At 69.0% G+C, this 57671-nt stretch carries 44 protein-coding genes and 1 pseudogene (1 of these 45 running past the window's edge); 21 read left to right on the top strand and 24 right to left on the bottom strand.

Annotated elements, in window-relative coordinates; translation table 11 throughout:
• The 3 genes from yegQ to ML01_RS08255 form a co-directional block, all read left to right on the top strand.
• A protein-coding gene (gene yegQ / locus ML01_RS08265) for a tRNA 5-hydroxyuridine modification protein YegQ (RefSeq protein ID WP_082674073.1) crosses the window boundary here: on the top strand, positions 1 to 488 show its final stretch. Its footprint begins 874 nt before the window's first position; the window shows 488 of its 1362 coding nt (coding positions 875–1362); the start codon falls outside the window, past its left edge; the stop codon is at positions 486 to 488.
• A 107-nt stretch (positions 489 to 595) separates the two neighbouring features.
• Positions 596 to 1105 (top strand): hypothetical protein, encoded by a 510-nt coding sequence (locus ML01_RS08260; protein WP_058554929.1) that lies wholly within the window; start codon positions 596 to 598, stop codon positions 1103 to 1105.
• Positions 1106 to 1205: 100 nt separating this feature from the next.
• Positions 1206 to 2876, top strand: a complete 1671-nt coding sequence (locus ML01_RS08255) for an amidase family protein (RefSeq protein WP_058554928.1) — start codon at positions 1206 to 1208, stop codon at positions 2874 to 2876.
• A gap of 21 nt (positions 2877 to 2897) precedes the next feature.
• Here the strand turns inward: ML01_RS08255 and ML01_RS08250 are convergent, their stop codons facing one another.
• The gene (locus ML01_RS08250) at positions 2898 to 3323 is read right to left on the bottom strand and encodes a hypothetical protein (RefSeq protein WP_058554927.1); all 426 of its coding nucleotides are present in this window, start codon (positions 3321 to 3323) and stop codon (positions 2898 to 2900) included.
• 261 nt (positions 3324 to 3584) lie between these two features.
• Here ML01_RS08250 and ML01_RS08245 point away from each other — a divergent pair, with 261 nt between their 5' ends.
• On the top strand, positions 3585 to 5330 hold the full coding sequence (locus ML01_RS08245) for an OPT family oligopeptide transporter (RefSeq protein ID WP_216819139.1): 1746 nt from the start codon (positions 3585 to 3587) through the stop codon (positions 5328 to 5330).
• 454 nt (positions 5331 to 5784) lie between these two features.
• Positions 5785 to 6068: pseudogene (locus ML01_RS08240) on the top strand (ISNCY family transposase); the annotation flags it as partial.
• Positions 6069 to 6170: 102 nt separating this feature from the next.
• On the opposite strand, the gene ML01_RS08235 reads toward ML01_RS08240, so the two are convergent.
• The 4 genes from ML01_RS08235 to ML01_RS08220 form a co-directional block, all read right to left on the bottom strand.
• Positions 6171 to 6431, bottom strand: coding sequence for a hypothetical protein (locus tag ML01_RS08235; RefSeq protein ID WP_058554924.1), 261 nt, complete (start codon positions 6429 to 6431; stop codon positions 6171 to 6173).
• 153 nt (positions 6432 to 6584) lie between these two features.
• A complete protein-coding gene (locus ML01_RS08230; RefSeq protein ID WP_058554923.1) occupies positions 6585 to 9278 on the bottom strand; it encodes a UPF0182 family protein in 2694 nt (897 codons plus the stop codon).
• Between the two features lie 589 nt (positions 9279 to 9867).
• A complete protein-coding gene (locus tag ML01_RS08225) occupies positions 9868 to 10413 on the bottom strand; it encodes a superoxide dismutase family protein (protein WP_058554922.1) in 546 nt (181 codons plus the stop codon).
• A gap of 203 nt (positions 10414 to 10616) precedes the next feature.
• The gene (locus ML01_RS08220) at positions 10617 to 11288 is read right to left on the bottom strand and encodes a nicotinamidase (protein WP_058554921.1); all 672 of its coding nucleotides are present in this window, start codon (positions 11286 to 11288) and stop codon (positions 10617 to 10619) included.
• A gap of 387 nt (positions 11289 to 11675) precedes the next feature.
• Between ML01_RS08220 and ML01_RS27035 the strand changes: the two genes are divergently transcribed.
• Entirely contained in the window at positions 11676 to 12695 is a 1020-nt protein-coding gene (locus ML01_RS27035) for a phospholipase A (RefSeq protein WP_058554920.1), read from the top strand.
• Between the two features lie 319 nt (positions 12696 to 13014).
• On the opposite strand, the gene ML01_RS08210 is transcribed toward ML01_RS27035, so the two are convergent.
• Positions 13015 to 13413, bottom strand: a complete 399-nt coding sequence (locus ML01_RS08210) for a hypothetical protein (protein WP_058554919.1) — start codon at positions 13411 to 13413, stop codon at positions 13015 to 13017.
• Positions 13413 to 14195 (bottom strand): DUF1269 domain-containing protein, encoded by a 783-nt coding sequence (locus ML01_RS08205; RefSeq protein ID WP_058554918.1) that lies wholly within the window; start codon positions 14193 to 14195, stop codon positions 13413 to 13415. The genes ML01_RS08210 and ML01_RS08205 overlap by 1 nt, the downstream gene beginning before the upstream one ends.
• Positions 14196 to 14977: 782 nt before the next feature.
• On the opposite strand from ML01_RS08205, the gene ML01_RS08200 reads away from it, so the two are divergent.
• Positions 14978 to 17635 (top strand): UPF0182 family protein, encoded by a 2658-nt coding sequence (locus ML01_RS08200; RefSeq protein ID WP_058554917.1) that lies wholly within the window; start codon positions 14978 to 14980, stop codon positions 17633 to 17635.
• Between the two features lie 142 nt (positions 17636 to 17777).
• A complete protein-coding gene (locus tag ML01_RS08195) occupies positions 17778 to 20042 on the top strand; it encodes a TonB-dependent receptor (RefSeq protein ID WP_058554916.1) in 2265 nt (754 codons plus the stop codon).
• A gap of 9 nt (positions 20043 to 20051) precedes the next feature.
• On the opposite strand, the gene ML01_RS08190 is transcribed toward ML01_RS08195, so the two are convergent.
• The 5 genes from ML01_RS08190 to ML01_RS08170 form a co-directional block, all read right to left on the bottom strand.
• Positions 20052 to 20609: a response regulator transcription factor gene (locus ML01_RS08190; protein WP_058554915.1), complete on the bottom strand. Its 558-nt coding sequence runs from the start codon at positions 20607 to 20609 to the stop codon at positions 20052 to 20054.
• The gene (locus tag ML01_RS08185; protein ID WP_058554914.1) at positions 20599 to 21876 is read right to left on the bottom strand and encodes an ATP-binding protein; all 1278 of its coding nucleotides are present in this window, start codon (positions 21874 to 21876) and stop codon (positions 20599 to 20601) included. Before ML01_RS08185 ends, ML01_RS08190 begins: the two co-directional genes overlap by 11 nt.
• 170 nt (positions 21877 to 22046) lie before the next feature.
• A complete protein-coding gene (locus tag ML01_RS08180; RefSeq protein ID WP_058554913.1) occupies positions 22047 to 23270 on the bottom strand; it encodes a 2,3-bisphosphoglycerate-independent phosphoglycerate mutase in 1224 nt (407 codons plus the stop codon).
• A gap of 105 nt (positions 23271 to 23375) precedes the next feature.
• Positions 23376 to 24722: an alpha-amylase family glycosyl hydrolase gene (locus tag ML01_RS08175; RefSeq protein ID WP_058554912.1), complete on the bottom strand. Its 1347-nt coding sequence runs from the start codon at positions 24720 to 24722 to the stop codon at positions 23376 to 23378.
• Positions 24723 to 24806: 84 nt separating this feature from the next.
• Complete coding sequence (locus ML01_RS08170) at positions 24807 to 25220, bottom strand: DUF1523 family protein (protein ID WP_058554911.1); 414 nt, start codon at positions 25218 to 25220, stop codon at positions 24807 to 24809.
• A gap of 464 nt (positions 25221 to 25684) precedes the next feature.
• Between ML01_RS08170 and ML01_RS08165 the strand changes: the two genes are divergently transcribed.
• From ML01_RS08165 to ML01_RS08155, 4 genes are all read left to right on the top strand, one after another.
• Positions 25685 to 25873 carry a CsbD family protein gene (locus ML01_RS08165; RefSeq protein WP_058554910.1) on the top strand — a complete coding sequence of 63 codons (189 nt, stop codon included), beginning with the start codon at positions 25685 to 25687 and terminating at the stop codon, positions 25871 to 25873.
• Between the two features lie 127 nt (positions 25874 to 26000).
• Positions 26001 to 26123, top strand: coding sequence for a hypothetical protein (locus ML01_RS31015; RefSeq protein ID WP_256363626.1), 123 nt, complete (start codon positions 26001 to 26003; stop codon positions 26121 to 26123).
• Positions 26124 to 26475: 352 nt separating this feature from the next.
• Positions 26476 to 26766 (top strand): DUF3330 domain-containing protein, encoded by a 291-nt coding sequence (locus tag ML01_RS08160; RefSeq protein ID WP_058554909.1) that lies wholly within the window; start codon positions 26476 to 26478, stop codon positions 26764 to 26766.
• A gap of 395 nt (positions 26767 to 27161) precedes the next feature.
• Positions 27162 to 27926, top strand: a complete 765-nt coding sequence (locus ML01_RS08155) for a hypothetical protein (RefSeq protein ID WP_058554908.1) — start codon at positions 27162 to 27164, stop codon at positions 27924 to 27926.
• Between the two features lie 316 nt (positions 27927 to 28242).
• Here the strand turns inward: ML01_RS08155 and ML01_RS08150 are convergent, their stop codons facing one another.
• The 3 genes from ML01_RS08150 to ML01_RS27030 form a co-directional block, all read right to left on the bottom strand.
• Complete coding sequence (locus ML01_RS08150) at positions 28243 to 29055, bottom strand: family 1 encapsulin nanocompartment shell protein (protein ID WP_058554907.1); 813 nt, start codon at positions 29053 to 29055, stop codon at positions 28243 to 28245.
• Positions 29056 to 29092: 37 nt separating this feature from the next.
• Positions 29093 to 29494 (bottom strand): encapsulin-associated ferritin-like protein, encoded by a 402-nt coding sequence (locus ML01_RS08145; RefSeq protein WP_058554906.1) that lies wholly within the window; start codon positions 29492 to 29494, stop codon positions 29093 to 29095.
• A gap of 91 nt (positions 29495 to 29585) precedes the next feature.
• Complete coding sequence (locus ML01_RS27030; protein ID WP_082674070.1) at positions 29586 to 29732, bottom strand: DUF3096 domain-containing protein; 147 nt, start codon at positions 29730 to 29732, stop codon at positions 29586 to 29588.
• A 448-nt stretch (positions 29733 to 30180) separates the two neighbouring features.
• On the opposite strand from ML01_RS27030, the gene ML01_RS27025 reads away from it, so the two are divergent.
• On the top strand, positions 30181 to 33222 hold the full coding sequence (locus ML01_RS27025) for a transketolase (protein ID WP_082674069.1): 3042 nt from the start codon (positions 30181 to 30183) through the stop codon (positions 33220 to 33222).
• A gap of 136 nt (positions 33223 to 33358) precedes the next feature.
• Positions 33359 to 34165: a PRC-barrel domain-containing protein gene (locus ML01_RS08135; RefSeq protein ID WP_058554905.1), complete on the top strand. Its 807-nt coding sequence runs from the start codon at positions 33359 to 33361 to the stop codon at positions 34163 to 34165.
• Between the two features lie 247 nt (positions 34166 to 34412).
• On the opposite strand, the gene ML01_RS08130 is transcribed toward ML01_RS08135, so the two are convergent.
• Together ML01_RS08130 and ML01_RS08125 are read right to left on the bottom strand one after the other, a co-directional pair.
• The gene (locus ML01_RS08130) at positions 34413 to 34643 is read right to left on the bottom strand and encodes a DUF2795 domain-containing protein (RefSeq protein ID WP_058554904.1); all 231 of its coding nucleotides are present in this window, start codon (positions 34641 to 34643) and stop codon (positions 34413 to 34415) included.
• Positions 34644 to 34725: 82 nt separating this feature from the next.
• Positions 34726 to 34980: a DUF2795 domain-containing protein gene (locus ML01_RS08125; protein WP_082674068.1), complete on the bottom strand. Its 255-nt coding sequence runs from the start codon at positions 34978 to 34980 to the stop codon at positions 34726 to 34728.
• Between the two features lie 520 nt (positions 34981 to 35500).
• Here ML01_RS08125 and ML01_RS08120 point away from each other — a divergent pair.
• A complete protein-coding gene (locus tag ML01_RS08120; protein WP_058554903.1) occupies positions 35501 to 35815 on the top strand; it encodes an MTH1187 family thiamine-binding protein in 315 nt (104 codons plus the stop codon).
• Positions 35816 to 36349: 534 nt separating this feature from the next.
• On the opposite strand, the gene ML01_RS08115 is transcribed toward ML01_RS08120, so the two are convergent.
• Positions 36350 to 39112, bottom strand: coding sequence for a cation-transporting P-type ATPase (locus ML01_RS08115; RefSeq protein WP_058554902.1), 2763 nt, complete (start codon positions 39110 to 39112; stop codon positions 36350 to 36352).
• Positions 39113 to 39700: 588 nt separating this feature from the next.
• Positions 39701 to 42853, bottom strand: a complete 3153-nt coding sequence (locus ML01_RS08110) for a glycoside hydrolase family 9 protein (RefSeq protein ID WP_058554901.1) — start codon at positions 42851 to 42853, stop codon at positions 39701 to 39703.
• Positions 42854 to 43279: 426 nt separating this feature from the next.
• Between ML01_RS08110 and ML01_RS08105 the strand changes: the two genes are divergently transcribed.
• The 4 genes from ML01_RS08105 (at position 43280) to ML01_RS08090 (ending at position 49963) form a co-directional block, all read left to right on the top strand.
• Complete coding sequence (locus ML01_RS08105) at positions 43280 to 44275, top strand: ABC transporter ATP-binding protein (protein ID WP_082674067.1); 996 nt, start codon at positions 43280 to 43282, stop codon at positions 44273 to 44275.
• Positions 44268 to 47240, top strand: coding sequence for a Gldg family protein (locus ML01_RS08100; RefSeq protein WP_058554900.1), 2973 nt, complete (start codon positions 44268 to 44270; stop codon positions 47238 to 47240). The genes ML01_RS08105 and ML01_RS08100 overlap by 8 nt, the downstream gene beginning before the upstream one ends.
• A complete protein-coding gene (locus tag ML01_RS08095; RefSeq protein WP_058554899.1) occupies positions 47237 to 48319 on the top strand; it encodes a DUF4340 domain-containing protein in 1083 nt (360 codons plus the stop codon). Before ML01_RS08100 ends, ML01_RS08095 begins: the two co-directional genes overlap by 4 nt.
• A 315-nt stretch (positions 48320 to 48634) precedes the next feature.
• A complete protein-coding gene (locus ML01_RS08090; RefSeq protein WP_058554898.1) occupies positions 48635 to 49963 on the top strand; it encodes a bifunctional alpha/beta hydrolase/OsmC family protein in 1329 nt (442 codons plus the stop codon).
• Between the two features lie 46 nt (positions 49964 to 50009).
• Here ML01_RS08090 and ML01_RS08085 read toward each other — a convergent pair whose 3' ends face one another.
• The 5 genes from ML01_RS08085 to ML01_RS08065 all read right to left on the bottom strand — a co-directional run bounded on the left by ML01_RS08085 (position 50010) and on the right by ML01_RS08065 (position 55973).
• Positions 50010 to 50465 carry a hypothetical protein gene (locus ML01_RS08085; RefSeq protein WP_058554897.1) on the bottom strand — a complete coding sequence of 152 codons (456 nt, stop codon included), beginning with the start codon at positions 50463 to 50465 and terminating at the stop codon, positions 50010 to 50012.
• Positions 50466 to 50692: 227 nt separating this feature from the next.
• Positions 50693 to 50968 carry a hypothetical protein gene (locus ML01_RS08080; protein ID WP_058554896.1) on the bottom strand — a complete coding sequence of 92 codons (276 nt, stop codon included), beginning with the start codon at positions 50966 to 50968 and terminating at the stop codon, positions 50693 to 50695.
• Between the two features lie 317 nt (positions 50969 to 51285).
• A complete protein-coding gene (locus tag ML01_RS08075) occupies positions 51286 to 52902 on the bottom strand; it encodes a hypothetical protein (protein ID WP_058555020.1) in 1617 nt (538 codons plus the stop codon).
• Between the two features lie 174 nt (positions 52903 to 53076).
• The gene (locus tag ML01_RS08070) at positions 53077 to 53787 is read right to left on the bottom strand and encodes a PEP-CTERM sorting domain-containing protein (protein ID WP_156427607.1); all 711 of its coding nucleotides are present in this window, start codon (positions 53785 to 53787) and stop codon (positions 53077 to 53079) included.
• A gap of 98 nt (positions 53788 to 53885) precedes the next feature.
• A complete protein-coding gene (locus tag ML01_RS08065; RefSeq protein WP_058554894.1) occupies positions 53886 to 55973 on the bottom strand; it encodes a PhoX family phosphatase in 2088 nt (695 codons plus the stop codon).
• Between the two features lie 457 nt (positions 55974 to 56430).
• On the opposite strand from ML01_RS08065, the gene ML01_RS08060 reads away from it, so the two are divergent.
• Positions 56431 to 56610, top strand: coding sequence for a hypothetical protein (locus ML01_RS08060; RefSeq protein ID WP_058554893.1), 180 nt, complete (start codon positions 56431 to 56433; stop codon positions 56608 to 56610).
• Between the two features lie 168 nt (positions 56611 to 56778).
• Positions 56779 to 57671 (top strand): choice-of-anchor I family protein (locus ML01_RS08055; protein ID WP_162267985.1); only part of this gene is annotated, 893 nt, incomplete at its 3' end.

Below are 57671 nucleotides of genomic sequence, written 5' to 3'. Positions count from 1 at the left end.
TGGGCATCGACTGCCTCAAGATCGAGGGACGCACCAAGTCCCATTACTACGCGGCGCGCACGACGCGGGTCTATCGCGAGGCCATCGACGATGCCGTCGCCGGCCGCCCCTTCCGCACCGAGCTGCTGGACGAGCTGGACGGCCTCGCGAACCGCGGCTACACGGAGGGCTTCTACCGCCGCCATGCGCCGGCGGCAATGCAGAACTACGCCGATGGGGCGTCGCGCAACCACAAGCGCGTCTTTGTGGGCGAGGTGCTGGGGCCGGACGCCGCGACCGGACTGGTGAGGGTGGCGGTCCGCAACCGCTTCACGCTGCGCGACGACCTGGAGCTGCTGACGCCGCAGGGGAGCCTTTGGCCCCGCATCAAGCGCATGCTGGGTCCGGATGGCGCGGCGCGGGATGTGGCCCCCGGCGACGGCTGGGAGGTGCGCCTGCCGCTGCCCTGGCCGGAGGCGCGCTACGGTCTGCTGACGGCGGCGGTGTGAGGTCCTGTCGGCGGCGACGCATGGTCGGTAGTCGCTCGCAAGCCCACGCTGGTTGCACTGATGCTAGGCTACTGGGGCCCGAAGACCACTGGCCGCAGCTCCCGGCGATGCCACCGAACCTGATTCATGCCGCCGTCGTTGCCGCTCGCGAGGTCGCGAACCTCGTGCTGCTGGGCGGGCTCTTTTTCATGCTGTTCGTCCAGCTTCCCGCCATCAGCCGGGTGCGCTCGCCGCGCGTGCGCCTCGGCTTGCGCAAGGCGAGCTTCGGGCGATTGTTCTTTTGGGGCTGGCTTGGGCTCGGCGTGCTGTGGCTCACGGCGCTCTACGATGTCGTGACCCTGGACGGCAAGCTGCCGGCCTACAGCGGCATTGCTGCGGGCCTCGCCGCGCTGTTCACGCTCATCTTTCTGATCGCGCAGTTTGGGCTCTATGTGCAGTCAATCGTCGCGCTCGAACAGGGCAACGCGGAGCGCGCCGCATGGCTCAACCATCAGTTACGCCGGGTGCTCGGGCTCGCGCTGGTGCTCGCGCTGTCGGTGCTGCTGCTGCACCAACTGGGGCCGGCGCTGACGCCACCCGACGGCCTGTCGCTGCAGGCCTTCTTGCCCGATCGCTGACGCACCGACAGGCTTGGCGGACGGCGATCGCGCGCCGCCGTGGCAGCCTTGCGAGCACTCTTTCTGTATCCTCTGGCCGCCACGCTAGGGGAATCACAACATGAACAACACCAAGCAGGGCGCAGTGCACCTGCGCCTGCTCGTCGTCTCGTGCCTCGCCATCTGCCTCGCCATCTGCCTCGGCGCAGCCGTCGCGCGCGCCGATGCACTGCCGCCGAGCGACGCGCCGTTCGAGCTCATCGAGGCCGACCTGGCCGATGTGCAGACCGCCTTCGCCGCCGGTACGCTGACGGCAGAGGCCTTGACCCGCGCCTACCTCGAGCGCATCAAGACCCTGGATCGGCGCGGGCCGCGGCTCAATACGCTGATCGCCGTGAACGAGCAGGCCGCGGCGGACGCCGCCGCGCTCGATGCCGAGCGCGCCGAGTCCGGCCCGCGCGGGCCGCTGCACGGCATCCCGGTCATCATCCGCGACAACCTGAGCACGCTGGATCTGCCCACCACCGCCGGTGCCGCGGCGCTGCGCGGGCACGAGCCGCTGCGCGATGCCTTTGTCGTGCAGCGCCTGCGCGAGGCGGGCGCGGTGATCCTGGCGAAGGCGAACATGAGCGAGCTGACACTGCCCCTCGGGCGCTTCAGCTACAGTTCCGCGGCGGGGCAGAGCCGCAACCCGTACAACCTCCGCCGGGCGCCGTCGAGCGCCGCCGACGCGGCGGCGCTGGCGGCGAACCTGGGCATGCTCGCGGTGGGCACCGACACGGCCGGCAGCCTGCGCGGCCCGGCGGCCGTGTCGGCCGTCGTCGGGCTGAAGCCGACGCTCGGCCTGACCAGCCGCTCCGGCCTGTTGCCGACGGCGCTCAGCATCGAGGTAACGGGGCCGCTCGCGCGCAGCGTGCGCGATGCGGCGCTGCTGTTGAACGTGATTGCTGCCGAGGACCCGAGCGACCCGCGCACCGCGGACCCGCCGGACCGGCCGGCCGACTATACCGCGGGGCTCGCGGAGGCGACCCTCGACGGCGTCCGGCTCGGCGTTGCGCGCGCCTATGGGGGCGCGCACAAAGAGGTGGATGCCGCCTTCACGGCCGCCCTGGATCTGCTCCGCGCGCAAGGCGCCGAGCTGCTCGACGTGAAGCTGCCGGATGTGGTGCTCGACGGCTGGGAGCTGGTGCTGGAGCGCCTCATCGAGACGGAGTTTCGCGACCAGGTGAACGCCTACCTGCTGCATACCGAACAGGGCATGCCGCATTCGCTCGCGGAGCTCTTGCGCATGAGCGCCTCGCCGCTGATCGCCGGCTCGCCGACGCCGACGCCTCCGGGGCGGCTCGACGCCTACCGCCGCGCGCTGCGCAGCCCGGGGCTCGCGGACCTCGATTACCTGGACATCCTGTCGCGCCGGTTGCCGGCAGCCCGTACCGCCGTGACGGCGCTATTCACCGAGCACGAACTGGACGCGCTGGTGCTGCCGACCATGCTCTGTCCGGCGTCTTCACTGCTGCTCGACTACGACGAGAGCTACCACTGCGCCGCGGACCGAGACCCCTATCAGCCGGCCTACCTCGCCTCCATCGCCGGCCTGCCGGAGCTGACGTTGCCCATGGGCTTCACCGAGGAGGGGCTGCCGCTCGGGGTCTCCTTGGTCGGTCCTGCGTTCAGCGAGGCGCGCCTGCTGGCGCTCGGGCACGCCTTCGAGCAGGTGGCTAAGGTGCGGCGGGCGCCGGAGATCCCGGATGCCCCGCCGCCGGTGCTGGAGACGCTGCCCGAGGAGGACTGACCCCCCCGGACTGCTGCGGCCTCAGAACCTCGTCACGACGACGTTGACGTTGTCCTCGGCGCCCAGATCAAAGGTATTGCCGGACAACTGGTTGACGGTGCCGATCTGCTCCACGACGAACGCCGGATCAGCGGCGGCATTGATGACGAGGCCGTTTTCCTGACCGTCCGAGATCACCAGCGTCGCCGCGTCCGGGCGGGTTATCGCGATGCCCTCGGACGGCGACAAAATGGTCAAGTGCGCGTGGAGGAAGTGAATCTGCAACGACGACGGGTCGCGGTTTGCCTCGACAAAGGACGTCGCCGTGCCGATGGCGCCGCTGCGGACCTTGTCCATCAGGCCCGAGGCCGTGGACTTGGCCTTGGCCGCAATCTCCCGCGCCTTCTCACTGTCTGCGGCCTGCTTCACGGATTCGATGGCCTTGTCGAGCTGCTCTTTCCAGTTCATTTGGACCTCCAGGGGTTGGGGTAGGGCGCACCAGGTCTGCGCCCGGGACAGTGTAATCCGGCGCGGCGCGAGCGGCTGTTGCGCGGCGTCCGCTTGTCTGCCGCCGGGCGCCGCTCGGTGCCGGTGCCGAGGGCCGCGGGCTCTCCTCGACCCGCGGGAGCGAGACCCGCGGCGACCGGCCGGACCAACCGGTGGGATCAGGCCCGGCGCCGGCCGGGGCGCGCCGCGCCACACCTGCAAATCATGCCAAAGGAGCAACGCGTGAATGAACCTCACCTGTCCGGACGCGCACTGCTGTCGGGCATCCTGATCGGCGCGTTGCTGACGCCGTGCAACGTCTACTCCGGCCTCAAGATCGGCTGGACCTTCAACATCTCCATCATCGCGCTGCTCGCCATCACCGGCTGCTGGGCGCTGCTCGCGCGTTGGACTGGCAGCGCCGCGCTGGCGCCCGGCGAGGGCAACATCGCGCAGACCACGGCGTCGTCGTCGGCCAACATCATTTCGGGCGGCCTCGTGGCGCCGATTCCGGCGCTGGCCATGCTCTCGGGCGGCAACCTGCCGGCGCCGGCGCTGGTGGTCTGGGTGTTCTCGGTGAGCTTTCTCGGCATTTGGGTGGCCTGGTACCTGCGCGAGTCGCTGCTGCTGCGCTCCGGGCTCGCCTTTCCGACCGGCGCGGCGACGGCGGAGGCGTTGCGGGAGGTCTTCGCCGAGGGACGGGAGGCGGCGCTGAAGCTGCGCGTGCTGCTCTCGGCGGGCCTCATCGCCGGGCTCCTCAAGTGGCTGGACAGCGCCTGGCTCGCGCTGCCGCGGCCGGGCCTCGGCTTCAGCCTGCCGGCAACCGGCGCGCTCGCGGGCGCGGGCGGGATCAGCGCGAAGAACCTCACGTTGTCGCTCGACCCGTCGCCTTTGCTGCTCGGCTTCGGCGCCATCATCGGGTTCCGCGCCGGCGTGTCGCTGCTGTTGGGCGCCGTCCTGTCCTGGGGGCTGATCGGGCCTTGGGGGCTCGCGGTCGGCTTCATCGCTGCCGGGGCGGACGACCCGGGCGCGAGCTGGTTTCCGGAGATGATCGAGTGGCTGCTGTGGCCGGGTGTCGCGCTGATGGTCTTCTCGGCGCTGACCCGGTTTGTGCTGCGCGGTGCCGTGGAACGGCGCACGGCGGCGCAGACGCTGCCGGCGACCGGCGACGGGCCGGGGGCGCGGTGGCAGCGCATCGTCGGTCTTGCGGTGGCGAGCGCACTTGTCGTCGTCGCGCAGATCGCGATCTTCGATATCCATTGGCTCATTGCCTGCGTCGCCGTGCCCATCGCCTTCCTGCTGGCCATGGTGGCCTCGCGCGTGGTGGGCGAGACAGGCATCCCGCCCATCGGCGCTATCGGCAAGGTCTCGCAGCTCGCCACCGGCGTCATGGCGCCGGGGCAGACCACCGAGAACCTGATGGGCGCCAACGTCGCCGGCGGCGCGGCCGGCCAGAGCGCGGACCTGTTGAACGACTTCAAGGCCGGGCTTGCGGTGAAGGCCCCGCCGCGGGCGCAGGTGGTGGCGCAGTTCTTCGGCATCCTGACCGGCAGCTTGGTCGGCACCTGGGTCTATCTCAAACTGATCCCGGACCCGGGCGCCATGCTCATCACCGAGCAATGGCCGGCACCGGCGGTGGCGACTTGGAAGGCCGTCGCGGAGACGCTGGCCGGCGGCCTCGGCGCCATTCCGGAGAGTGCGCTGCTGGCCGTCGCCGCCAGCGCCGCCGTCGGCACGGGTGCTGCGCTCATCGAGCACTATCGGGGTCCCGCATGGCTGCCGAGCATGCCCGCCGTCGGGCTCGCAATGGTGATCCCGGCGTCGCTCGCCATCACCATGTTCGCCGGCAGCCTGATGGCGCTGCTGCTGCATCGCTTTCGACCCACGCTGGCTCAGCGCTTCACCATTGCCGCGGCCTCCGGACTCATCGCTGGCGAGAGTCTCACCGGCGTGGCGGCGGCGCTGTTCGGGATTCTGGGGGCGGGCTAGGACGAACCCCCGTTGCGGCCGCTGCGTGCGGCCGAGCCGCCAGTGGTCAGGCCCGGCATCGGCATGAGTGAGAAGCGTACCGGGCGCCGCCCTCGGCTCGGTCAATCGTCGTCCTAACCCAGGTTCAGCAGCGCCCCTCCGCCGAGATCAGGATCGAGATCAGGATCGAAATCGGGATCGAGATCGAAACTCAACCCCTAACCGCATTTCGGCTCAAGCGGCGTCGAAGTCGATAGTGCCTGACCGAGAATCCGCTTTATCCCGCCTTTACAAAGGTTTCGAGTCTGACCCCATGGTCGAAGCTGCGAGCCTGCCCGGCGTCGTCCCGGCGGGCGGTGCGGCACGGCGGCCCGTAACATGTTGAGTTTACGGCGCAGCGGATGACGGTCGGTTCATTCGACATCTGCTACGCAACCGGCGGATTACGAACGCATAAACTTCGTCATTCCATCTTATGCGACAGATCATCGACCCGCAGCTAAGGTTCGGCGAGCAAGATATCTCGCGCATCGTGCTCGACGCCCGCCCGCGCGACGACGTTCCGCCGATTCTGCGCGGACTGCAATACACCTACGTCACCCCCGAGGTGCGCGCTCAGGTGTTTGCGATCCTCGCCGAAGTGCTGCCGCGCAGTGCCGATGGTCAGAGCGCCGTGCCGGCATGGAGCAATGGAAGATCCTAGTCTTGGGCGTGCTGCGACTGGGTCTGAATGCCGACTATGATCGGATTCAGGAATTGGGATCAAGGCCGCTGCGATGTCGGCGCCGCAGGGCGTGCGTCGCGGGGCTCGACCGGCCGCGGCGCCGGCTGAGGCCGGTGCGCCCAGGTCTCCGGCAAGCCTCAGTGGTTGCGCAACGCGTCAATGAGCTCGGCCTTGAGCATGTCCGCATGGCCATCGATGCCGATCTCGTAAGCCCTGTCGTGCAGGTGCTCCTTGCTCCACTCCGCGTAGGCCGGCGCCTGGCCGCCGCGGCGGGCGGCCTCGGAGCGCGGCGTATTGGCGATGCGGGCGGCCTGCTCCTTGCTCATCCCCTGCTCGCGCAGGGCCTGGTACTGCTCGTTGTCCTTGATGGACGGACCGTGGTCATTCGTTTCGGCCATGGCGTTCTCCGCGCTGCAGGGCCGGACTTGCCGGTTGATCCGGCGGATTTGGCGGTATCCCGAGAGCAACGGAGGTTGCTGCAATCGGCGGGTTTGGCGGAATCCCCAGAGCAACGGATGCTGCTGTAATCTCGATGGCAACCGGGGTGCCGCTCAGCCAGCGTCGGGCGTTGGCGGCGGGGCCTGTTCGCGCGCCCGCGGCGGCGGCGCAGCGAGGCTCTCTTCATCGGCTGGCGGGTTCTCGTCCAGAACGGCCTGGTTCAGTGCCTTGAAGCTCCCCTCCATTGAGGGTTCCATCGCCACTCGATAACCGACATTGGTGATGAACCGGACCAGTTGCGGGATATTAGCCAGCGTCTCGGCCTTCAGAAAAACTCCCTGGATATAGGTGATCACCCCGTTGATCGGCACGACGATCAGCCGGCCGCGCTCGGCCTGAGTACCACGCCGGTTCCAAAGCGCGAATTCCTGGGTGACGATTGGGTCTTGCTTGACGAATCCATCCGCCTGTGCAGGGCCGTAGACGAGAGACCCGCGCGGGAAGCTGTACGTCACGATGCGTCCGTAGTTCTCGCCGTCGTTGCCGGCAACCACCAGCGCCCGCATGTTGTTTTTGCCCTTGGGATTCATCGGCGCGAGCAGGCTGAATTCAAACTGCTCCGGATCCAGGAGGTTGATCGTCACGTAGTAGGGCATGAATTCATTCAGCTCTTGCTCCCACTGTACCTCCGGAAACTCCCAGAGGTCTTCCTGCTTGAAGAATGTGCCGGGATGCCGCTGCTGATAGCGGCCATAGACATCGAGTTGAATCTTGAAGAGGCGCTGCGGATATCGCACATGCTTCTTGAGTGCCTCCGGCATGGCGTCGAGGTCTTTGAGCAGGCCGGGATACGCGCGGGCATAGCCGCGAATGATGGGGTCATCCGGCTCCGTGATGTAGAAGTCGACGCTGCCGTCGTAGGCGTCCACGACGATCTTCGCCGAGTTGCGGATGTAGTTGAGCTCGCGCGTCTCGCCGTTGATGGGCGCGCGTGTCGAGAAGGCATACGGGTACCAAGACGAGAGTGTGTAGGCGTCTTGAATCCAATACACCCGTTGCGGCGTTACGACGGCGTAAGGGCTCGGGTCAAGCACCAGGAACGGCGCGATCGTTGCGATGCGTTCGGCGATGTTGCGACGAAACAGGATGCGGCTGTCCGCGTTGACCTGGTCCGTGAAGATCAGGTTTGGCTCGCGAAAATAGAGGGCAAAGATGGCCCGTCGGAACAGCCCCGAGAACGGCACGCCACCTTTGCCGTCGTAGTTCGACAAGACCAGCTCGTCATCCGTCACATAGTCGATCTCGCCGCTCTCGTTCGGTGCGATGGCGGGCGAGTAGGTGCCAGTGCCGTAGTAGATGCCCGGTTGCTCGATGCTGATGCCGTACTTCGACTTGGGGGGGATGCCTTGCAGCAGCCATGGGATGCTGCCGGCCCGGGCTTGCGTCATTGGAGCCATCACGGCGCCGTAGCCGTGGGTGTATTTCATCCATTCGTTGACCCAGTTGCGGGAGCCCGCCGGCAATTGCGCGAACGCGATCTCGCGCGGCGATACCGCAACCTGCTGATAGACGTTGTTGACGGTATAGCGATCGACCTCGACACTGTTGAAGACGTAATAAGCGCGGATCTCCTGCAGCTCTTGGAAGACCTTGCGCAGCTTGACCTCGTCCCAAACTGGTATGTTGGTCAAGCTCTCCTGGAACTCCGTGGCGGTCGTATCCCACGGGATGTCTTGAATTGGATAGCGCCGGGTTTCGACGTTCTGCAGATTGTAGGCGGCGAGCGTCGCTTCGATGTTGTTGCGGATATAAGGCGCCTGGCGGTCCAGCTCATTCGGCGCGACCACGTACTGCTGCAGGAGGCCCGGCACCAGCGACGAATAGCGAAAGGACAGCGTGCCGGCGAACAGGATCGCGATCACGATCAGCGCAATCAGCCCCTTGCGTGTCAGGAGGTAGAGGATCGCCAGCACGCCAAGGAGCAGGAACAGGACCAACGACACCCAGATCAGCGGCTGGATGAAAGTCATCTCCACGTAGCCGGGACCGGAGAAGTTCGGCGTATGCGTGCTGCTGAACAGCAGCATGTGTCGGTCCATCACGAAGTACCAGGCGCCGATCATGATCACGAAGCCCAGCGCGATCGCGAGATGGATCGTGGCACCGCGGCGCATGGGTTGATCGTAGCCGGCCACCATATGCTGCTCGAACCAGTAGAGCAGCGCCAGACCGCCCAGGAGGACGATCGAGGCCGTCAGCAGTTCATGCCAGAGCATTCCGTACATCGGCAGTGAGAACAGATAATAGCTGATGTCTTTGCCGAACACCGGGTCGGTGAGACCGCTGCCGGGGGCAAAGAAATACAGCAGCGCCGCCTCCCAATGCGAGTACACCGGCAGCGCGACCAGGATGGCGAGCGCGAGGCACAGCGGCAGGTAGATCCCCAGCGAGCCGCGCTGAAACTGGTCATAAAGCCGGTGATACTTGGAACGTGGGCGGGGCGTGCTGTCCGCGCCCGCAGTCTCCGGCATCGGATCATGCTCGTGGTCGTAGTGGGCGGGGGTTTCCGCCCCGAGATACCGTGATCCGATCCAGAAGTTCAGGAAGAACATAAAGAAAAAGAAAAGGGTAACGACGAGGAAGATGACGGTCTGATACAGAACCCGCGCCCAGAAATACAGCCCGTAGTCCAGGGCGCCGAACCACCAGGCGTCGACAATGAAACCGTGGAAGTAAAAGATGCCGAGAGGAATGCCCAGCACGAGGAGCAGGACGGCCGGAACGATCAGTAGACGTGGCCAGAACATGGGCGGATGTCTCCTCTTCCTGATGGGCGGTGGGCGGCGCGCACGAACGGGGACGGTCTCGCGGCGTGCGGGCGCTCGTTGCAAGCGCCGGTGCATCCGCGGACGCGTCCGACGGCACGTGCCATCTCGCAGACCGCCGGAGGCACGTTGCAGGGGCTGATCAGTGCCTTCTAATGATAGTCGGCGCGCGGATGCCTGTCAGCCACGGGTGGCTCGCGGCTGGCCTATAGAACGGCATTGCCAGTGTCGGTACTCGATTCCTTTACGGTGCCAAATCTTGCGGATGAGTCAAGTTTCATGGCGACAGGGCGCGCGACGGAAACAGGGCCGAGGGGCAAGGCAGCCCTCCTCGGCCCTTGGCCCTTTGGTTCGCTGGCGCCATCGAACGGGTTGCAGAACTAAGGCGCTCGCTGCGCTGGTCGATCTGGGCTTCGCCTGCATAGCTTTTGGCGTGTCTCCAACGGTGGCGCCCCGTCAGCCGCGGCGCGCTGAGGTACCAGGGCGGCAAAGTCCCAGACCGACAGGCGTGGAGAGCGCGGTGCTGCGCGGGCGGCTCGTTGTCGCGATGGTTGACGTGATCCGCGCCGGATCAGTCTCCCTGGCGCCCGATAACGCCGCAGGCGATGGGTGATCCGGCGTCGCCTGCGGGCTGGGAGGCGTAGTCGTCGGCGCCTGCGTGAATCACCAGTGCGGCGCCGTCGTCGTCGAGCAGTTGCGCGTCCATGTCATCCAACAGGGTCATGAGCTCAATCTGGAGGTTGCCGGTCTCCGGCACATGGATGTTCGGCATATCGCCGGTGTGCGGGCCGTCTTCGCGTAGGTAGCCGTGGCTGCGCCCGTCCGGCGACAGGTGGCCGCCGGCGGCCTCGAAGCTCGGCTCGCAGGCGCCGGTCTCGTGGATGTGGAGCGCGTGCACACCGGCGGGCAAGCCCGCGAAGCTCGCCTGCAACAGCACGCCGGCCGGCGTCTCGTAGAGCAGAGCATTGCCCACGGTGCGGCCCTGCTGGTCCTTGAGCTCGGCCCGCGCCGTGGGTAGGTCTTGTGCAGCAGCGGGCAGGGCGAGGGCGGCGGCGACGGCGGTGGCGCCAAGAATGGCCGGCAGCGGGCGGCGGGGCGGGGAAGGGCGAGAGGACATGGCGAGTCTCCGTGTCGGGGCGGTTGGTTGGGCGGTCGCCGGGCTGAGTGGGCCACTGGCAACGGGGAAGCAACCCGGATGCCGGTTTGTGCGCGCGCGGCTGCACCGCCCTTGCAGCCGGCGGCTGACTGATTCCGCTGCTGCCGCCGCCGCCGCAGGAGCGCCGACGCCCGGCGCGGTCACCGCGCTCGGCGCGGGCCAGCTCAGAGCAGCGCACGTGGCAGCATGTCCGCGGTCACGATCTCAATGCCCTTGTGCTTGAGTGCCGCGCGCGTCGCATCGTCGGCGTCCGGGTCCACCTGCCAGGTAAGGTCCCAGACGAAGAGGCTGCGCAGGCCGGCGCGGATGGCGTCCTCGGCGGTCCACTTGACGCAGACATCCCGCGCCAAGCCGCAGCAGACGACGCCGTCGATGCCGCGCTCGTGCAGGTAGCCGGCGAGCCCCGTGGGAGGGCGCCGTCCGTCCGGCCCCACGTTGCTGCGAAAGCTGCTGTAGGAGTCGGCGTGCGGGTCCATGCCTTTGCGCACGATGGCCGCGAGCCGCGCCGGCGGCAGGTCCGGATGCAGCGCGGCGCCGGCCGTGCCCTGCACGCAGTGGTCCGGCCATAGGATCTGCTCATGGCCATAGACCTCGATGCGCGACAGCGGTGCGTGGCCGGGATGGTTGCTCGCGAAGGAAACGTGATCCGGTGGGTGCCAGTCCTGCGTTGCCACCTGCACGCCGAACAGGTCGGTCTCCATCAGTGCACGCACGGGCGCGAGCGGGTGCTCGCCCTGGTCGGCGGCAGCCGCCACCCGCAGCACACCGCCGGGCGTGTAGTCCGGCTGCATGTCGATGACCAGAAGGGCGGTCCGCTCGGGGACCAGATGGAGCATGGCGCTGCCTCCTGGTTGCCGTTGGTGCCTATCGTCCGGAGCACGCGGGGTGCCAACGCGGCAAGCCCGGCGCCAACTCCCTCGTGGCCGCGCGGTGCATTTGCCCCGGCGCGCGGGGCAGAAGCACCGCCGCGGCGGCCGAGCGGACCGGCGACGCCCCGGCCACGGCCCGGCATCGCTCTTGCTGTGTGTCTCGTGATGTCCTGCAAGGGCGCTTGCACGGGCCGCCGCGTCCGGCCAGCTATCCGGCGGCCGAGCCCAGAGCGAGGCGGACGTGCGGATCAAGCAGCAGCAACAGGCGGGTCGTGTCCGCCGGGGATGAAGACGATGCCGGAACACACAGGCGCGTGCGGCCTCCGCCGGGCGCTCGGGGCTGGAGGGCTCTTGTTGATCTGGCCCGGGTTCGCCGCGGCGCTTGCGCCCGGCCTGCCCGAGTCGGCCGCCGGCCCCGCGCTGGGGCTGGCCCGCTGCGCGCGCATCGACGGCCCGGAGCAGCGGCTCGCCTGCTTCGATGCGCTCGCGGCCCGCGCCGACGGCCCGACGCCGCGCGTGCAAGAAGTCGACGGGACCGCGGACCCGGACCCTGATGCCGACAGCGGCAGCGTTGAGCAGCGGCTCGCCGACGCCGATGAAGCCGAGGCGGTGTCGCAGCGGCGGCGCTTCTTCGGCATCCTGCCCTACCGGCCCAACTACGTCCTGCCCGTCGCTTACAACAGCAACCCTAATCCGAATCTGGAGGAGCAGGCCACCGTTGATCTGCCGCTCTTCAGCGAGGGCGCCTTCGACAATGTGGAGATCAAGTTCCAGTTGAGCTTCGAGGTACCGCTGTGGACGAACATCGCGAACCGCCCGCTGGATCTGTATTTCGCCTATAGCCAGCTCGCCTTTTTCCAGGCCTACAACCGCGAGTACTCGTCGCCCTTTCGCGAGACCAACTATGAGCCCGAGGTCGGCTTCCACTGGGAGCCGGGCTGGCGCATCGGCACTGGCGATTCGCGCTGGCGCCTGACCTCGGTGCGGGCCGCGGCCAACCATCAGTCCAACGGCCGCTCGCAGCCCTTGTCCCGCGGCTGGAATCGGTTCATCGGCCAGGCGACCGTGGAGCGGGATGATCTCAGCCTGGGCGTAAGGCTTTGGTCGCTGCTCGGCGCCAACCCGTCCGACAACCCGGACATCAAGGATTATCTCGGCTTCGGCGAGCTGCATGCCGGCTACGACCTCGGCCGGCATCGGCTCGGGGTCATGCTGCGCAGCCCCGAGCACCCCACGGTGCAGTTGGACTGGAGCTGGCCCGTCGGCGGGCGGATCAGGCTCTACGCGCAGTACTTCAACGGCTACGGCGAGAGCCTGCTCGACTACGACCACAGCGTGAACCGCATCGGCGTCGGCTTCATGCTGGCGGATTGAGGAGTTTAGGGGTTTGGTCGCTGACCAAAGGCCGGGTACGCCGATTCGGTCGGCGGGCAGCCGTTCGTCGGGATATTGAAATCGAAATCGAAATCGAAATCGAGCTTCTGCGATAGCGATAGCCCAACGTTGGGTTCCGCTGCAACGAGTGCACCGGTTATTTGTGAACCTTCACGACATCCGGCGTACCCAGGGGGAGCCGGATGAATCCGGCGTACCCAGGGGGAGCCGGATGAATCCGGCGTACCCAGGGGGAGCCGGATAAATCCGGCGTACCCAGGGGGAGCCGGATAAATCCGGCGTACCCAGGTCTTGCCACTCAGTCCGGGCAGTCCTCGGTCAGGCACCGGACCGTGTCCCGCGCCCGCGGGTCGAGGTGGCGGAACAGGAGCCCGATGCCCGCCTCGTTGCGGTACATGATCAGCGACGGCAGCCGGATGCTGTGCGCGCCACCGCCGCAGCCGCAGCGCGGGATCAGGCGCACGTCCACGCACCCGGCGCGCGTCGGCTCCATGGCGGTGGCAACGAACATGCCGTGGCCGGTGATGGACGTGGCCACGCCGCTGGCGCAGGCGCCGTCGCCGAAGTGCAGGCCCACCGGGATACCGATGGCGTGGGGTGCGTCGCCGGCGTAGGTCGCCGCCGCCGTGCCGGCACCGAAGGCCGGGGCGTCCAAGCGTGCCGCCGGGCGCGGCTGGAGTTGCGCTGCATACGTCATCAGAGTTGCTCCCGGATCGCGTCAGCGACCCCCGTGAACGGCAGTTGCCAGAGTGCGACCGGGCCGGGCAGGGGCGCCGCGGCGGCCGCCGTCTGCTCGGCTGGGTCCGAGGTGAGGTCCGAGGTTTGCGCGCCGGCGCCGGCCTGATCGCGGCTGGGCGTGGCCTCCAGCAGGGGGCGCCAGCGCGCGGCCTCGTCGGGGTCCATGATCAGCATCAGCAGCGTCTCGCCGCGGGCCAGGCGCTCCTGCATGTCGCCGAGACAGGACTCCGGGATGCCGAGCCGGTGAATAGCCACCGCGAGCTGCTGGCCCGCCCCGGCACCTGCCATCAGTACGCCGCCGGCACCGGCACCGGCGGCGGCACCGGTGAGCGAGCCCACCAGCGGGCCCGCCGCCATGACGGTGCCGACGCCGGGTAGCACGAACAGCCCGGCAGCGCCGCCGAGCAGCCCGAAGATGCCGCCCCAGAAGGCGCCGAGCTTGCCCCAGCCGCGCATGCGCTCGCCGGCGCTCGCGTAGTAGAGGCCCAGCGGGTCGTCGCCGCTCGCGTCGGCGCGTCCGAGCACGGAGACGCGGTCCATCGGTGCCTCGTTGTTCAGCAGCAGATCAAGGTGGCGATGCGCCGCCGCGGGGTCGGCGTAGAAGGCGACCATGGCCACGCGCGCCGTGTCGGCCTGTGCGGCGGCCTCCTCGCAGGTCTGCCGGCCGGTGGCATCGTCGCGCCGTCGGTCTCGGGTGTTGCCCGCAGCGTGGTGCGAGGCCTTTGCTGGATTCGATGTCATGCTTTCTGGATCTGCTCTCAGTAGGGGCTGTCTGGACCACGCATGGCCCGGTGTCGGTTTGCAGCAAGGGACGTTCCAGCCGCACCGGCGCCGGATGCATGCGCGAAAACAGCCGCCCGAAGCGGCCTTTTGCGCCTCGCTGCGCCCCGCAGGCAGGCTGCGCCGACGCCTGGTGTGCGGTGGCGCGGGCGGTTTGCCCCGCAACTGGTGGCTTTTGCCCGGGGCTTCGCTTCCGCCGGTGCCCGCGGCGGCGGCTGCCGGCGGGCGCGGGCGAGCCAGGCGCGCGCTCGGCATCGACCCCGGCCGCCCGGGCAGGCACGAATCCTGCGTTGTTGCCGCTGTTTTGATCTGTCCAGTCCCAGGGAGACCCCATGGCGGAGCGTTTAAGCGCGGCCCGCTAAGCGCGGCCCGCCACCCTGGACGCCCGCCCGTTGCAGGGCGAGGCACGCTTGGCGCTGGACGACGTCGACCTGCGCCGGCTCCTGGTCGCCGGCGCAGCAGACGGCGGCCGGCCCGGGGATCAACGCAAGTCGGCCCCCAACCTGCGCGACACAGCGCTTCGGGCCGGAACGGAACTTGCTCCAGGTTTCGCTGAGACTCGACCCCGGCGAGACCCGAAAGCATCCGTCGGATGTTGTTGCCGTGCTCGCTCCGCTAGACGACATCGACGACCACAACCAAAAGGCCCCGCCAACTGAAGCGCTCGCACGCACGGCACCTAATCGCCTGCCCCGGCGGCCCTGCGGCAGGTGACCGGCGGCTCGACTCGACCCGGAGGAACCATGCCCGGCTGGAAACGCGCGTCTTTCATCGTCTTCGGCGTTCTGCTCGCCTTCGTCGTCCTGGCGGCGCTGTTCGGCTGGCTGCTGCACAACTTTCTCGTCGAGCTCTGGTGGTTCGATGCGCTGGGCTATGGGGACTATTTCTGGCAGCGGCTCCTCTACCGCTATGTCGTGTTCATCGCGGCGGTGGTCTTTTTCTTCCTGCTGTTCTTCTTGAACTTCCGGCTAGGGGCCAGATTCCTCGGCGCACGCCAACCGCACGAGCTCGGCGTAGAGACGGCGCAACAGCGCCGCGCGCACCGCATCTATCACGCCTTTCAGTCCCGCTCGCTCGCGCTGTATCTACCGCTGACGCTGGCGCTGGCCATACTCGTCGCGTTGCCGCTGTTCTTTCGCTGGCAGGACACGCTACTCTTTCTATTTGCGCCGGAAGCGGGCAGCGATGATCCGGTGTTCGGCCTCGACTTGAGCTTCTACCTGTTCTCGCTGCCCATCTATGTGCTGATCTATGCCGAGGTCGTCGCCGCGCTGGTGGTGGTGCTGATCGGGCTACTGCTGCTATATCGCCTGGAGCACCGCGCGATGCCGCGCCGCGGCGGTGGCACACGGTTGCGCCGTGGCGCGCGGGTGCATCTGACCGTGGTCGCGGCGGCACTGTTCCTGCTCGGCGCGTTCTACTTCCTCGGCGACGCCTTCATGCTGCTCTATACGGACCGGCACCTGCCGCTGTTCTACGGCCCGGGCTATGGCGAGATGGTGGTCACGCTGCCGCTCATCATCGCGGCCATGCTGCTGCTGCTGTTCGCCGGCGGCTTTCTGCTGTACCGGCTCAACACCGGCAAGGGGACCGCGGCGCTCGGCGTCACCCTGGTCGCGCTCATTGCCGTGCTGGTACTGCGCTGGACGCCGGCGGTGGTGGCCGCCGTGGAGGAATTCGTCGTCCAGCCCAACGAGATGACCCGCCAGGCGCCGTACATGATGAACAACATCGGCGCCACGCTCGCGGCCTACGGGCTCACGGACGTGGAGACCCGAGAGTATCCGATTCGCGATGATGCCTGGGAGGAGGTGACGCCGGAGATTGCCGTCAGCCTCCACAACATCCCGATCTGGGACGAGGACGGCCTGCTCAAGGTCTATCGGCAGCTCCAGGAGATCCGGCCCTACTACCGGTTCGAGGCGGTCGATGTGGGTCGCTATGAGATCAACGACGTCTATCAGCAGGTGTTCCTGTCCGCCCGCGAGATCCACCTCGACAAGCTAACCGACCCGGCGCCGACCTGGGTCAACCGCTGGCTCAAGTACACCCACGGCTACGGCATCGTGATGACGCCGGCCGCCCAAGGCGGCGCAGAGCCGACCAATTGGTTCGTCAGGGGCATTCCGCCGGAGTCTTCGCCTGGGCTCGAGATCGAGGAGCCCGCGATCTACTTCGGCACCGGCGAGTACCACCCGGTCATCGCGCCCAACGCGAGCCGCGAGATCGACTTTGCCGCCAACGGCGAGACCTATCTGACGGACTATCGCGGACAGGGCGGCGTGCCGATCGGCAGTCTGTTCCGCAAGCTGGTGTTTGCGATCTATTTCCGTGATGAGAACATTCTGTACACCACGCAGACGACCGCGGCGAGCCGCCTCCTGTTTCGGCGCAATATCATGGAGCGGATCAACACGCTGACGCCGTTCCTGACGCTCGCCGAGCACCCCTATGTCGTGGTCGCCGACGGCAAGCTGTACTGGATTCAAGACATTCTGACGCACTCGGACTGGTATCCTTACTCCAAGCCGTACGATCAGAAAGTGCGCCGGTTCGACATCCCGTTTAATTATGTGCGCAATTCCGTGAAGGTCGTCGTGGATGCTTACAACGGCACCGTTGACTATTATCTGGTGGACCCGACGGACCCCATCGCGGCGGCCTATGCGCGCATCTATCCGGGCCTGTTCAAGCCGCTTTCCGAGATGCCGTCGGCGTTGCAGGCGCACATGCGCTATTCCTACCGGCTCTTCGACGTGCAGATGGACGTCTATGCCCGCTACCACCAGACCAATCCGCAGACCTTCTACAACCAGGAGGACGCCTGGGAGATGCCGACGGTGCAATGGCGCGACGATATTCATCGCATCACGTCCTATTACCTGACGCTGAACCTCCTCGACCGCGACCAGTTCGACTACCTGCTGTTCGTGCCGATGACCCCGCTCGGCCAGCGCAACATGCGCGCGCTGGCCGTGGTCGGCAGCGATGGCGACAACTACGGCCGCATCGTCATCTACAGCTTTCCGAAGGGGACTTTGGTCTATGGCCCGGCACAGGTAGACGCCTTCATCAAGCAGGACCCGATCGTGTCCCAGGAGCTGACGCTGTGGGATCAGCGCGGCGCCCGGGCGGATCGCGGACGCATGGTCGTCGTGCCTATCGATGGCGTCGTCACCTACATGCAGGGGGTGTTTCTGGAGGCCACCGCGGAGTCGGGCATGCCGCAGCTCGTGCGCGTGATCCTGAGCCAGGGGCGTATCGTCGTCATGGAGCCGTCCATCGAGGAGGGCTTTCGGACGCTGAACCGACAGATCCGCAAGCGCAACGGAGAGGACACGGGCCAAGCGGTGCCGGGACCGGATCGGCTGCCGGCGGTGGTGCCCGCAGCGCCGGAGTGAGGGATCGGCTCCAGGTCTCGGCTTCGTTGTCGTTGTCGTTGTCGCTGCAGCGGCGGGACGCCGCGACAATTTGTCGCATCCCCGGTTTGCGGATGTTCCTGGACAATTCCTGCGGTCTGGGATCGTCGCAAGGGGCATCAAGATGGCGCACAGTTACAGCGTACGGGCGTTGCTGGCACTTGCCGGTGCCGCGGTCGCGGCCGGCGGGCCGGTGCACGCGGACAGTGTCACGACACTCGATGAGATCGTCGTCAGGCCCGCGCAGTCCGGCGCGCTGCCGACGGCGACGGTGCTCGATCGCACCGAGCTTGAGCGCGCCCGCGCCCGCACCAGCGACAGCGCCGCGCTGCTGCGACAGGTGCCCGGCGTCAGCCTCTACGGCGCGGGCGGCGTATCGAGCCTGCCGGCCATCCGTGGCCTCGCGGACAATCGGCTGCGGATCAGGATCGACGGCATGGACCTCACCGCCTCCTGCCCAAACCACATGAATCCGCCGCTGTCCTATGTGGACCCCAATGCCATCGGCTCGGTTGCGGTGTATGCCGGCATCGTGCCGGTGAGCCAGGGCGGCGACAGCATCGGCGGCAGCATCGTTGCCGAGACGCTGGTGCCGGAGCTGGCGGCGCCCGGCGAGACGCTGCTCGGCGGCGAGCTCGGCGGCTACTACCGCAGCAACGGCGATGCCTACGGCGCGAATCTCGCCGCCACCGCGGCGAATGAGCAGGTCGGCCTGCGTTACGTCGGCGCCCTCGCCAACGCCGACAACTACGACGCGGCCCGCGACTTCAAGACCACCACCGCCACCGGCCGCGTCGGCCACACCCTGGGGTTGGACGAGGTCGGCTCCAGCGCCTACGAGACCGAGAGCCAGCGCCTGGGCTTCGCGTGGCGCCGGGACAATCACCTCTTGACGGCACAGGTGAGCTACCAGGACGTGCCGCGGCAGCTCTATCCCAATCAGCGCATGGACATGCTCGGCAACGAGGCAACCCAGCTCAATCTCCGCTACAGCGGCGACTTCGCGTGGGGGCGGCTCGCGGCGCAGGCCTTCTACGAGAAGGTGGATCATTTCATGGACTTCGGCCCGGACAAGCGTTTCTGGTACGGACCCGCCTCCGGCATGATGGCCATCAACGGCATGCCCTGCGCGCCCATCGGCAGCACCTGCGCCGAGGGCATGCCGATGTACACCGAAAGCAAGACGCTCGGCCTCGGGCTCACCGCCGACATCGACCTGTCCGCGCGCCACCTGCTGCGCCTGGGGGCCGAGTATCGCGGCTACGACCTCGACGACTGGTGGCCGCCGTCCGGTGCCGCCATGTGGCCCGGCACCTTCGACAACATCAACGATGGGCAGCGCGATCGCTTTGCGCTGTTCGGCGAGCTGGAGATGCGCCCGGCGGCGGACTGGCTCGCGCTGCTCGGCGTGCGCTACGAGTGGGTGGACATGGACACCGGCGACGTTCGAGGCTACAGCAGCGCGCCGACGGCCCCCGGCAACCAGAGCGCCGAGGCGCTCGCCTTCAACGCCAGCGACCGTGCCCGCATTGACGGCAACCTGAACCTGAGCCTGCTCGCCCAATACAGCATCGACGAGCACGCGCGCATCGAGCTCGGCTACGCGCACCTGGTGCGCTCGCCGAGTCTCTATGAGCGCTACACCTGGTCGAGCTGGACCATGGCCGCGATCATGAACAACACCGTCGGCGACGGGAACGGCTACGTCGGCGACATCGACCTTGCGCCGGAACAGGCCGACACCGTCGCACTCACCTTTGCCTGGCAGAACCCGGACGATACCCGAGCTTTGACGGCGACGCCCTATTACACCCGCGTCACCGATTACATCGACGCCGTTGCTTATGACCCGGCCACCTGGCGGGCGAATCGATTCAACGTGCTCCGTTATGCCAACCAGGATGCCGAGCTCTACGGCATCGACGTGGCTGGCAGGCTGCCCCTCGGCGAGGGCAAGCTCGGCCGCTTCGGCCTCGCCGGCGTGCTCGGCTATACGCGAGGGAAGAACCTCGACACCGGCGCGGGGCTCTACAACATCATGCCCCTCAACCTGACCCTGACGCTCACCCAGGCCCTCGGCGGCTGGGACAACGCGCTGGAGGTGGTCATGGTGGACACCAAAGATCATCTGTCCACGGTGCGCAACGAGATCGAGACCCCCGGCTACTCCCTCGTCAACCTGCGCGCCAGCTACGCCTGGCCCAAGGTGCGGCTCGATTTCGGCGTCGAGAACCTGCTTGATCGCATGTACGACCTGCCGCTCGGCGGTGCCTATGTCGGCCAGGGCCGGACCATGGTGATCAACCCCACCGACGGCACCCTCGCCTGGGGTACCGCGGTGCCGGGCATGGGGCGGTCCTTCTACGTCGGCGTCAACCTGCGGTTCTGATGCCGTCGCTCAGCCAGCCGGCGGCGGCGGCGGGCGGCGCTTGCCGAGCTTGCGCTGCAACGTGCGCCGGTGCATGCCGAGCGCCCGGGCCGTGGCGCTGATGTTGCCGCCGTGCTCGGCGAGGGTGCGCCGGATGTACTCCCACTCCACGTGGTGCACGCTCGGGCGCTGCGTCGGGGCCGGCTCGGCGGGTGCCGCGCCGTCGCCGTCGTCCGCGAGGGCACGCAGGATGTCCGCCACGTCCGCGGGCTTCGCCAGGTACTGCGCGGCGCCGAGCTTGATCGCGCTCACCACGGTGGGGATGCTCGCATAGCCGGTGAGTACCAGGATGCGCGCCCGCGGGGCCAGGTCCAACAGCGGGCGGATCAGCGTCAGGCCGGAGCGACCGGCGAGGTTCATGTCCAGGATCACGTGCGCCGGCGGGCGCTCGGTGCACAGCGACAGCGCCGTCTCGGGCGCGGCGGCGGTGTCCACCAGAAAGCCGCGCCGCGTCAGCGAGCGCCCTAGCACGGCGCGGAAGTGCGCGTCGTCATCCACCAGCAGCAGCCGCGCCGGCTCAGGCGACATGTCCGGCCTCCGCCGCCAGCGGCAGTTGCAGCAGCGCCAGGGTGCCGGCGGTGTTGGTGCGCGGGGCGAGCGCAAGGCTGCCGCCGCGGCGCTCCACCGCCGCGCGACCTAGCAGCAGGCCGACGCCGAGCCCGCCGGCTGCCGCCTGTGGCTCGCGGGCCGCGAAGGCCGCCAGCGCCGCCGCCGGGATGCCGCCGCCGTCGTCGGTGATCTCGACCCTGAGCGTGCCGAGCGCGGCCTCTGCCGAAACCCGGATGCGGCGGGCGCCGGCGCGCACCGCGTTGTCGAGCAGGTTCGTGATGGCCCGCTCCAACGCGCTGTCCGCCTGCACCAGATGGGCGTCGACGAGCGGCTGCTGCGCCATGGCGACGGCAATCTGGGGATGTGCCTGGCGCCAGCCCTGGACCAGCCGTTGCAGCCAGGCGTCGGCCGGGTGGCGCGGTGCCGGCTCGCCGCCGGTCTGGCCTGCCTGCGCGCTGAGCTGGCCCAGGGTCGCCTTGCAGCGGCGGAGCTCCGTCTTCATGGCGCGCACATCGGCGGCGAAGGCGTCCGGCAGGCGCGGGTCGTCCAGCAGATCATCCGTCAGCACGTTCAGGCTGGCGAGCGGCGTACCCAGCGCGTGCGCCGCAGCGGCGGCCTGCGCGCCGAGCGCGATGAGCCAGTCGTCGCGCAGCGCCTGCTCGCGGGCCGCGGCGAGTGCGCCGTCGCGCAGGCGCACGCGGGCGGACAGTTGCAGGATGAACCCCACCACCAAGACCGCCGACATCACGAACACCAGCCACATGCCGAACAGGTGCAGCGGCCCGGCGCGGGCGACATCCTCGATCTGGAGCGGCACATGGAAGCGCCAGAGGCCGGAGTAGATCAGCACCGCCGCCAGTGCCAGGGTCCACGCCTGCCGCGGCGGCAGCACCAGCGCGCCGATGGCCACCAGCGGCAGCAAGAGCGAGATGAGCGGATTCGTCGCGCCGCCGGAGAAGAAGACGTAGCCGCCCCAGGCCAGCAGATCGAAGCCGAGCTGCACCGCTGGCGCCATCCACCAGGCCGTGCTCCCGGCGTCGGCAGCGGCGGCGCCGAGCCGGCCCGTGATCAGGAAAGCGAGGTTGATGAGTCCGACCGCTCCGGCGTACAGGAGCAGGATGTCCCGGAGCGGCGATGGGCCGAGCAGGTGCGGGCTCGCGAGCGCCGCCAGCACCATCGCGGCCACCGACAGCCAACGCAGCCGGATGAGGGAACGATCGACGATGCGGGTCAGCGAATCGAGCACGGGCCGGCCACCGAGGGAAACCTGAGCGCAATTGTTGCATAGCGCCGCCGCCTATCCTGCTGCCGGAGGTGGACCGAAGATTCGGCCTTCGACTTCGTTGTCATCGTCGCAATCGGAAAACGACCATGACGACAACGCCATGATGCGTCGCTCAGGCTCAGCCCCGCTGTTTAGGCACCGAACTTCTTCAGCCGATGCGCGTGCGCCAGCGCGAGCCCCATGAGATGCCAACCGGGGCGCAGCCCAAGGGCGCCGCCCAGGCAGGCGGTCTCCTCGAAGCGGACCACCTCGTCGCGCCGCGCGTGGCGCGCGCGCAGCAGCACCGGCACCGGGTGCCAACTGTGCGCGGCCATGGAGGCCGGCGTCGAATGATCGCCGGTGATGACCAGCACGTCGGGGCAAAGCGACAGGAGCCGCGGGAGTTGCTCGTCCACCGCCTCGATGACGGCGGCCTTGCGTGCGAGGTCCCCGTCCTCGCCGGCGGAGTCGGTGCCCTTCACGTGCATAAAGCAGAAGTCGAAGTCGTCGTGCCAGTGCTGCTCGATGGCGTCGAAGAGCCCGTCGATGCCCTCCGGCGACGGCGCCACCTCCATGCCGAGCAGCCGCGACAGGCCGCGGTACATCGGATAGGCGGCGAGGCAGAGCGCGTTGAGGCCGAAGCGCTCGGCGAGCCCCGGGGGCCGCTCATAGCGCTGAAAGCCGCGCAGCAAGAGCCCGTTCGCCGGCGACTCGTCCGCGAGCGCGGCATGTGCTTGGCGCAGGAAATCCGCCACCAGCCGGGCGCTTTGCGCCGCCTTATCGCTATTCAAGTCGCTGGCCGGTGCCATGTCCACCGGCGGGCGGCCGGTCTGCTGCGGGTCGGTGTCCGGCAGGTCATCCGACAGCCCCTCGCCGCGCAGCACCAGCACGGCGCGGTGCTCGGACTCCGGCTCGAAGAAGTAGTCGCCCGGGAAGTCCAGCGTCACCGATGCCTTGATCTTGTCGCAGAGCCGCCGGTTCAGGTCTGTCGGGATGCGGCCCGCGCGGCGGTCGGTGATGTCGCCGGCGTCGTTCAGGCTTGCGAAGTTCGCGCGCGCGGCGAGGTCGCCCGGTTGCAGCGGAAAGTCGATGCCGAGCGCGGACAGCACACCGCGCCCGATGCGCCAGCGCAGCGGCTCATAGCCGAACAGCGCGAGATGCCCCGGACCGCTGCCGGGCGTGATGCCGGGGCCGACGATCTCGATCAGTCCACAGGACGAGTCGCGGGCGAGGTCGTCTAGGTTCGGCGACTCGGCCATTTCCAGCGCCGAGCGCCCGGTGTCCGGGCTCGGCAGCCCGCCTAAGCCGTCCATGACGAGATAGACGATGCGCCCGCCCGGGGTGGCGAGCTCGGTCCAGAGGTCGGTGGTGTCCATGGCGGCTCCGTTGGTTTGCGAGAATTTGCCTGTAACGGAGCAAGGCGCGGACCAGGGGGCGGGGAGCCGCGTGCGTCGCGCTGCCGCGGCTGGCCGTTGAGCGCGCTACCCGGTCACGAACACGCGGATGCTTCGCGGCGGTACCGGCACATCGATCGCCTCGCGCCATGCGGTCTTGTCGATCTCTCCGCCGCCCGGTTTGGCCGGCGTGATCTCGTGGATTTTCGCAGCGTCGGTGCCGAGCAGCCCGGCCAGGGCCTCGGTGCCGTAGGGCACGGTCTGCTCCGGGTCGGGATTGATCAGCGCCAGGCTCCGCGCGCCGCCGTGCTCGGAACGGCGCACCAGGCCGACCAGCGTTTCGTTGGGGTCGGTGACGCGCGCCTGCGGCCCTTCCTCGTTCAACACCGGCGTCGCCGCCTTCATGGCGTTGACTCGGCCGATGTATGCGCTGATGTCGAAGCATGACTCGGCGCACCCCGCGTCCCAATCCTCAGGCGTCGTCTCGACCACGTGCAGCGCCTTCGCGAAGCCGAGCTCGTAGCCGATGGGCATCATGACCCCGGAAGAGAATACGGCCGCGAACAGGTACCAGAAGCGCGACTCCCGCGCGCTGCCGTCGCCCTCGGCGGCGCGGCGCACCGTATCGTGGCTCTCCGGAAAGGCGATGGACGGCGCCAGGTCGCGCAGCTTGTCGTACTGATCCAGCAGCCAGCCGGCGCGGAAGTCCCACCACTTGCTGCTGTTGAACTGGTAGTCAAACCCGGCGCCGCGCAATTGCTCGATCGCGTGCTGCGGGGCGCCCAAGGTCTCGGCGAAGAAGCGCACGTCCGGCACCTCGGCGCGGGCGGCATCGATGAGCCGCTTCCAGACCTCGCCGGGCAGCTTGTAGGCCGCGTCGCAGCGAAAGCCATGGATGCCGAGGGCGAGATAGCACCGAATCGTATCTTCCCAGTGCGTCAGCAGCGCCTCGCGCGCGGGGCGCTCCGTGTAGTCGAGCTCAGCGAGATCTTCCCAGACGGTGACCTGATCCGGGTTGTCGAGATCGGCCACCGATGGGGAGCGGATGTTGCCGTGGCCGTCGTGCGCGAACCATTCCGGGTGCTCGTCCACCAGCACGCCGTCGCGCGCGGTGTGGTTGATGACCAAGTCGAGCATTACGCGGATGCCGGCGTCCTGCGCGGCGGCGAAAAAGGCCCGGAGCGCGGCGTCGTCGTCGCTCGGGTCGGCGCCAGCGGGCCGCAGCAGCGGGTGCAGCTCGCGCATGTCCTTGATCGAGTACAGGCTGCCGGAGGCACCCGGCTGGTGGATCGGGTTCAGGAAGATCCAGTCGAAGCCCATCTCGGCGATAGCCGGCAGCCGCTCGTGCCAGCGCGGCAGCGGGCCGAGCAGGGTGGGGAAGAGGTTGTAGATGCGCGGGCCCATGGGGGCGGTGTCGTCTTCGGCATGCGCCATGCGGATCGGCTCCTCGCCGGTGTGGGTGGATGGGGTCGGCAGCTTTCCGCGCGGACGCAAGCCGGCGAGGCGTCGTCGCCCGCGTCAGGAGCGGCGCGCGGGCGTGTCGGTCTGCGGTGCCTCGAGGCAACGTGTTGGCGCATCGATGGACACGGCATTCGGGAACATGCTGAGGAACGGTAGCCGGAAGCCATAGCCGCGTACCGTCACCGGCACGTCCGGGCAGTTGCGCGAGATCCGGCCCGCGACGGACTGAAGCCCCGCCGCATCGAACTTGAAGTAGGGCGGCCAGAAGCCCGCGTCCTCGTTGATGAAGGTCAGCGTATCCGTGGTGCCGGCCTTCACCGTCTCGATGCGGTACTGCACGCCGCGCCCGTCCCCGGTGACGCCGGTAATCTGCACCTCCCACCTGTCCGGGCCCCAACGCAGCCACAGGAAGGCGAGCAGCAGTGCCGCAATGACGCCGAGCACGGTCAGAACCTGGTTACTTGTTTTCATAGCATGCCTCCCTTGGGTGCCGCGGGGGTGTCCCGCCGAGGTTGCGAGCTCGGCCGCCGGTCGGTGGCGCTCGCTCGGCTGTCGCGCGGCGCTCGGCGACGAGCCGCCGGGTTTCTGCCGCAAGCGTCAGCAACTTCCACGCCAGCGACTCGGCTGTGCCTGCTCGGCCGCCTTGCCGCGCGCGATCGGGCGCGTCCTCGATGAAACACCGAGCCCCAGGTGCCGAGCCGGAGCGGGGTATGGGGGATCTGCACCCGGGCGCTGGGTCAAATGACCCGCGCCGGAGTTTCGCATCGGTGCCGTCCCTGCTGATCGGCCGGGCGCTTGCCGCCCCGTCGGCGGCGCTGCGGTGCGGCTCGGGGTTGAGCCCGATGGCCGGCCGGCCAAGCCTGGCACGGCCGATGCATTCGGGGTTTGGTACCAACCCACCCAGCAAACGACCGGTAACCCGGTCCGGAGGTCATATGAACTGGGAACAAGTACGCGGTAATTGGGAGAAGGCCAAGGGCGAGCTCAAGGTGCAGTGGAGCAAGCTCACCGACGACGACCTGACCCGCATCAACGGGGAGCGCGACAAGCTCGTCGGCCGTCTCCAGGAGCTGTACGGCATCACCAAGGAAGAGGCCGAGAAGCAGGTGGACGCGCATAGCTGACGCCCCCCGGCCATCGTCCGCGCCGGCGCGCCGGGTCCGGCGGGCTCTTGCAGCCCGCGCAGGCCGGCGTGCCGGCTCTGCCACCGATTGCGGAGACATGACATGCGCCAGACCATCGAACATTGATATGAACGACGGCGACCGGGATGCGGACGCCTATCGGCTGCTGCCGGGCGACCACGTTGGCATTGCCGGGCGCATCGACAACGGCCTGCTCCAGGCCACCACGCTCGACGCAGCCAGCGTCTAGGTCGGGAAGCCTCGGCACGAGCTTTTACTCCGACCCCTGCGATGGGGAGGACGCCGCAGCGGTCGCCCTGTCCGGAACCGCCGTGCGCGGAACCGCCGTGTCCATTGGTGATGAGAGGATCGAGCTTGGCAGCACCGCGGGACCGCTCCGGCTGAACACCGACCCGCTGTCGTGCGAGCCGCTATCGGCAGGCTGACGTCGGGGATCGCGTGCGCGCCAACGGCAGCATGCGCAATGGGTTCATCACCGGCCCCGAGCTCGACGTGACCATGGTGCGCGACAACCGCGGTCGTTGAGGCCTGCGGCCGGCACCCGGCAGCGACAGCAACGCCCACACCGCGGAGATCACGCCATGGCAAGCCCCGAAGAGCCCAAGGAAGAGCCCAAAGAAGAGCCCAAGCGCAAGCCCGACGACGAGCCCACCGGCGCACCCGCCGCGGCGCGCACCGCACGGGCGCCGGACCCGGACGAACCGGCCGCAGACCCGCGCCCTGAGCCGCTGGCTTGCGGCCAGTGCGGGCGCGAGATCCCGCTGGACGAGGCCGTCGTCGCCGAGGCGCAGGATTACGTCATCTACTTCTGCTCCCCGGGCTGCCGCGCCGCTTGGTCCGCCGCTCGGCGGGAATCAGGGGCTAGGGGCTAGGGGCTAGAAACTACCGGTACACTTCCCGCGACCGAGTCAGCGCAGCGAAACCCGACGGCAATGACGTCGCTATCGAAATCGCTATCGCTATCGGGATCGCTATCGGAAGCGACATGACATGACATTAGGCCACGAGAAGCCACGATCTCTCGAACGGTTACATCGGTTACGGACCGGAACCGCATGGCTGCAATGCAGCGTCTAGGGGGAAGGGGATACTAGGTTCGAGAGGGTCAGACCAGCTACGGCGATGAGAGGCGCGATTGTTGCTTCGATACCGATTTCGATTTCGATCCCGATTTCGATAGCGATGAGCACGGTTCGTCGGTCTGAGGCGACGCCTCCCTAGCACCTAGCCCCTAGCACCTCACTTCCAGCGTTGGAGGTCAGCCACGATGCATTCGACCTACCGCTCCGCTGAGACCCTGCTCGCCTGCCGGCTCGTGACCCAGGACGGCTTCGAGGCCAGGCTCACCGATCTGATGCTCGACGCCCGGGACTGGCACGTGCGCTTTCTTGCCGTGGACGCGCAGAACTGGGCGCTGGACCGCGATGCGCTGCTGACGCCCCGCATCCTCGGCACAATAGACGAGGTGCGCGGGCGCATCGGGATCAATCTCACCGCCGAGGAACTGAAGGCGAGCCCGTTGCTCGACGTGGGCAGCGGGCGCGCCGGCTTCGCGGAAGCGGGCGTGCTGACGCCGCCGCACTGGCGCGAGCACTGGCGTGCGCGCATCGCCCCGGAGGCCGGTCTCGATCCGCCGCCGCCGCCGGTGCACGCGGCAGAGACTGCTCCGGACCTGGGCGCCGAGACGGCGCTGTCCGCCGACCAGATGATCCGCGCCGACAACTTGCGTGGCCTGCGCGCGGAGACCGCCGACGGCAGTGAGCTGCGTATCCTGGACCTGCTGATCGACGACACCGACTGGTCTGTTGCCTACTTCGACCTGCGCCGTGCCGCCGACCGCGGTGCGCGTGGCCGCGAGGTCCGCCCGCTGCGCTGCCTGCTGCCGCCGAGCGGCGTGGACTGGCTGAACCCGAAGACCGAGACGCTTTATCTGAACGTGTTCATCCAGGAGCTGCGCGACGCCCCGACCCAGCGCTTGCCCGTTGCCGGCGGTGCCGGCACGGCCGTGCGCGTGCTGCATCTGGCGGGCTGAAGGCCGGTGCCAGCCCGGAGCCGAGCCCGAGCCCGAGCCGGGCCGGAGCGCTGACCTCCAGGTCGGCCAGCACTCGCGATGTCAGTGCTTCCCGCTCTCTCGCTGTGTTGACCTGGAGGTCAACACTCCAGTCAGCACCCGTCAACGCCAGTCAGCACCCGTCAACGCCAGTCAACGCCAGTCAACGCCTCCGACATTCGATGACGACCACGACAACGACCCCAGACGGTCTCGGGATTTGCGCACTGCTGTACTAGTGCCGAGGACTGATCCGGCCCCGGGCGGACTGGAAGTCGGTCCCACGGCGACGAACCGCTCACCCCGCGGGCGCCAGCGTGCAGACGGCGCCAGGATCATCGATCAACAGCACCAGGCTCTCGGACACGAACAGATTGAGGTGCACGCCGTCGCTGGCCGCGAAGCCGACGTGCAGGTCCTGCCCGATGGTGAGGTTGCCGACGCGCGGGTCCACGAGCACGCCGCCCTGCACGTTGGCCTTGTACACGCCCGCCTCGCACAGGCGCCGCAGGTGGTCCACCTGCAGCATGTCGCTGCCCTCGAAGCGGCGGAACAGCGCGTTGTAGCGCGTCGGCGCGAGCGCCAGCGCGTAGGGGCCGCCGAAGCCGTTGGCATCGAGCCGGTTGACGGCGTCGAGCACGTCCCCGAGCGCGCAGGCGAGGTCGCTCCAGTCGCCGCAGCCGCTCTCGGCACGGCCCGCAACGGTCATGAGCCCGTCCAGCCCCAGCTCCGGCACGCCGTGGTAGACGAGCTGCTCCTCGCGCCGCGCGACGGCCTCGGCGGCGTCCTCCACGGGCCGCAGATCCAGCGGCAGGGAGAGCTGGCGATGTCCTTCCACGCGCCGCACGCTGAGCGCGCAGGGCTGCTTCAGCATCGGCACCGGCAGCGCGCGGCTGCCGATGGTGGCGGCGAGCTCGGCACCGGGCTCGGTGCCGTCGATGACCGCCTCGGGGCCGGACTCGATGCTCGTGAGCCCGAGCCCGTAGGGCCCGTCTACGTCCAGAAAGCGGCGGGCGGTGAGGCGATCGGCGGCGGCGCCGCGGGCGGCCGCGTCGATCTGCGACCAGATGGCCTCATCGAGGCCGGCGGCGTCTCGGTTCAGGTGATTCATACAGGTGACCTCCTTGCAGGCCGTGCGGTGGTCCGGCTCAGCGGCCTTTCAGGCTGCCGAGCGTGAGCCCGAGGGGCGTTGCCGGCGCGGCGCCGGACGCGGACTCGGCTTGGGTCTCACCGGCGTCCCCGCCGGTGGCCGCCTCTTCCGCCTCGACGATGGGCACCTTCGCGTACAGGTAGGTGCTCATGTGCTCGGCGAAGCTGTCGTCGTTGCGGCGCAGCCATTCCAACAGCATCGCGGCGTGCTCGATCTCTTCGCGCATGTTGTGCAGCAGCACCTCGCGCAGCTCGGCGTCGGTACAGGCGTCGGCACGCTGGCGGTACCAGTCCACCGCTTCCAGCTCCTCCTGCACCGATACCAGCGCGCGGTGCATGTCGCGCGTGTGGGCGCTCAGATTGGCCGGGTCTTCGTGCAGGGTGGCCGAGGCTTGGGCCATGGGGATGCTCCTTCGAGGCTTGTGATGCGAGGCTTGTGCTGCTGTCGGCGAAAGCTGTCGGCTAACGCTGCCGGCGGCGCTCTTCCCGGGCTCAGACGACGAGACCGCCCGCCCCGAGCAGCCCGAGCACACCGACCAGGATCAGGTAGATCGCGACGACGTAGTTCAGGATTGAGGGGCGCACCAGAATCAGGATGCCGGCGATCAGGGCGACGATGGACTGGACCAGCGGGTACATCGGAGGGCTCCGTGGTGGTGAGGGCAGGGCGTGCCGGCAAGGGCAGCGGCACGGGTCGGCGCGGCGGCGCCGGGGCCGCCGACGCGGCGGTTGCCGGCCTTCACGCTGCAAACCCGATGCCGGCCTCGCCCGCGCGCTGTCGGGTCCTGCGCGTGCCGCCGCGACGCAGCCCGAACGGCGGCGCCGGGCGGGTATCGCCCGGCAGCGCCCTCCGGGCAGGGCCGTGCAGCCGGTGCATTTGCGCCGGCGGGTGGGGCAAGTGCCCCGGGCTGTGCCGCGCTGCCAACGCGATTGCGCACGCGCCTGCCAGCGCGCCGCAACCGCCCGCGCGGCCTGCCGGTGCCGCGCCCGCAGCCGCCGCGCACTGGTCCGCCCCTTGCTCATTGCCGATGAATCCGAACACCCCCGCGCCGACCCGCATCGGCCATGCACATCAAGGGAGACCCGCATGCCCTTAAGCCCGCTCGCCGAGCTCCGCAACCGCGGCCAATTCTTCTGGCTCGACAGCCTGTCCCGGCAGATGCTGGACGACGGCAGCCTGCAACGGCGCATTGAGGAGCAGGGGCTCTCCGGCGTCACGTCGAACCCGGCCATCTTCGCCACGGCCATGCTCGGCGACGGCGGTGGCGGCAGCGCCGCCTATGACGCGCGCATCCGCATCGCGCAGCAGACGACGGCGCCTGGGGATGCAGGCGTGGACCCCGAGGCCATCTATGAACGGCTCGCCGTCGACGACGTGCGCGACGCCTGCGACCTGCTGCTGCCGCGCTACGAACAAGCCATGGCCGACGGCGCCAGCGTGGACGGCTGCGTGAGCCTGGAGGTGTCGCCGCACCTCGCGCACGACGCCGAGGCGACGGTGCGCGCGGGCCGCCGGCTGTGGGACGCGGTCGGCCGGCCGAACCTGCTCATCAAGGTGCCGGGCACACGCCGCGGCATCGCCGCGGTGGAGCGGCTGCTCGCGGACGGCATCAACGTCAACATCACGCTGCTGTTCGGCCTCGACGGCTACGAGGCGACCCTGCAGGCGCACCTGCGCGCGCTGGAGCGGCGCCTGCGCGAGGGCCGCGCCATCAACACGGTCTGCTCCGTCGCGAGCTTCTTCCTCAGCCGCGTGGACACTGCCGTGGACGAGCGCCTGCGCCAGCGCATCCACCCGCAGGTGGACCCGGCGCTCAGCGCGACGGCGCAGGCCTTCCTCGGCGGCACCGCCGTTGCGCTGGCCAGGCTCGCCTACGCGCGCTTTCGCGAGGTGCTGTCGAGCGAGCGCTGGGCGCACCTCGCCGAGCACGGCGCACCGGTGCAGCGGCTGCTGTGGGCGAGCACCGGCACCAAGGACCCGAGCCTGAGCGATGTGCACTACATCGAGCCCCTCATCGGCCCGGACACCGTCACGACCATGCCGGTGACCACGGCCGATGCCTTCCACGACCACGGCATCGTTGCGCCGACGCTCGCGAGCACCGCGCCGGAGGCGGCCGAGCTGATTCGGCGGCTCGAAGAGGTGCTGGAGATCAGCATGGACGCCGTCGCCGACGAGCTCACGGCCGCCGGCGTGCAGAAGTTCATCGCCCCCTATGACCGGCTCTTGGCCGGCCTCGCCGAGCGCGCCCGCGGGCTCGCCGCGGTGGCGAGCTCGGGGCCGCTCGCCGGGGTCGCGGCGCGGCTGCGGGCGTGGTCGCTGAAGAGCACGTCGGCGGCGGGCTCGGGGCATGCGACCTCCTGCCTGTCCGCGGCGGACCTGGTGGCTGCGCTCTTCTTCCACGAAATGCGCTGGGACCCGGCGCGCCCCTGGGCCGGCGACCCGCCGGCGCGGGATCAGGACCGCTTCATCCTGTCCAAGGGCCATGCGGCGCCGCTCCTGTGGGCCGCGCTGCACGAGGCGGGCGCGATGGAGTCCGACCCCATGACGCTCCGCCAACTCGACAGCGACCTCGAAGGCCACCCGACGCCGCAAAACCCTTGGGTGCCGGTGGCAACGGGCTCGCTCGGCCAAGGGCTTGCAGCCGCCAACGGCATGGCGCTCGCGGACCGCATGGACGGCATCGACGCGCGCATCTTCTGCCTGCTCGGCGACGGCGAGTGCTCCGAGGGCTCGGTCTGGGAGGCGGCGCAGTTCGCCGGCGACACTGCGCTCGCGCGCGTCGTGGCCGTTGTCGATGTCAACGCGCTGGAGCAGAGCGGCCCGGCACCTTACGGCCACGACACGTCCGTGCTCGCCGCGCGCTTTCGCGCCTTCGGCTGGCGCACGCTGGAGATCGACGGGCACGACTTGCCGGCCATCCTGGGCGCGCTGGCCGCCACGCGCGAGGCCGGGCCGACGGCGATCCTGGCGCGCACCGTCAAGGGCCGCGGCGTGTCCTTTCTGGAGGGCGCCGACGGCTGGCACGGGCAGGCGTTGGCCGCGCCTCAGCTCGACGCCGCGCTTGCCGAGATCGACGCGCCGGAGGCGCCGCAACTGCCGGTCGAGCCGCGCCGGGTGCCGGCCGGCCTGCGCCCGGAGACGCGCCCGGGGGCCGCGGCGGCGGAGCCGGCGGAGCATCCGATCCGGCTCGGCTACGGCATTGGCGACGAGGTCGCCACACGCACGGCGTTCGGCGACGCGCTGGTGCAGCTCGGCGAGCGCATGGCGGAGCTGGTGGTGCTGGACGGGGACGTGAAGAATTCCACCAAGACGCAAGGCTTCGCCGAGCATTTTCCGGCGCGCTTCATCGAGGGCCAGATCGCGGAGCAGAACCTGCTCGGCGCCGCGCTCGGGCTTGCGGTCAGCGGCAAGCGGCCCTGTGTGGCCACCTTTGCGGCCTTTTTGACCCGCGCGCACGACTTCATTCGCATGGCCGTGCACTCGCACCGGCCGCGCATGCTCATCTGCGGCAGCCATGCGGGCGTGTCCATCGGTGCGGACGGCGCCTCGCAGATGGGGCTCGAGGACATCGCGATGTTCCGCGCGCTGGACGCCACGACGGTGCTCTACCCCAGCGATGGCGTGAGCGCCGCGCGGCTCACCGAGGCCGCCCTCGCGCACGACGGCATCGTGTATCTGCGCACCACCCGCGGCAAGACGCCCGTGCTGTACGACCCGGGCGAGGCCTTTCGCATCGGCGGCAGCATGACGCTGGCCGAGTCCGAGGAGGACGAGCTGACGCTCATCGCCGCCGGCATCACCGTGCACACGGCCCTCGATGCCGCCGAGCGGCTGCGCGAGGCCGGCGTCGCCACCCGCGTCATCGACTGCTACAGCATCAAGCCGCTCGACATGCCGACGCTCAAGCGCGCCGCCGAGGAGACCGGCGCGCTGCTGGTCGTGGAGGACCACAACCGCAACGGCGGCTTGGGCGATGCCGTTGCCGCCGCCGTCGGCCGGCTGAGCCGCGTGTTCACGCTCGGCATCGCTGGCGAGCCGCACTCCGGCACGCCGGAGGAGCTGATGGAGCGCCATCGCATCTCGGCGTGCCAGATCGAGCGGGAGGCGCGGGCGATTTTGATCTGAGCGCGGCACTTGGTCGCGGCGCGCGGCCCGAGGCTCGGCGGTGCGGTCGTCGTCGTCGTGTCGAGCTCGGTACGACGATGACGATCACGACAACGACAACCGACAACGATAACCGACAACGACGAAGAGGTGCGACATGCTCGTCAGTCTCGCCAAGCCCGAGGGCTATCGGCTCGATGCCGCCGACGGCTACATCGGCCGCTGCGCCGACTTTCTGATCGACGATGCCTGCTGGGTCGTGCGCTGGATGGTCGCGGACACCGGCAACTGGTTGCCCGGCCGCAAAGTGCTCGTTTCACCCGCCCAGCTCGACACGCCGGACTGGTCGCATCACCGACTGCCCGTGCGGCTCACCCGGGAGCAGATCGAAGCGGCCCCGCCGCTCGACGACGACGCGCCGATCTCGCGGCGCTACGAGCAGGCCTTCAACGCCTTCCACGGCCTGCCGCACTACTGGCTCGGCAGCAACCTTTGGGGCCACTACCCGATGCCCTCGTCCATGCTCGGCCCGCGGGAGGCGGCGGATCAGCCCGTATCGAGGGTGCCGGACAACGCAGCCCTCACCGAGCCCATGACCACGGAGGACGAGGACCGCATTGCGCTGCGCTCGCTGCGCGAGATCACCGGCTACGGCGTCCTTGCGAAGCCCGGCGACGCCGATACGCCCGCTACGGAGCGCGTTGGTCGCGTCGACGACCTCATCATCGACGAGCGCACCTGGGCGGTACGTTACATCGTCGTGGACCGCTCCTGGCTGCCGCTGTCCAAGCACGTGCTGTTGCCCGTCGAGCTGGTGCGAGACCTCGACTGGACCACCCAGCGCCTGCACGCCGCGGCCACCGAGCAGCAGGTCAAAGACGCCCCCAGCGTCGAGCACGGCGAGCCCGTCACCGACCTGCTCGCCACCCAAACCGACGCCCACTACGGCCGCCCGCAGGCGTAGCGCCGCCCGGGTACGCGGATTGATCCGCCCCTGGGTACGCCGGATTGATCCGGCTCCGGGTACGCCGGATTGATCCGGCCCGGGCCAGGACAGCAGCCAAATGGGACAGCGTGATGGGAGGTGCGTTGACAAGACTTCCGGTGGTTGGGGCCGCCGGCGTCGTCCGACCATGGCCCCGTGCCCCCGGTCCATCGGGGGCGGCTCGGAGATCAGACCGCCGTGAGCACGGCGGTCATTCTGCGCGGTGTCAGTGAGACTCGCCGAAGCCCTTCTCGACGTCGGCCATGCTCTCGTACTCCCGATCCGGGATGTTGCTCAGGGCTTCGAGCACATCGGACGGGGCGTCGTGGGATTCAGCGTAGCTGAGGACGTCGTCCTTGCCCGCCGGGAAGTCGATGCCGCCGAGTGCCTGCGCGATGCCGGCTGCGGAGACGGTTTGAGCAGAGGCGTGACCGCCTTGCGCGCTGGGTGTTGCCATAGTGAGCTCTCCAATGGTTCTCGGTTTCAGGTTGTCGTTTCGAGGTTCTCGGTTCTGCGGCCTGTCGCCGCATGGCGCCGGCCTAGTGTGATTTGCCGAAGCCCTTCTCCACGTCGGCCATGCTCTGGTATTCCCGCTCCGGGAAGTCCTTGATGGCGTCGATGACTGCCTCCGGTGCCCCATTGGATTTGGCATGGCTCACCAGATCATCCCCGCGGGCCGGACAATCGATGCCGCCGAGGACCTTTGCGATGCTTGAAGCCGACAAGGTCTGCGCGGCGGCGTGTCCGCCCTTGGGGCCACGGACTTGGCCGGCCTTTACACTGGGATCAGTCATGGGTATCTCCCGCTGGAAGGTTGCTGTCTGTCTCATTGCGGCACACGCCTTGCCGCTGCTGCCGCAGGACCATCAGGAGTCTCTTCCAGGAGTTGCTTGTCTGTTGCCGTAACTGTTATTCGTCAACAGGCTCCGCGGCAAGGGTCCATTTCGGCGCTTGCGCGCGCCCACTCCTGTGACCCAAGACAAAGCAATGCCGATGCCATTGGCAATGAAGTCGATGCGCGTGAGGTCCTAGTCCGACCGCTTCTTCTGCTAATCAACCGTGCAAAGGGCTGCAAAGCGAATGCGCCAGTGTAATGATGTGTTCTGAAGGTGTCGTCCCGCACGCGGTGCAACATCTCTGTTAAAATTGCGGCTTCGCGCTTCGTGGTGCCACTCGTCCATGGCCTTGCGTAATGCACCACATCGAATGCACAGGGCGTCGCGGCCGCTCGGGTAGGTTGGATTTGCGCTAAGCTGATTGCGCGCCGGCCCTTCCGCTAGGCGCTGGTTTTTTCTGCCCAACCGGAGACTGCCAATGTCTGTTTTGATGGATTTCAGCATCTTCCCGATGGATCAGGGCGAAAGCGTCAGCGCCCAGGTCAGCGAGGTCGTGCGCATGGTGCGGGAGTCGGGCCACGCGTACCGGCTCACGCCCATGGGGACGGTGGTCGAGACTGACTCATTGGCGGAGGCGCTGGCGCTGGTGGAGCGGGCGGCGTCCGTGCTGGATGGCTTGGGCTGCCGGCGCGTCTACTCCGCGCTCAAGCTCGATATCCGCAGCGGTCCGTCCGGACGGCTCACACGCAAGGTCGAATCGGTGGAGGAGCACATCGGCGCGGTGCAGCGTTGAGTGACGGTTCAAAAATTACCCGTACACTCCCGGGATCAAGTCAGCCCAGCGAAACCCGACGTCACGGGCATCGACATCGCTATGAAAGCGCTATCGAAATCGCTATCAAGCGGTGCGCAAAGCGGACACTACAGCGCTGGGATCGCCGGCTTTCCAGCCGGCTCGGCTCGATGCCGCGTCGGCGGCGTCTGGGCCGATCAGAGGGCACATGCGCGCTCGTCCGCCCGACGGCGCGGCATGGGCAACCGCCCGGCTCCCGCGCCGCAGATCGCGTGCCGGGGGCATTGAGCCACCGGCACGCGAGGCCGGCTGAAGGCCGGCGCTCCCGGTCCGTGCCGGCGCGGTGTCGAGCCCGCTTGTCGGGCATAGCTCGGTTTGAGACCAGGTTTCTCGGTCCATCCGCAGCTTGCGCTGGTCCGACCCCCGAACTTTGCCTGCCCATCCGCAAAGCGCCCGGCGGGCGTCTCTGCGCGAGCTTCTTCATAGAGTCCTTCTGCGCGAGCCTTTTCTTGCCGCATCGCCACGGGTACGACGTCATGTCGAGGTCGTACCCGTTCGGGCCGCGGTGGCGCTGGGTTCTGCAGCAGGCGATGTCGGCCCGCGTGCGCCCCGTGGTCGCACCAGCTTTTCCAGTCCCATCACGGTGTAGATGACGAGTCCGACGCCGAGGATCGCGAGCCAGTAGGCGGCGGAGATGGGCTCGGTGTGGAACAGTTGGTTCATGACGGGCACATAGGTGAAGGCGAGCTGCACGGCGGCCATGGCGGCGATGCCGGCCCATATCCAGGGATTGCTGAGGACGCCGATGCGGAACATGGACCAGCGCAGCGAGCGGCAGTTGAGGAGATAAAAGGCCTGCCCGACCGCGAATACATTTACCGCCACGGTGCGCGCCTGCTCGACGCTGGCGTCGTGATGCAGCGCCCACTCGAACAGGCCGAAGGCCCCGGCCAGCAGCATGAGCCCGACCAGCAGGATGCGCTGCAGCAGCACGGCGTCCAGGATGGGCGACCCGGGCGGGCGCGGCGGGCGGTCCATGATGCCGGGCTCGCGCGGCTCGAAGGCCAGCGTGAGCCCCAGCAGCACGGCGGTGGTCATGTTGATCCAAAGCGCCTGTACCGGCAGCACCGGCAGGGGTTGTGCGAACAGCACCGCCACCAGGATCACCAGCCCTTGCCCGGCATTGGTGGGGAGGATCCAGGTGATGAACTTGGTGAGGTTGTCGAACACGCCGCGGCCTTCCTCCACCGCGGCTTCAATGCTGGCGAAGTTGTCGTCGGTCAGCACCATGTCCGAGGCCTCCTTGGCCACCTCCGTGCCGGCGCGCCCCATGGCGACGCCGATGTCGGCCTGGCGCAGGGCGGGGGCATCGTTGACGCCGTCGCCGGTCATGGCGACCACGGCGCCGCGGGCCTGGATGGCCTCCACCAGGCGCAGCTTCTGCTCCGGCGTGACGCGCGCGAAGACGGCGGTGCGCGCGGCGGCCTCGATGAGGTCGTCGTCGTGCAGCTCGGCGAGCGCGCGCCCGGTGAGCGCCGGCGGGCGTGTGCCGTCCGCCGCCGGCTCGCCGAGGCCGATCTGTTCGGCGATGGCGGCGGCGGTGAGGGCGTGGTCGCCGGTGATCATCTTGACATCGATGCCGGCCCGGCGGCAGGCCGCGACCGCCTGCACCGCCTCCTCCCGGGGCGGGTCGATCATGCCCTGCAGGCCGAGGCAGGTAAGCCCGCCTGCCAGGTCAGGGTGATCGATGGCGCTGCGTCCGGCCCCGTCCAGGCGGGCGAAGGCCAGCACCCGCAGGCCCCGGGCGGCCAGGGTGTCCACCTGCGCGCGCACGGCGCCCGGGTCCAGCGGCACCCAGGTTCCGTCGGCAGCCAGGGCCCCGTCGCAGCGGGGCAGCAGCGCCTCGACGGCGCCCTTCAGGTACACCATGGGACAGGTGCCGCCATGCAGGGTGGCCATGTACTGGTGCTCGGACTCGAACGGCAGGGTGTCCAGGCGCGGGGCCGCGTGGTGCTCCGCGGCGGCGTCAAACTCGGTCTTGGCCGCTGCGGTCAGCAGTGCCGCTTCGGTGGGGTCACCCTCAATGCTCCAAACGCCGTCGGTTTCCCGCAGCGCCGCGTCGTTGCAGAGCAGGCCAGCCCGAATCAGCTCCAGCAGAGCGCGCCGCGCGGCAACCTTCACCGGCTTGCCGTTGTCGGTGAGCTCGCCCCGGGGACTATAGCCGACGCCGCTCAGGGCGAATTCCTCACCCCCCGCCCAGAGGCGCTGGACGGTCATCTCGTTGCGCGTCAGTGTGCCGGTCTTGTCGGAGCAGATCACGGTGGTGCTGCCCAGGGTCTCCACCGCGGGCAGGCGGCGGACGATGGCGTGGCGGCGGGCCATGCGGGCCACGCCGATGGCGAGGGTGACGGTGAGCACCGCCGGCAGGCCCTCCGGGATCATGGCCACGGCGAGCGCCACCGCCGCCATGAACATGTCCACCCAGGACTCCCCGTGCAGCAGGCCGATGCCGAAGGTGAGCGTGGCGAGCGCGAGGATGCCGTAGAGGAGCAGGCGGCTGAATTGCGCGATCTGCCGCGTGAGCGGGGTCTCCAGCGGGACGGCTTGGGCAATGAGCTCGGAAATACGCCCCACCTCGGTGTGGTCGCCGGTGGCCGTGACCAGCCCCGCGGCGGTGCCGAAGGTGACGAAGGTGGATGAGTAGGCCATGTTCGCGCGGTCCGCCAGCGGGGTGTCGTGGCCCAGCACCCCGGCGCGCTTCTCCACCGGCACGGACTCGCCGGTCAGGGCCGATTCGTCCACCTTGAGATTGCGCACCCGCAGCAGACGCAGGTCGGCGGGCACCTTGTCCCCGGAGGCGAGCAGCACCAGGTCGCCCGGCACCAGCTCCCGGGCGTCGACGCGGCGGCGCTCGCCGGCGCGGACCACCGTGGCTTCGGTGGTGAGCGCGCGGGAGAGGGCGTCCAGGGCGCTGGCGGCCTTGCTCTCCTGCACGAAACCGATAATGGCGTTCAGCAGCACCACGCCGAAGATCACCCCGGCGTCCACGTAGCCCCCGAGGGCGAGCTTCACCGCAATCGCCGCCAGCAGCACGTACACCAGGGCCTGGTTGAACTGGTCCAAGAAGCGCAGCAGTGGCCCGCGGCCCTTGCGCGGCGTGAGTGCGTTGGGGCCGAAGCGCCGCTGCCGCTCTTCGACCTCGAGGCGGTCGAGACCGCGCTCCGGGTCGGCGTCGCACAGATCGGCCACCTCCGCCTCGGGGAGATGGTGCCAGTGCCTGTCCATCAGGTCCTGCATCGGATGCCTCCTCGGCGGTCGGGGGTTGAATTCGAAATCGAAATCGGTATCGAAATCGAAATCGGTATCGAAATAGCGTCTCTCGTCGCATGGATGGTCATGACCCTCCCGACCGACAAGCTTCTCGTGGCCCCGTGTTATGTTGTGTCGAAACCGATAGCGAATCCGATAGCGAATCCGATAGCGAATCCGATAGCGAACCCGATAGCGATTTCGATCTCCTTGACCGTCACTTAGGGCTGGGTAGAGCTTGGCGTTTTTAGAGCTTGGCGTGTTGACTGGAGTGTTGACCTCCAGGTCAACACGAATTGAACCGGATGCGTTGATAGCGCGATGCCGAGCCGACCTGGAGGTCGGCTCTCCGGCCCGTCTCCGGCCCGTCTCCGGCCCGGCAAGTGCAGGGTTTGTTGCATCACCGGGAGTCTAGGACAGGCGTGGCGCCGCAAGCCCGCAGTTGCGGGCGGCCATGGCTCGGAAAACCCGAAGTTTCTGCCGGCGAATCGGGGCGGCAGAGCCGCGAAGATGCGTATACCGAAGCAGAGCCTCGGCACCAAAGAAAAGCCTTGGCTCGGGCCGCTACGCGCGCGATCAGTAGCCCGCCGCGGCCATGATCTGCTGCTGCTCCGTGGTCATCGCCGCGCGCTGCTCGGGGGTGATGGCGGCCTTCCAGCCGTCCGTGGTGTTCTGCACCTCGATGCCGATGAGCGGGAGCTTGGCCGGCGGGATATGCGGCACCTGCACCGGCGGCAGCGCCGTGAACAGGCTCCACTGGTTGAAGGCGGCGATCTGCGCCGGCGCTAGCGCGAGCTGCTGCTCGAGGCTGAGCCGGCCGACCCAGTAGCGGCTATCCGGCGCGGCCAGGGCGGGGATCTGCTCCGACGTCAGCATGGCGATGTGGGCGTCGGAGGCGTCGAGCGCGGCTGCGCCCAAGGCCGTGATCTGTGCCGGCGTCACCAGCGGCACGTCGGCGACGGGCAGATCGCCCAGGCGGTAGATGGTGGTGGAGCCGCCGCCCGCGGGCGTCCAGGCGTAGGGGCTCGCGGTCACCGGCGGCAGGCTCGCGCCGTCGCGCACGAGGCCGAAGGCGACGGCGACGGCGGCCCATTCGCGGACCGTGGACTCGTTCATGGCGATCAGCGCGTGATCGTCGATCCAGCGGCGGTAGACCGGGTAGGCGCCGGCGTAGTCCGGCTTGCCGTCGCTGCCGAGGGCCGGCTGCGCGGGCGGCCAGTAGGCGGCGTTGACGGCGATGAAGGGCTCGCGGCTGGCGTTGAGGTGCCAGGTGGGGCCGCCGACGGCCAGCCCGGCCAGCGGCTCGGCGTTGGCGTCGTTGAGCGAGATGCGGTCCAACGGGTCCTGCACCGGGGCGGCGCCGATGCCGGTGAGATACACCCGCGACTGCGGGTTGGCGCCGAGGATGATGTCGAGCGCCTGCAGGGCCGTGTCGAGGTACACCGGCTCGCCGCTCAGGTGCCAGCCCTGGAGCAACGCCAGCGCGTCGATGGGGGAGGTTGAAAAGTTGCCCCAGCCGGTGAGCTCGATGGCCGGGTGCTTGGGCGAGCGGTAGGCGTCCTGCGCGGCGCGGGTGAGCTTGATGTCGGCGGAGAGCATGACGCCGCGGCGCGCGGATTCCACCAGCAGGATGTCGCGGCCGGCGTGGTCGGTCCGGGTCATGGCCCAGTGCGCGAAGGTGCTGTAGGGCGCGGCGCTCAGGTCCGGCGAGGTCTCCGTCAGCAGCGTGCGATAGGCGTCTTGATAGCCGCTGTCGCCGGTGGCGCGGTAGAGCTCTGCTGCCGCCCAGAGCAGGTCCGGCTTGGCGCTCTTCACGGCATAGGTGCCGCCGCCCGGATACTCGGCCGGGTTCTGATACAGCGTGCCCTCGGGCGGATAGACCGGCGCGGTGTTGGCGAACTGCCAGGCGTGCTCGGCGGCGGCCAGCGCAGCGTTGGCGTCGGCGGCATCATAGGGCGCAATGAGCCGCGCGTAGACGGCCGCCATGGCCGCGAACTGCGCCGTGGCGCGGGTGGTCTTCTCGTAGCGAAAGCGGGGCTCGCTCACGTCCGCCGGCAGGCCCATGTCCCACTGGGCGCTGGAGACGCGCCAGTAGACGCCGCCGTCGGTGTCCTGCATCTGCGTGGCCCAGCGCATGCCGAAGCCGAGCTCGTCCAGGATGTCCGGGATGCCGTTGCCGCTCTCGGGGACGCCAAGCTCACCGTCGGTGAAGTGCCCGGCGGGTGCCAAGTCCATGGCCAAGCCAATCAGACCCCAGACCGGCGCCGCGTTGTGCACGTACTGGCCATAGTCGCCGGCGTCGAACCAGCCGCCGGTGATGGGGCGGTGCGCGAAGGGCGTCTCGCCGGCGCTGAGCGGGTAGTCGGCCAGGATCGGGTGATTCACGGCGTCCAGCAGCGGGTCGATGCCGACGCGCTCGAAGCCGGGGTCCGCGTAGGGGGCGGTCAGCTCGGCGTTGCGCTTGTGGTAGAAGACGCGCATCGTCGTGCGCCAGACCTCGGCGTAGACGTCGTCGGCGATGCGAAACGGGTGGGACACGCCGACGCCCGGCACGGACAATCGATAGCGTCCGGGGGTGGTCAGCGCCGAGAAGTCCGCGGCATAGACGTCCTCGCCGCTCTTTAAGTCCGCGGCGGCGCGAAGCGCCAGCGCGCCGGTCAGCACCACGGCGCCGGTGTCGGCATCCAACACTTCAAAATCCGTCGCGTCCACCGGCATCGCGCCCAGATCGCCGAGCCAGTTGCCGACCAGACCGAGCTTGGTCGCGTCCGGCAGGTAGCCGACTTGGTTGACCTTGAGGCTGTCGCTGACGGCGGTCGCGTCGAGACGCACGGTTACCAGGGGCTCCGCCGGCCCGGCGCCGGAGCTGCCAAGCAAGGCCGACAGGTCCAGCACGTAGTCCTGCCCCGGCAGCAGCGCCTGCGGCAGCAGGAGGTGCAGGCGGGACTCCACGACGGCGCCGCGGCCGGAGTCCTCGATGCCCACCGCCGCACGGTCTACACCCGCCGCCGCGACGCCGACGGGTGTCGCGTAGGCCGCATCGGTGTCGCTCTGCACGCTGATGGCCGCGGCCTCGATGCCGGCGTGGTCGAGCCCGGTGATGCGTAGGCTCACGACCCGTGCGGAGGGCAGGGACCAGCCGAGGATCTCGGGCCGGGACGCATCCACCAAACGGATGCTGTCGATATGGAAGGGCGCCGCGGCCGGGTGCGGCAGGAAGGCGATGAGAAACACGCTGTCGAGCGCGAAGCTGTCGCTCGCGAGCAGGGCCATCGGGATGCTCGCCTCGCGCCAGGTGCCGTCCACGACACCGCCGTCCACGTGTTCGGCGACGCGCACGGTGTTGCCCCAGGTCTGGTCCACCAGCGCGAGCTCCGGGTCCACGCTGCCGGACTCCGCCCGGATGCGGAAGCTGAGCGCGCTGTAGGGCCGGAAGTCCGTGCGCCCCTGGAGTCGCAGAAACTGGTTGTGCCAGCGGGTCGGCGCGACGCTTAGCCCGAAGGCGCCCTCCCAGGCCGCCTCGGCGGACTCGGTGACGCGCTGGAGCTCCTGGAAGGAGGCCGCCGCATCGTCGGTGTAGAGGTCCAGCGCGGTGGCATTGGCGGTCGCGACGGCGGCACAGCACAGCAGCATGCGCGAGAGCCTGCGCACGCGGCGCGCGGTGGTGGGTGCTGTACGATCGCTGCCGAGCGGCAGGCGGGCGGTGGCGGTGGTTGCGTCGCTCGACATGGCGGACTCCGTCGCTGTGCGTGCCCCGGACGGTCCGGCCGGGGTTCGTCGGTATTTTTTCTTGATGACGGTCGCGACATTAGCCTATTGAGGCCCTTGCGCCGTGATTTGGCGCGCAGAACGCTGCAGTCGTCACGTCGGCGTTGCGCGTTTCGTGCTGCAAGTCTCGGTTTCGGGCGCGTTACTGAGCGGCAGGACCAAGGGGCCCTCCTCGGCCCCCGGCCCTCGGCCCAACTGCTGCGCTGTCCCGAGCAGCCACGGGCCGCCTTAACAAATCGTCATCCGGCGCCCCTTGCCGGCAGCGGCGCGCTGCTGTGAAATCCCCGCGCCGCGGCGGGGCTGCCGCGTGCCCTAGCCAGGGTTGCAGCGCCGCCGCCGAGCGCGGTGCTGCTCCCGCCCTCTGCCTCGTCCACGAGAAGCGCGATCATGATCGAAGTACGCGACCTGAGCCGCAGCTACGGCGCGCAGAAGGCGGTGGAGCGGGTGTCGTTCGACATCCGCCCCCGCGAGATCGTCGGCCTGCTGGGCCACAACGGCGCCGGCAAGACCACCATCATGCGGATGCTGACGGGCTATCTGGAGCCGAGCGGCGGCAGCATCCGCATCGGCGACAAGGATCTCGCCCGCCACCGCCGCGCGGTGCAGCGCAGCATCGGCTATCTGCCGGAGAACTGCCCGCTGTACCCGGACCTGACGGTGCTGGAGCACCTGGAGTACCAGGGTGCGCTGCACGGCATCCGGTGGGCGGAGCGACCGGCGGCCATCCGCCGCGCCGTCGCGCGCACCGAGCTGGGCGCGAAGGCCACGGCCACGGTGGCGACCCTGTCCCGCGGCTATCGCCAGCGCCTGGGCGTCGCCGCGGCGCTGCTGCATGAGCCGGATATCCTGATTTTGGACGAACCCACCAACGGGCTCGACCCCTCGCAGATCCAGCACATGCGCACGCTGATCCGCGAGCAGGCGAGCCACGCGACGGTCATCGTCTCCACCCACATCCTGCAAGAGGTCGAGGCCGTCTGCGGCCGGGTGCTGATCATGCGCGCGGGCCGGCTCGCGCTCGACAGTGCCATGGACAGCATCGGCACGGGCTCGCGGCTGCGCGTGACGCTGGACGGGCCGCCCGCCGAGGTGCGGGCCGTGCTCGGCGCGCTGCCGGGCGTCGGCGGCGTCGAGCCCATGGGCGAGGAGGGCGTGCGGCGCAGCTTCGCGCTCAGCACCGCGGACCCGAACGCCACGGCGCCGCTGGTGGCCGCCGCCGTTGCCGAGCGCGGCTGGGCGCTGTACGCGCTGGCGCGCGAGCGCCACGACCTGGAGGCCGTGTTCGGGCGCATCGCCGCCGCGGCGCCGCCCGCGGCTGCGGCCCCAGAGCGCGACGCCGCCGCAGCCGTCGAGTCCGAAGCACCGGAGGCCGCCCATGTCTGACCTGTTGCGTGTCACCCGCAAGGAGCTGTCCGGCTTCTTCGGCTCCGCGGTGGCCTATCTCTTTATCGGCGCCTTTCTGGCCGCCTGTCTGTTCGTGTTCTTCTGGGTGGAGGCGTTCTTCGCGCGCAACATCGCGGACGCGCGCCCGTTGTTCGACTGGATGCCGCTGCTGCTGATCTTTCTCGCCGCGGCGCTGACCATGCGGCTGTGGAGCGAGGAGCGCCGCGCCGGCACGCTGGAGGTGCTGGCGACGCTGCCGGTGCCGACCTGGAAGCTGGTGCTGGGCAAGTTTCTCGCCGCTTGGGCGCTGGTGGCCGTGGCCCTGGCGCTGACGTTGCCGCTGCCGCTGACGGTGAGCCTGCTCGGCCCGCTGGACTGGGGCCCGGTGCTCGGCGCCTATGTCGCGACGCTGCTGCTGGCCGCGGCCTACATCGCCATCGGGCTCTTCGTGTCGGCGCGCACGGACAACCCCATCGTCGCGCTCATCGGCACGACGCTCCTGTGCGCGGCCTTCTACATCATCGGCTCGCCGGCGCTGACGGGGCTGGTGGGGCATGGCGCCGGCGAGGTGCTGCGGCTGTTGGGCACCGGTGCGCGGTTCGAGTCCATCACCCGCGGCGTGCTGGATCTGCGCGACCTCTACTACTATCTCAGCTTGGTCGGCGTGTTTCTCGCGCTCTGCATCTACAGCCTGGAGCGGCTGCGTTGGGCGGCGGATCGCGCGCAGCGCGCCGGGCATCACCGCTGGACGCTCGTCACGCTGCTCGCGGCGGCCAACCTCATCGCCGCCAACCTCTGGCTGCAGCCGGTGGGCGACGTGCGCGCCGACCTGACGCGCGGGCAGGTCTACACCGTGTCCGACGCGACCCGCCTGTACCTGGAGCAGATCCAGGAGCCGCTCTTGATCCGCGGCTACTTCAGCGCCGAGACCCATCCGCTGCTGGCGCCGCTGGTGCCGCAACTGCGCGACCTGCTGCGGGAGTACGCGGTGGTCGGCGGCCCGCGGGTACGGGTGGAGCTGGTGGACCCGGCGAGCGCCCCGGAGCTGGAGCGCGAGGCCGGCGAGCGCTACGGCATCCGCCCGGTGGCCTTTCAGACCGCGAGCAAGTACCAGGCCGGGGTGGTGAGCTCCTACTTCGACATTCTGGTGCAGTACGGCGATCAGTTCGAGACGCTGGGCTTTCAGGACCTAATCGAGGTGAAGGCGCAGGGCGAGACGGACCTGGACGTGCGCCTGCGCAGCCCCGAGTACGATCTCACCCGCACCATCAAGAAGGTCCTGTACGGCTACCAGGGCGGCGGCGACCCGTTTGCGGGCATTGGCGGGCCGGTGCGCCTGCGCGGCTTCATCTCGCCCGCCGAGACGCTGCCGGAACCGCTGCCGGCGGTGCGTGCGGACCTGGAGGCGGTGCTGGCGGCGCTGGCGGCGGAGGCCAACCGCGGCGGCGCCGAGCGCTTCGGCTGGGAGATTCAGGACCCGGCGCAGGACCCGGCGCTGGCCGCCGAGATCGACGAGCGCTTCGGCTTTCAGCCGCTGGTGCTGGGGCTGCTCGACCCCGAGCCCTTCTACTTCTTCATGGTGCTGGAGCAGGGCGAGCGCGCCGTGCCGGTGCCGCTACCCGAGGGGCTGGACCGGGCCGCGCTGGAGCGGGCGATTGAGGCCGGCATCAAGCGCCTTGCGCCCGGCGTGCTGCGCACCGTCGCGCTCTACACGCCGGCACCGGCGCCCGCGGGCTTCCCCGGCATGCCGCAGGCGGCCGGCCCCGGCTGGACGCTGCTGAAGGACACGCTGCGCGAGGGCTTTGCGCTGCGCGAGACCGACCTCGCCACGGGCCAGGTGCCCGAGGACGCGGACCTGCTCTTTGTCGTCGACCCCACCGGGCTCGGTGCCAAGCAGGCCTTCGCGGTGGATCAGTTCCTGATGCAGGGCGGCACCGTCATGCTCGCCGGGGCGCGCTTCGACATCGACCTGTCCGGCCAGGAGATCCTTGCCTCCCCGGCGCAGAGCGGGCTCGAGGACTGGCTCGCGCACCAGGGCGTGCGCCTCGACGACCGCCTGGTGCTGGACCCGCAGAACACGCCCTTCCCGATCCCGGTGCAGCGGCAGCTCGGCGGCTTCGTGGTCGAGGAGATCCAGACGCTGGACTACCCGTACTTCCCGGACGTGCGCGACGACGGCCTGGCCGCTACGAATGGCATTACCGCGAACTTAGGCCAGGTGACCATGAATTGGGCCTCGCCCATCACGCTCGATGCGGACGCGCAGGCCGGGCGCGAGGTGACGCGGCTCATCGAGAGCTCCGCGGCGGCCTGGTCCAGCGCCGCGCCGGACATGCAGCCCGACTTCGAGCAACATGGCGATCTGGGCTTTGCGGTGGGGGACGACCGCGGCCGGAAGCTGCTGGCCGTCGCCATCGAGGGGCGCTTCGAGTCGGCGTTCGCCGGCCAGCCGTCGCCGCTGCTGCCGGATGCCGAGGCTGGCGAGGGCGCCGAGGACGACACCGCCGCGGAGTCGGGGTCGGACCCCTTCGATGACCCGGCCGGCGAGGCCGCGGACGCTGCCGACCCGCCCGAGCCCGTGGTCTCCGCCGTCGTCGAGCACTCGCCGGCGTCGGCGCGGCTCATCGTCTTCGGCTCCGACACCTTTCTCAGCGACACCGCCATCAGCCTGGCCACCGAGGCGACGCAGACGCGCTACCTCAAGCCGCTGGAGCTGGTGCAGAACGCCGTCGAATGGTCGCTGGAGGACCGCGGCCTGCTTGCGTTGCGCGGGCGCGGCCAGTTCAGCCGGCTGCTCGCCCCGCTGAGCGATGCCGAGCGGGTGTTCTGGGAGTATCTGAACTATGCGCTGGCCGCGGCGGGCCTGGCGCTCGTGTACTGGCTGCATCGGCTGCTGCGCCGCCGCCGGGAGCGGGTGCTGACGGCGATGCTCGCGGACGCCGCAACACGGGGGGCACTGGCATGAACGACACGACCCGGGCCATGCCGGCGGGCGCCGCGCGCCGCCGCTTCGGGCTGCATCCGGATTGGGCGGCGGCGCTGCGCACGCCGGTGGTGATCCTGCTCGCCGCGCTGCTCGTGGTGCAGCTCGGGTTGGCGCTGGTCACCGGCCGCGACCGCGGGCTTGCGCCGACGCTGGCGCAGGCGCCGCTGATCGGCGTCGACACGGCGGCCGTGAGCGAGATCGAGATCGAATCCGGCGACGGCGAACGCCTGCTGTTGCAGCGCCGGGCCGACGGCTGGGTGCTGCCGGCGTTGAGCGACTTTCCGGTCAGCGGCACCCGCGTGGAACAATTGCTCGGCGACCTCACGGGCCTGGAGCGCGCGCTGCCGGTGGCGACCAGCGCCGCCGCGCAGCGCCGGTTCAAGGTGGCCGACGACGCCTTCGAGCAGCGGCTCAAGCTGCGCGCGAACGGCAACGAGGCGGTGCTCATCCTCGGCGACTCGCCGGGCTTCCGGCGCACCTTCGTGCGGGTGGACGGCGAGGACGCGGTCTACGACCTGCGGCTCGGGCCGTTCGACCTCGCCGCCGAGCCCGCCGGCTGGATCGACCGCGGCCGGCTGCAGGTGGACCGCGGCCTGATCCGCCGGCTGCAGGTGGCGGGCGCGGACGACGGCTTCGCGCTGGTGCGGGGCGCAGAAGGCTGGGCGCTCGAAGGCAGCAACGAGGCCGTGGATCAGGACGCGGCCGACGCCTTTGCCGACGCCGTCGCCACTGTCGGCTACAACGACGTGCTGCTGCCCGATGCGGACCTCGACTACGACTTGGACGCGCCCGCGCGGGAGATCAGCGTCACGCTCGACGACGGCGAGCGCCGCTATCGGCTCGCGCCCATCGCCGAGAGCGAGGACTACGTGCTCCGCCGCGACGGCGAGCCCCATGTCTACCGCCTCGGTGCGTTCGATGCCGAGCTGCTGCTGGACACGGACCGGGCGGGGCTGCTGGGCGAGGACGAGGCGCCGGTCGCCGGTGCATTCACGGAGTCGGTCGGCGATGCAGCGCCCGCAGCGGAGGTGCCGGCTGCGCCGACGACCGAGCAGTGAGGCTCGGGGGCTGGCGAGGCGGAGCCTCAGCGCGAAGGCGGAGCGCGAAGAAGGAGCGCTGAGAGACGGTTCAATAACAATCTGTCGCCAGACCCGACGCCATCGACGACTGAGGAGGAACTACGAAACACGCGAAAAGCGCGAAAGAGGCTCGGGCGGCGGTCGTCCGTTTCGCGTGTTTCGTGTTTTTCGTAGTTGAAAAGAGTTGCGGAGGCGGGCTCCTCGGGCAGGTTCCATAAGCCGGCGCGCTGCCCCATCTCCGAGCGTTTCCCCAACCCCCTCGGGCGTTTCGCCCGACCTCAGCCGGAGCCCGCGATGGCGCGCATCAAGCTCGATTTCCAGAACGCGCAGGGCGACAAGCTTTCCGGGCTGCTGGAGACCCCGCCCGCGGGTGTGCCGACGCAAAAGCACGCGCTGTTTGCGCACTGCTTCACCTGCGGCAAGGACATCGCCGCCGCCTCGCGCATCAGCCGGGCGCTGGCGGCGCGCGGCATCGCGGTGCTGCGCTTCGATTTCACCGGGCTCGGCAACAGCGACGGGGACTTCGCGAACACCAGCTTCTCGTCCAACGTGCAGGACTTGGTGGCCGCCGCCCGCGCGCTGGAGGCCGATCACGTGGCACCGGCGCTGCTGATCGGCCACAGCCTGGGCGGTGCCGCGGTGCTCGCCGCCGCGCACGAGCTGCCAAGCGTCGAGGCGGTGGTGACCATCGCCTCACCGGCGACGCCGAAGCACGTGGAGCATCTGTTCAGCGGCGTGCGCGGCGAGCTGGAGGACACCGGCGAGGCGGAGGTGAAGGTTGGCCAGCGGCGCTTTCGCATCCGCCGGCAGTTCCTCGACGACCTGGAGCATCACGCCGACGCCGAGCACATCCGGCGCCTCAAGCGGGCGCTCTTGATCTTCCACTCGCCGGCAGACGAGATCGTGCCCATCGAGGAGGCCGCGAAGATCTACCGCGCCGCGCTGCACCCGAAGAGCTTCATCTCCCTCTGTGACGCGGACCACCTGCTGACCAATCGCGAAGACGCGGAGTACGTCGCCGAGACGCTGGTTGCCTGGGCGAGCCGCTATCTGAACCTGCGCCAGCATGCCGAGGAGGCCGGGCTCGGCACCGCGCCGGCGGTCGGCAAGGGGCAGGTGGTGGTCACGGAGCGCGAGGGCCGCTTCCTGCGCGGGCTCTACACCGAGCACCACCAGCTCCTGGCCGATGAGCCAAAGGGCGCCGGCGGCACGGACCTGGGGCCCTCGCCCTACGACCTGCTGCTGATGGCCTTGGGCGCCTGCACGTCGATGACCATCCGAATGTACGCCGAGCACAAGGGCTTGCCCCTCGACGACGTGGAGGTGCGCCTGACGCACGACCGCATCCATGTGGACGACTGCGAGGCGGACTGCGACGAGGCGACCCGGGCCGCCGCAGACAAGCAGGGCCGCATCGAGGTCATCGACCGCGTCATCGAGCTGACCGGCGACCTGACGCCCGAGCAGCGCCGTCGCATCCTCGCCATCGCCGACCGCTGCCCGGTGCACCGGACCATGACGAGCACGCCCGTGATCCGCTCGCGACTCGCGGGCGGCGCCGTGCCGCCCGACCCCGATGCGTCTGCCGCGCCCGCGACATCGGGTGGCGGCTCGGACTCGTGACGGGGGACATGCGGGACATCGCGGCGCAGCGGTGTCGCGAGCCGCATCAGTGGCGCCGACCGCTGCGGTCGATATGGAAGCTCTTGGACGGGTCTACCGGCTCGTAGACGGAGAAGCGTGAGAACAGGACCTCCTCCGAGCCGTTCGTCGGCGCCAGGGCGCAAAGGCCTGTGTCCAGGTCGCGGAAGTAGAAGGTCACGCCCAGCAGGTCGCCGACGGCGAAGGCACCGTGGGCGAATCCGAACTGCTTGAGCCAGACCACCATCAGCCGCCGCGGTTGGATCTGCGTGTCGGGCGCCATGCGCTGGTGCATGATCTGGATGATGCCGCGGAACCGCATCTCGATGGTCTTGTCCTTGAGCGGCTTGCCTTTGGCGGTGAAGGCCGGGTCCGGCGTCAGGACGTCGAAGAAATAGTTCATCGGCTCGGAGAAGTTTGTTGCGTTGACCAGCAGGGTCTTCAAGTGAGCCATCTTGCCGGCGAGGTTGGTCGGTTGGGTCATCTGCGCCGTCTCCTGTTGCCATGGTCGATCGAGGTTGCAGGCCCGCGGCACCGCTGCCAACGGCCATGGCGACCGACCAGCGTCCCCCGGAGCATGAAGCTGCTCGCCATGGCCGTTTCCCTCACCCCGGCGCTCTGCCAGAGGGAGAGGGAGAGGGAGAGGGAGAGGGAGCGATGGAGAGGGAGATTCAGGAGCGCGCTGCGTGCAACGTTCATGGTGAAGCGGTTTTACTCGCCGTCGCCAGCCTCCTTGAGCCGCTCCGCCTCGGTGAGCACGTCGATGATCTCCTGCTCGGTGACCTCGCCATCGGCCCGCGCGCGCTCGGCGGCCGGGCTCAACTCCGGGAAGCGCTCCACAACGGCGTCCAGCATCTTGAGCTGTTCGGGCGAGGCCGGCAGGTCGAGCGGTTGGCCGGCTTGGTCCGACGTGCCGTCGCCGCAGCCGGCCAACGACAGCGCGGTCAGCAGCAGTGCGGCGGGCGCGAGGCGGGGGAAGATCTGCATGTTCGCTTTCCTCAACATAGGGTGGCATAGGGTGGTGATGACGGTTTTGGAGTCGGGCCGAACTATAACCGAGCCGCCTTTGCGCGAGCTTCGTCTTTAGGCTGCAACCGCGTGTGAGCGCGGCTGCGGCGGCGGCCCGGCCGAGCCAGGGGCGGACTAAGGCGATTTCTGTCAAAAGAACATACCGCCTGGCTTGTCTTCTCGCCCGCCTTCTGCGTCGCGGCAGCGGGTGCATAGTTCGACGATGCACCCGCTGCCGCTCCTTGAAGGCGGACGAAAATCCTGCGCCATTCGGTACGTTTTTTTCCGGCAATCGCCTAAGCGCTGCTGAGCCGCGTCAGCTTCACCAGCGCAATGGCCGCAAAGGGCAAGATCAGCCCGAGCGCCAGCACCGTCCACAGCAGTACGCCGAGCTCGGAGTAGTCCGCGGGCACGGTCACGATGCCGTCGGCGCGCACCTCGCGCGTGATGGTGAAGAGCTGGTTTAAGTACTTGGTGCCGAGCTGGGCGGCGGAGAGGGCCAGGTTCGCAAACGACGACATGACGGCGAAGAAGGTCGCCTTCAGGTGCGCGGGGGCGGAATTGGCGATCCATGCGAGCATCGGCACCATGGCGACCTGGCCGAGGGGCGACTCCAACGCCGTGTCGATGAGCGCGATGAAGCGTGCATCGACGATGCCGCCGGTGCGGGCGGCGGTCCAGTCCTGGATGCCGTAGTAGAGCCCCAGGTTCGGCAGGGTCAGCAGCGTGCCCAGGATGGTCAGGAAGGCGACCAGATAAAGAATGGAATGGTCCGCCATGAAGCGGCGGAATAGGAACAGCACGGCGAGCGTCGCGCCGCTGCCGACCAAGGACAGCACGGAGATGAACTGCTGATCGAAGCCCAGGTCGTCGATCATCCACCAGGTCTGCCCGGCGCCGGGGCTGGGCACGGCGCGAAACACGAAAATGACGATGGCGGTGCCGATAAGCACCCGCGCGGCCGCGGGCGTGAGCTCCCGCAGCAGTCGCGAGATGAGGAACACGACAATGCCGAGCGAGCCCGCGAATACGATCTCGGTGTTGTACGGCACGTCGCCCAGGCCCATGGACAGCGTGAATACGACGAACACCAGGCTGCCGCCGAGAATCCACCAGTTCGGCTGCGTGGCCTGCTCGCCGCCGTGGAGCAGGCGCTCGGCGGCGGCGTGCTCGCCGAGCGCTCGCAGGCGGCGCAGCTCGCGCTGCTTGAGCAGTCCGCCCAGGATCACGCCGGAGATGGACGTGACGGGAATGAGCAGCGCAAGCTCGTAGATGTGCACGTAGACGCTGACCTTGGCGGCCTCGTCCATCGCCTCGACACCGCGGAACAGGAACACGTTCAGCAGTGCAACGAAGACCCCGCCGCCGATGATGGCGACGCGGCCCAGCGTCTGCATGGTGGTGTGCATGAGCCGGCGCTCTTCGGCGTCGAAGGGGCGGCCGGCATCGTCGAGGGTCGGCACCGCCTCGACGGTCATGGCGTCGGCGACCACGTCCTGCACCACGTAGCCGAGCGGCGCGAGCAGCACGCTCAGCACGTACCATGCCTCCAACGGCATGGTCGCGGCCATGGCGTCCGGGTCGGTCAGGAGCCCGAGCATGATCAGCAGGCTCGCCGTGATGAGCCCGGCGCCGGCGTAGACCATGAGCGCCTTCCAGCGCCAGATCAGGTCCACGACATGCCCGAGGGGCATCTTGAGCGACCACGGGATCATGGCCCAGAAGCCGAGTGCCGCCAGGAATTCCGCCGAGAGCCCGAGATAGTCCTTGACGAAGAAGGTGCCGACGATGGCTGTCAGCCCCTGCACGCCGGCGGCGACATAGACCATCAGCGGCGGCAGGTAGGAGAACTTGACCTCGCGGCCGAGCTCCAGCACGGTCCGGTCGAGCCAGTGATAGGCCTGTGTCCACATGGTCCGCATAGATGCGGCAGATGGGTGGCCGGTGCAAGCGTTTTTTGCGCGAGCGGGCGCGGTCGCGGCGGGCGTGATGAACAGGCGTCCCTGCCTGCGGCGCGAGTGCGCCGGGTCGCGGTTGTCGGCGGCGCCGAGGCCCCGCAAGCTCGGGGGCCGAAGGCGCGCAGCGACTCAGTCGGCTCGGCGCCGCCGCATCAGCCCCACCAGCGCGAGTCCGGCGCCGAGCAGCGGCAGGCTGGCAGGCACCGGGACGTGGGCGGCGTCGCCGCCGGTATCGAGGAACATCCAGACGCTGACGGTCTCGTTGTTCGCCACGCTGACGAGGAAGGAGCCGCTGTCGTCGGCGTTGCCGGTGGGGGCGCCGTCCAGGGCAGCCGAGACGATCTCGTCCACGATGACGTCGAAGTCCGTGAACAGCTCCAGCCGCGCCCAAGCATTGGCGGCGGTGGAGCGGCCGGTGGGCTGCTCGGCCACCGACACGAAGAGCTGATACAGGTAGCTAAACTCAAGCTCGACGTCGGACCCGGAGGTGTTGGTGATGTCGACGCTGGCCTCGGTCAGCAGGGTCGCGGCGGCGTCGGCAGGTCCGCTGTTCGGTGCCAGCGCGTCACCGATGGACGTGAGCGTGGAGCTGATGACCTCGAAGCTTGGGTCCTCCAGCAGCGCGTCGTTGTCGAAGAACGCATGCGCCGGATCTGACACGGAACCGTCATCGGAGACGACAGTATTGAACCAATCGAGCGTCACGCCGGCCACGGGCGTAGACACAAGCTGGATATCGGCGAAGGCCGTGGCGCTGAAGACGCCGGCCTGAGCCATCGGCGCGGCGCCGGCGAGTGCGAGTGCGGCGGCGAGCGCGCGCAAGGAACGTATCGATTTCATGAATGGGATCCCCGGAGAAATTGAGTGCTGAGGCGGGCGTTGCGGGGGCGGTTTTGCCCCCGCAGGCACCGCGCCCGCCAACGGGCGCGGCGCCGGGCTCAGAGCCCGCCGATCTCGCCGCCATTGTCGCGGGTGATGACGATGGTGGCCGAGCGCGGGCGGGCACCGCGGTCCGGCCAGTCGCTGACGGCCGTGGGGTTCGCTGCGCTGCTGCTGCCGCCTTCACCCGGGTGCTGCAGGTTCACGAACAGGGTCTTGCGATCCGGCGTGCCGGTGACGCCGGTGACCTCGGAGCCGAGCGGCCCTGTCAGGAAGCGACGGATCTCGCCGCTCGCGGGGTCGGCGCAGAGCATCTGGTTGGTGCCGATGTTCTCGTTGACGCCGCCGGTTGCGTAGCTCAACGCATTGGTCGTCGCGTCGGTCTGGATCCACAGCCGGCCGGCCGAGTCGAACCAGAGCCCATCCGGGCTGTTGAACAGGTCGCCGTTGACGTTGCCCTGCAGCCGCTCTTCGGTCTTATCCGGATCTCCGGCGAGCACGAAGATGTCCCAGGTGAAGGTCGTCGAGGTGCTGTCGTCGCCGTCCTCGTGCCAGCGGATGATGTGGCCATAGGCGTTGCCGCTCGGGCTGCCGTCGTCGCCGCGCGGGTTGGCGGCATCCACCGGCGGGCGGGCGCTGCCGGCGTTGTTGAGCCCGTCCGGGGTGTGGCTGGACTCGGGCGTGGTGCCGCGGCGGCTGTTGTTGGTCAGGGTGCAGTAGACGTTGGCCGGGGCCGACGGGTTCGCGCTGATCCACTCCGGGCGGTCCATCATCGTCGCGCCGACGGCATCTGCCGCCTGGCGGGTCTTGATGCAGATCTCGGCCTGGCTCCAGGTTTCCAGCCCCGAGGTGGCAGGCGTCAGCGGGATCCACACGCCGGTGTTATCGCCGTTGAACTTCGCGACGTAGAGCGTGCCCTCGTCGAGCAGGTCCATGTTCGCGCGGCGGTTGTTCGGGTTGTAGCTGCCGGTGGTGACGAACTTGTAGATGTACTCGTTGCGCTCGTCGTCGCCGGTGTACAGCACCACCTGGCCGCTCCCGGCCACCACGTGCTCGCAGTTCTCGTGCTTGCAGCGGCCAAGCGCGGTGCGCTTCTTCGGCATGCTGCGCGGGCTGCTCGGGTCGATCTCCACCACGTAGCCGAAGCGATTTGGCTCGTTCGGGTTCAGGTCGGCGCGGAAGCGATCGTCGTGCTCGTGCCAGCGGTAGCCGAAGCCGGTCTGGCTAATGCCGTAGCGGGTCTGGCCGCTCAGAGTCTCGAACTTCTGGTCATCGCCCGGCACACCCACGACGTCGCCGGTGGGGTTGGCGAAGTAGCCGTTCCAGTTCTCCTCGCAAGTCAGATAGGTGCCCCAGGGCGTATAGCCGTTGGCACAGTTGTTCAGCGTGCCGAGCACCCGGGTGCCGGTCGGATCGGCGTCGGTCTTGAGCAGGTCGTCGCCGGCGGCGGGGCCGGTGAGCTGCATCGGCGTATTGCCGTGGATGCGGCGGGCGAAGGGCGACGGGCGCTTGACCTCCCAGCGGCCGGTGCGCGGATGGCGCCAGAGCTCGACGATGCTCACACCGTGGGCGTGCTGGGACTTGCGGACCTTTTCCAGATTCCAGTTCGCCGTCCCGTCCGGGAACAAGAACTGTTGATTGTTGTACTCATGGTTGACGCAGAGCACGCCCCGGCTCGAGCCCAGACGGCCCGGGCGCGGGAAGAAGTGCATGCCGTCGTGGTGATCGCCGGACTGCAGCGTCTGGTCGATGGAATCGTTGCTCGCGTCGTCGCGCCAGGCGGGCTCGCCGGGCCGCTGGCCGAGGGCGCCGATCGGATCGCCCCAGGCGTAGAGCACCTCGTAGCTGTAGCCGGGCGGCAGCAGCACGTCGTCCACAAGACCGTTGGCCAGGGTGTTCGGGGCGATGCCGTCGAAACCGATGCCGCCGAAGCCGTTGCTCGGCGGGATCGGCCCGATCGTGCCGGCGGCATCGGCCGCGCGCATGCCGGTCAGGCTCGATACGCCCGGCACGCCGAAAAAGCCGACCAGGGCGGCACCGATGCCGCCGGCCAGCAGCTCGCGGCGCTTCAGGTTGATTTGCAGGATCTCGTCGAAGTGCGGGTTCTGGCAGGGATTGCTGATGGAATCGTCGTCGTGGTGTTGCATCGTGGGCCTCGTCGCGCTCTTGCTGGAACCATTGAAGGACGGCCGGCCGGGAGCCGTTTGGGCGGCTGCCGTCGGAGCGCGGCATTCTGCTGAGCGAACATGACGGGCGTCCCATCGGTTCGGTGACAATTCCGAGACGAATGCTCGGGTATGCTTGCTGGGCGACGGGCGACGGGCGACGGGCGACGGGCGACGGGCGACGGGCGACGGGCGACGGGCGACGGGCGACGCTTGCCGAGGCGCCCTGCTCGGCGCGCCGAGTCGGGACAAGGGCTCCTGCCGACGCCTCGCCCCGGCGTAGCGGCCCTTGCCGCCGACGGCGCCAACGCGGCCGGAGCGACGACAGACGCGCATCGACTGCCCGGACGGCAGCGTGGCAAGCCCTGGTATCCCGTCTGCGCGGCGTACAATAACGGCATCAAAGAGCGTGGGTTGCAGGAAGGAGAGGAGAGATCACATGAGGTTCATCACGGTCCTCGTTCTGGCGCTGTTGCTGTGCGGCTGCGCCAACATGAATCGCTCGGAGCAGCGCATGGTGTCCGGTGCCGCCATCGGCGGCGTCGTTGCCGGCCCCATCGGTGCGGGGGTCGGTGCCGGCATCGGCTACATCGTCGAGCGCTCCGAGGACGGTTACTGATCCAATCGGGGAGCGCCGGCGCGCAAGCCGCGGCGGCACACCCGAACGGACGCGATCGCGGCGGCTGGCGTGATGCCGCCCGGCGATCGTCATCTGTTCGTCGCATTGCTCCGGTAGGCTGTCGGCGCTCAGCCGAGCGCCGTTATGCAACCTATCGGGGAACACAGCATGCAAACTTTTGCCCGCGCCGTTCTTGGCGCCGCCATCGCCTGCGCCGCCTCGGGCGCCTTGGCCGAACCACTGATCGACCTGAACCAGCGTTGGACGTACGAGACCGGCATCTTTGACGGCAGCGCCGCCGAGATCGTCGCCCATGATCCGGTGACGCAGCAGGTCTATGTCGTCAACGGTGCCGAGTCGCGCATCGATGTCCTGAATGCCGCCACCGGGGCGTTCGTCACCAGCCTGACCAGCTTTTCGGGCTTCGGCGTGCCGAACAGCGTCGCCGTCAAGAACGGCGTCATTGCGGTCGCCGTCGAGAACGGAACCAACAAGCAGCAAAGCGGCCGCGTCTACTTCTACGACACTGCCTCCGGGACCGAGCAGAGCGTCGCGACCGTCGGTGCCCTGCCGGACATGGTCACCTTCACGCCGGACGGCTCCAAGGTGCTGGTCGCCAACGAGGGCGAGCCCAACTCTTACAACCAGGGGGACAGTGTCGATCCCGAGGGCAGCGTGTCGGTGGTGGATATCGCCAGTATCGCCGCGCCGACCGTGACGACCATTGGCTTTACGGATTTCAATGTCGGCGGCTCGCGCAACGGCGAGCTCCCGAGCGACGTGCGCATCTTCGGCCCCAACGCATCCGTCGCGCAGGACTTGGAGCCCGAGTACATCACCGTGTCGCCGGACGGCAGCAAGGCCTACGTGAGTTTGCAGGAGAACAACGCCATCGCCGAGGTGGACCTCGCGAGCAACAGCATCACGGCCATTCGTGCGCTGGGTTTCAAGGACCACAGTGCCGCTGGCAACGCGCTCGATGCGAGCAATCGGGACGGGGCCATCAACATCCAGAACTGGCCCGTGCTCGGGATGTATCAGCCGGACACCATCGCAAGCTA

The organism is Thiohalocapsa sp. ML1 (assembly GCF_001469165.1).
Lineage (GTDB): Bacteria > Pseudomonadota > Gammaproteobacteria > Chromatiales > Chromatiaceae > Thiohalocapsa.
This window is presented reverse-complemented; position numbering and strand designations above follow the sequence as displayed.

Bases quoted from the DNA above. Each gene is read 5' to 3' on its own strand.
- ML01_RS08220 (WP_058554921.1), bottom strand. From the start codon at position 11,288: ATGCTCCATCTGGTCCCCGAGCGGACCGCCCTTCTGGTCATCGACATG.
- ML01_RS08120 (WP_058554903.1), top strand. From the start codon at position 35,501: ATGTCTGTTTTGATGGATTTCAGCATCTTCCCGATGGATCAGGGCGAA.
- ML01_RS08115 (WP_058554902.1), bottom strand. From the start codon at position 39,112: ATGCAGGACCTGATGGACAGGCACTGGCACCATCTCCCCGAGGCGGAG.
- ML01_RS08260 (WP_058554929.1), top strand. From the start codon at position 596: ATGCCACCGAACCTGATTCATGCCGCCGTCGTTGCCGCTCGCGAGGTC.
- ML01_RS08170 (WP_058554911.1), bottom strand. From the start codon at position 25,220: ATGAAAACAAGTAACCAGGTTCTGACCGTGCTCGGCGTCATTGCGGCA.
- ML01_RS08130 (WP_058554904.1), bottom strand. From the start codon at position 34,643: ATGGCAACACCCAGCGCGCAAGGCGGTCACGCCTCTGCTCAAACCGTC.
- ML01_RS08195 (WP_058554916.1), top strand. From the start codon at position 17,778: ATGGCGCACAGTTACAGCGTACGGGCGTTGCTGGCACTTGCCGGTGCC.
- ML01_RS08155 (WP_058554908.1), top strand. From the start codon at position 27,162: ATGCATTCGACCTACCGCTCCGCTGAGACCCTGCTCGCCTGCCGGCTC.
- ML01_RS08255 (WP_058554928.1), top strand. From the start codon at position 1,206: ATGAACAACACCAAGCAGGGCGCAGTGCACCTGCGCCTGCTCGTCGTC.
- ML01_RS08200 (WP_058554917.1), top strand. From the start codon at position 14,978: ATGCCCGGCTGGAAACGCGCGTCTTTCATCGTCTTCGGCGTTCTGCTC.
- ML01_RS08225 (WP_058554922.1), bottom strand. From the start codon at position 10,413: ATGTCCTCTCGCCCTTCCCCGCCCCGCCGCCCGCTGCCGGCCATTCTT.
- ML01_RS08090 (WP_058554898.1), top strand. From the start codon at position 48,635: ATGGCGCGCATCAAGCTCGATTTCCAGAACGCGCAGGGCGACAAGCTT.
- ML01_RS08210 (WP_058554919.1), bottom strand. From the start codon at position 13,413: ATGACGTATGCAGCGCAACTCCAGCCGCGCCCGGCGGCACGCTTGGAC.
- ML01_RS08110 (WP_058554901.1), bottom strand. From the start codon at position 42,853: ATGTCGAGCGACGCAACCACCGCCACCGCCCGCCTGCCGCTCGGCAGC.
- ML01_RS08135 (WP_058554905.1), top strand. From the start codon at position 33,359: ATGCTCGTCAGTCTCGCCAAGCCCGAGGGCTATCGGCTCGATGCCGCC.
- ML01_RS08080 (WP_058554896.1), bottom strand. From the start codon at position 50,968: ATGCAGATCTTCCCCCGCCTCGCGCCCGCCGCACTGCTGCTGACCGCG.
- ML01_RS08070 (WP_156427607.1), bottom strand. From the start codon at position 53,787: ATGAAATCGATACGTTCCTTGCGCGCGCTCGCCGCCGCACTCGCACTC.
- ML01_RS08230 (WP_058554923.1), bottom strand. From the start codon at position 9,278: ATGTTCTGGCCACGTCTACTGATCGTTCCGGCCGTCCTGCTCCTCGTG.
- ML01_RS08160 (WP_058554909.1), top strand. From the start codon at position 26,476: ATGGCAAGCCCCGAAGAGCCCAAGGAAGAGCCCAAAGAAGAGCCCAAG.
- ML01_RS08250 (WP_058554927.1), bottom strand. From the start codon at position 3,323: ATGAACTGGAAAGAGCAGCTCGACAAGGCCATCGAATCCGTGAAGCAG.
- ML01_RS31015 (WP_256363626.1), top strand. From the start codon at position 26,001: ATGAACGACGGCGACCGGGATGCGGACGCCTATCGGCTGCTGCCGGGC.
- ML01_RS08105 (WP_082674067.1), top strand. From the start codon at position 43,280: ATGATCGAAGTACGCGACCTGAGCCGCAGCTACGGCGCGCAGAAGGCG.
- ML01_RS08190 (WP_058554915.1), bottom strand. From the start codon at position 20,609: ATGTCGCCTGAGCCGGCGCGGCTGCTGCTGGTGGATGACGACGCGCAC.
- ML01_RS08060 (WP_058554893.1), top strand. From the start codon at position 56,431: ATGAGGTTCATCACGGTCCTCGTTCTGGCGCTGTTGCTGTGCGGCTGC.
- ML01_RS27025 (WP_082674069.1), top strand. From the start codon at position 30,181: ATGCCCTTAAGCCCGCTCGCCGAGCTCCGCAACCGCGGCCAATTCTTC.
- ML01_RS08075 (WP_058555020.1), bottom strand. From the start codon at position 52,902: ATGTGGACACAGGCCTATCACTGGCTCGACCGGACCGTGCTGGAGCTC.
- ML01_RS08175 (WP_058554912.1), bottom strand. From the start codon at position 24,722: ATGGCGCATGCCGAAGACGACACCGCCCCCATGGGCCCGCGCATCTAC.
- ML01_RS08165 (WP_058554910.1), top strand. From the start codon at position 25,685: ATGAACTGGGAACAAGTACGCGGTAATTGGGAGAAGGCCAAGGGCGAG.
- ML01_RS08065 (WP_058554894.1), bottom strand. From the start codon at position 55,973: ATGCAACACCACGACGACGATTCCATCAGCAATCCCTGCCAGAACCCG.
- ML01_RS08150 (WP_058554907.1), bottom strand. From the start codon at position 29,055: ATGAATCACCTGAACCGAGACGCCGCCGGCCTCGATGAGGCCATCTGG.
- ML01_RS08085 (WP_058554897.1), bottom strand. From the start codon at position 50,465: ATGACCCAACCGACCAACCTCGCCGGCAAGATGGCTCACTTGAAGACC.
- ML01_RS27030 (WP_082674070.1), bottom strand. From the start codon at position 29,732: ATGTACCCGCTGGTCCAGTCCATCGTCGCCCTGATCGCCGGCATCCTG.
- ML01_RS08125 (WP_082674068.1), bottom strand. From the start codon at position 34,980: ATGACTGATCCCAGTGTAAAGGCCGGCCAAGTCCGTGGCCCCAAGGGC.
- ML01_RS08100 (WP_058554900.1), top strand. From the start codon at position 44,268: ATGTCTGACCTGTTGCGTGTCACCCGCAAGGAGCTGTCCGGCTTCTTC.
- ML01_RS08180 (WP_058554913.1), bottom strand. From the start codon at position 23,270: ATGGACACCACCGACCTCTGGACCGAGCTCGCCACCCCGGGCGGGCGC.
- ML01_RS08235 (WP_058554924.1), bottom strand. From the start codon at position 6,431: ATGGCCGAAACGAATGACCACGGTCCGTCCATCAAGGACAACGAGCAG.
- ML01_RS08205 (WP_058554918.1), bottom strand. From the start codon at position 14,195: ATGACATCGAATCCAGCAAAGGCCTCGCACCACGCTGCGGGCAACACC.
- ML01_RS08095 (WP_058554899.1), top strand. From the start codon at position 47,237: ATGAACGACACGACCCGGGCCATGCCGGCGGGCGCCGCGCGCCGCCGC.
- ML01_RS08145 (WP_058554906.1), bottom strand. From the start codon at position 29,494: ATGGCCCAAGCCTCGGCCACCCTGCACGAAGACCCGGCCAATCTGAGC.